This window comes from Streptomyces omiyaensis, from assembly GCF_014650895.1.
Lineage (GTDB): Bacteria > Actinomycetota > Actinomycetes > Streptomycetales > Streptomycetaceae > Streptomyces > Streptomyces omiyaensis.
Map to the genome: position 1 here is coordinate 1 of NZ_BMVV01000010.1, position 56,881 is coordinate 56,881.

The following is a 56,881-nucleotide window of genomic DNA, read 5'->3' on the forward strand; positions in this document are numbered from 1 at the left end:
GGGGGGGGGGAGGAGGGGGAGGCACGCCCACCCCGGCCCCCCGGGTCGCCCCGGCCCGACCCCGCCCGGTCGCGCCCGACCCCGACCCGGCCCGGCCCCGAACCCGGCCCGCCCCACGTCCCTCCCAGGCCCGCCCCCGGACCGGCCCCGCCCCGGGCTCCCCTACGCCCCGTACACCGGCTGCGGCGGCTCCGCGAGGGCGAGGAGTTTGCGGGCCGCCTCGCCCGCCTCCGCCGGGGTCCTGCGGTCGCCGCTGGACTCGCTGGGGCCGGGGCGCCAGCCCTCCATCACCGTCAGCCGGCCGCCCTCCGCCTCGAAGACCCGGCCGGTGACGCCCGAGGAGCCGGCCGAGCCGAGCCAGACGACCAGCGGGGAGACGTCCTCGGGGAGGGCCTGGAGGCCGTCGAAGACCTGCTCGGTCATCCGGGTGCGGGCGGCCGGGGCGATGGCGTTGACCTGGACGCCGTAGCGGGCGAGTTCGGCGGCGGCGACCAGGGTGAGGCCCACGATGGCGGCCTTGGCCGCCGCGTAGTTGCCCTGGCCGACGCTGCCGAGGAGCCCCGCGCCCGAGGTCGTCTGCACCACCCGCGCCTCGGGCACGCGCCCCGCCTTCGCCTCTTCGCGCCAGTGCGCGGCGGCGTGCCGCAGCGGCAGGAAGTGGCCCTTGGCGTGGACGCGCATCACCGCGTCCCAGTCCTTCTCGTCGAGGTTGACCAGCATCCGGTCGCGGAGGAAGCCGGCGTTGCAGACCAGGGTGTCGAGTCGGCCGAAGGCGTCGAGCGCGGTCGTGACCAGCGAGGCGGCGCCCTCGGTGGAGGCGATGTCGCCGCCGTGGGCGACGGCCTCGCCGCCGGCCGCCCTGATCTCCTCGACGACGGCGGTGGCCGGGTTGTCCGGCCCCGGCGTGCCGTCGAGGCCGACGCCCAGGTCGTTGACGACGACCCGGGCGCCCTCGGCGGCGAAGGCGAGGGCATGCGCCCGCCCGAGGCCGCGGCCCGCTCCGGTGACGACGACCACACGGTCCTCGCAGATCCCCATCTCGGTTCCCCTTCAAGGCTGTTCGGATGTCCCGCTGCTGCGCGGCGCAGGGCCGCCGCGGTGTGACGGCCGCTCCACGGAGGACGGGCGCACCCCTCCCCTACGGATCCCCCGGCTGCTACCTTCCTCCCCGGGAGGCCGCCTAACAAGCGTTTGGTTGACGGTAGCCGATGCGCTTCCGCGTGTCTCCACCCGCACCCCTTTCCCCCTCAGTAAGGGAGTCCGCCATGTCTCTGTCGAGACGCGCACTGCTGAGCTCCGCCGGCGCCGCCGTCGCCGTCGGGGCGCTCGCCCCCTCCCCCGCCTCGGCCCGCCCCCGGACCGCGGACCCGATCCGGCAGATCGCGCTCCAGGGCGCGGTGAACGTCCGCGACCTGGGCGGTCGCCGCACCGTCGACGGCGGGCGGGTGCGCCACGGCCTCGTCTTCCGGGGCGATCACCTCGGCAAGCTGACCGACGCCGACCTGGTCGTGCTCGGCGGGCTCGGACTGGCCCGCGCGGTCGACTTCCGGATCCCGCTGGAGGTCGCGTCGGACGGGGCCGACCGGCTGCCCGCCGGGGTGACCGCCGTCTCCCGGCCGATCACCGACGACGGCCTCTACGGGCGGTTGCAGGCCGCGATCGGCTCGCGCGACCCGGTGCGGCAGGAGCAGATGCTGGGCGGCGGCCGGGCGGCGGCCTTCATGTCGGGCGTGTACCGCACCTTCGTCACCGACGCGGCCAACCGCGAGGCCTTCGGACGGACCCTGCGCGAGCTCGCCGCGCCCGGCTCGGGGCCGGTGCTCCACCACTGCACCTCGGGCAAGGACCGCACCGGCTGGACGAGCTGGCTGGTCCTGCGGCTCGTCGGCGTGCCGGAACGCCTCGCCACCGAGGACTACCTGGCCTCCAACGCCTTCCGCGCCGCCCATGACGCCCGGGTCCGCGAGGGCCTCCGGCAGGCCGGCCTCATGCAGGACCCCGGCCTGATCGTGCCGCTCCAGGAGGTCCGCACGGAGTACCTGGACGCCGCCCTCGCCGAGGTCCGCGCCGGTTACGGCAGCCTGTACCGCTATGTGACGGCCGGCCTGGGCCTGGACCTGCGCACCCTGGCGGGTCTGCGGGAGCGGCTCGTCGGCTGACGCGGGCGGGCGCGGCCCGTGCGGGGGCCGCGCCCGCCCGCGTACGACCGCGCCCGCCCGGTCAGGCGCGCACGGCGATGCCGTCGAGGACCATCGACAGGTACTGGCGGGCGATCTCCTCGGGACGGTGGTGCCCGCCCGGCCGGTACCAGGAGGCCGCGACCCAGACGGTGTCGCGGACGAAGCGGTAGGTGAGCCGGATGTCGAGGTCGGCGCGGAACACGCCGTCCGCCACCCCGCGCTCCAGGGTGCCGAGCCAGGCCTTCTCGAACCTGCGCTGCGAGTCCGCGAGGTACGCGAAGCGGGGCAGGTCGGTGAGGTGCCGGGACTCCTTCTGGTAGATGGCGACGGCGGCGCGGTGCCGGTCGATCTCGCGGAAGGACTCCGTGACGAGCGCCTCGATGGTCTCCCGGGGGCCGAGACCGGCGGCCAGGACGGCGTCGTACCCCTCCCAGAGCTCGGCGAGGAAGGTGGAGAGGATCTCGTCGAGCATCGACTCCTTGGAGTCGAAGTGGTAGTAGAGGCTGCCGGCGAGCATGCCGGCGGCGTCCGCGATCTTGCGGACGGTGGTGGCGTTGTACCCCTGGGCGGCGAACACCTCGGCGGCGGTGTCGAGGAGTTCGCGGCGCCGCTCGGGCGCGGCGGCGTTCACCTGGTTCTTCTTCTTGGTCGCTGACACCCGCCCATTGTCGTCGCTCCGGGGGCGCCCGCCGCCGTACGGCCTCCGGGACGGGCCGTACGAGGACGAGGAGGGGCACGGGTACGGGGGGCGTACGGGTACGACGGGGAGGCGTACGGGTACGTGCGGCTCAGGCGTCCTCGCGCGGCGGGGCGTCGTCGTTGCCGCGCCGCAGCGTCCGGAGCGGGCGGCCCGGGCGCCAGGTGGTGAAGAGGAGCTCCTCGCCCTCGACCCGGATCCGCACGATCTCGCCGGGCTCCACCCGGAAGACGTGGAAGGGCAGCGGCATCCCGACCTCGGCGGCGTACCACGCGGCCTCCGCGGGATCGGTGACCTCGACGGCCCGGCCGGAGATCCGGACGTCCCCGCCGCCCATGGACGTGCCGGCGCCGGGGTTGGCGAGGAGCGAGAGGCGCGGGTCGCGCCGCAGGTCGAGCGCCTTGCGCGAGTTCGGCATCATGCCGAGCCGCAGGTCGCCGCCCCGGAAGTCCGCCTCGATGCCGCTGAGCCGGGGCGAACCGTCCGCGCGGAGGGTGGCGAGGGCGTGGTGGGTGTACTGCCCGAAGCGCTCCCGCACGGTGGCGGCCAGCGCGGGCTCGGCGGCCGCGAAGGCGGGCCAGGTGGTGGTTCCGGTGTCTCGCATGCGTCCAGGAGACACCGGATACCCGACACCTACTGTCCGGATTGCTCCGGGCGGCCGGAAGGCCTACGCGGCGGCCCGCTCCGCCGCGCTCCGCTCCACGCAGAACTCGTTCCCCTCCGGGTCGGCCAGCGTCGCCCAGCCGGTGCCGTCCGGGTTGCGGTGGTCGCCGACGAGGGTCGCGCCGAGGGCGAGCAGCCGCTCGACCTCCTCGTCCCGGGTGCGGTCCTGCGGCTGGACGTCGAGGTGGACGCGGTTCTTGACCGTCTTCGGCTCCGGGACCCGGATGAAGAGGAGACCGGCGCCCCCGGACTCGACGAGGGCCTCGGGGTCGCCGGGCCGGTCGTCGTCGGAGACCTTGGCGTCGAGCACCTCCGCCCAGAAGCGGGCGAGGGCGTAGGCGTCGGCGCAGTCGATGGTCACGTGGCGTACGAGAGAGCTCATGCGCCCATGATCCCCCCGGAGCCCGCGCCCGTCACCGGCGTTTCCACGGCCCGTCAGGAGCGGACGATGCCCTGGGCTCGGGCGGCGTCCAGCCAGCGGGGGAACTCGGCGACCAGCCGGTCGTACAGCTCGCCGTCCGCGACCCGGCCGGGCTCCCTCCCGGCATGGAAGAAGCCGGAGTTGTCGACGCAACGGCGCTCGGGGACGGCGAGTTCGTCGAGCCGGCGCAGGAAGTCGAACTGCTTGCTGCCGGGGTCGCCGAAGCCGACGAACTGCCAGAAGATCGGCAGCCGGGCCGCCTTGCAGACGTACCGCTCGGCGGCGAGCCGGTTGATGGGGCCGCCGTCGGTCTGGAAGACGACGAGGGCGGGCGCGGTGGCCCCGCTGTCGAGGTAGTGGTCGATGACCGCGTCCATGGCGAGGTGGTAGCTGGTCTTGCCCATGTGGCCGAGTCCGGCGACGATCCGCTCCACCCGCCCCTGGTGGTCGTCGAGGCGGATCTCGGTCTCGGCGTCGACGTCGGTGGAGAAGAAGACGACCGGCACCCGCCCGTCGTCGTCGAGCTGGGCGGAGAGCCCGAGGACCCGGTCGGCGAGCGCCTGGACGCTGCCGTCGTTGTAGTAGGGCTTCATCGAGCCGGAGTAGTCGACCACCAGGTAGACGGCGACGCGCTGCCCGTCGACGCCGTGCCGGCGCAGCGACTCCCCCGCCGACTTGTACAGACCGACCAGCGCGGGCGCGGTCTCCTCCACCTTGCGCAGGCTCAGTGCCATCTCAGCGCTCCCCCTCGGCTCTCTCGATGTCCGCGAGCACGGCGTCGGCCGGGTCGCGTTCGGCGGCGTGGTACCGCTCGGCCCGGGTGAGGGTGAGCAGCGGGTGCGCCCACGTCTCGTCGGCCCCGGCCGCGTCGGCGGCGGCGCGGCGGCGCGGGGTCTCGGCGTGGATCCGGCTGAGGGACGGGCTCCCGTGGAAGAGCCCGGGCGAGCGGTCCGCCCGCTTCTCGCAGTCGTAGCCGGACGGCTCCCGCCCGAAGGAGGGCGGTCCGAGCACGGCCCGGCTCGTCGCGGGAATCCCCGGCACGGCTCCGTCGTCCACCCCGTCCACCACGGACCGCAGTCTACGGCCCTTCCCCTCCCCGGCCTTCCCGATCCGGGTGACGGCCCGCACCACCAGGATCCGGGCCGGCCACGGCGTCGGCGAGGTGACGTGCCCGGTCCAGAGGGACACGGTCCCCCGGGAGGCCTGTCCGGAGGCGATCCGCCGGTGGTGCGAGCGGGTCACCCGCGCTTCCGCGGGAAAGGCGCGGGCGCGCGGGGATGCGCGGGGAACGCGCAGCGACGCCCGCCCCCTGAGTCCTCGGTCGGGGACGGGGCGGGCGTCGCTCAGTTCCGCACGTCGTTGTACGGGACATCCAGGGGCGCGTCAGACCAGCAGGGAGCGGTCCGTCGGGCGGATCGGGGCCGGCAGGGAGCTGGCGCCGGTGAGGTAGCGGTCGACGCCGCGGGCGGCCGAGCGGCCCTCGGCGATGGCCCAGACGATCAGCGACTGGCCGCGGCCGGCGTCGCCGGCGACGTAGACGCCGTCGACGTTGGTGGCGAAGTCCGCGTCGCGGGCGATGTTGCCCCGCTCGTCGAGGTCGACGCCGAACTGGGAGACCAGGCCGTTGGCGACGTCCGTGCCGGTGAAGCCCATGGCGAGGGTGACCAGCTGCGCGGGGATCTTCCGCTCGGTGCCCGGCTTCTGGGTCAGCTTGCCGTCGACGAACTCGACCTCGACGAGGTGGAGGAACTGGACGTTGCCGTCCTCGTCGCCCTCGAAGTGGGTGGTGGAGACGGAGTAGACCCGCTCGCCGCCCTCCTCGTGCGCCGAGGTGACCTTGTAGAGCATGGGGAAGGTCGGCCAGGGCTGGTTGGCGTTCCGGTCCTCGCCCGGTCGGGGCATGATCTCCAGCTGGGTGACGGAGGCCGCGCCCTGGCGGTGGGCGGTGCCGACGCAGTCGGCGCCGGTGTCGCCGCCGCCGATGACGACGACGTGCTTGCCCTCGGCGGTGATCGGCGCGGCCACGAAGTCGCCCTCGACGACCTTGTTGGCGAGCGGCAGGTACTCCATCGCCTGGTGGATGCCGGCCAGCTCGCGGCCGGGCACCGGCAGGTCGCGGGCGGTGGTGGCGCCTGCGGCGACCACGACCGCGTCGAACCGCTTGCGCAGGTCGGTGGCGGTGATGTCGCGGCCGACCTCGACGCCGGTGCGGAACTTGGTGCCCTCCGCGCGCATCTGCTCGATGCGGCGGTTGATGTGGCGCTTCTCCATCTTGAACTCGGGGATGCCGTAGCGCAGCAGGCCGCCGATGCGGTCGGCGCGCTCGTACACGACCACGGTGTGGCCGGCCCGGGTCAGCTGCTGGGCGGCGGCGAGACCGGCCGGACCGGAGCCGATGACGGCGACGGTCTTGCCGGAGAGGCGGTCCGGGGCCTGCGGCTTGACGTCGTTGGCGTCCCACGCCTTGTCGATGATGGAGACTTCGACGTTCTTGATGGTGACGGCCGGCTGGTTGATGCCGAGCACGCACGCCGACTCGCACGGCGCCGGGCACAGGCGGCCGGTGAACTCCGGGAAGTTGTTGGTGGCGTGCAGGCGCTCCTGCGCCGCCGACCAGTCCTCGCGGTAGGCGTAGTCGTTCCACTCGGGGATGAGGTTCCCGAGCGGGCAGCCGTTGTGACAGAACGGGATGCCGCAGTCCATGCAGCGGCCGGCCTGCTTGCTGATGATCGGCAGCAGGGAGCCGGGGACGTAGACCTCGTTCCAGTCGCGGACGCGCTCCGCGACGGGGCGGGTCTCGGCGACCTCGCGGCCGGTGGTGAGGAAGCCCTTCGGGTCAGCCATGGGTCGCCGCCTCCATCATCTTCTCGGTGGTCTCCTGCTCGGAGAGACCGGCGAGCTCAGCGGCGTCCTTGGCGGCGAGCACTGCCTTGTACGTGGTCGGGATGATCTTGCTGAAGCGGCTCACCGCCGCGTCCCAGTCGGCCAGGAGCTTCTCGGCCACGGTCGATCCGGTCTCCTCCTGGTGGCGGCGCACGACGTCGTGCAGCCAGGCCTCGTCGTCCTCCGACAGGGCCTCGACCGCGCCCTGGTTGCCGGAGTTGACGTGGTTCGGGTCGAGGTCGATGACGTAGGCCACGCCACCGGACATGCCCGCCGCGAAGTTGCGGCCGGTCTCGCCGAGGACGACCGCGGTGCCGCCGGTCATGTACTCGCAGCCGTGGTCGCCCACGCCCTCCGAGACGACCAGGGCGCCGGAGTTGCGGACGCAGAAGCGCTCGCCGGTGCGGCCGCGCAGGAAGAGCTCGCCGCCGGTGGCCCCGTACGCGATGGTGTTGCCCGCGATGGTGGAGTACTCGGCCAGGTGGTCGGCGCCCCGGTCCGGGCGGACGATCACGCGGCCGCCGGAGAGGCCCTTGCCGACGAAGTCGTTGGCGTCGCCCTCCAGGCGGAGGGTGACACCGGCCGGCAGGAAGGCGCCGAAGGACTGGCCCGCGGAGCCGGTGAAGGTGAGGTCGATGGTGTCGGCCGGGAGGCCGGCGCCGCCGAACTTCTTCGTCACCTCGTGGCCGAGCATGGTGCCGACCGTGCGGTTGATGTTGCGGATCGCGACCTGGGCGCGGACCGGCTGGGCCTGCTCGGCGGAGGGGGCGTTCAGCGCCTCGGCGGCGAGCTGGATCAGCTGGTTGTCGAGCGCCTTCTCCAGGCCGTGGTCCTGCTCGACCAGGGCGTGGCGGACCGCGCCCTCGGCCAGCTCCGGCACGTAGAAGAGCGGCTCCAGGTCCAGGCCCTGCGCCTTCCAGTGGGAGACGGCGCGGCTGGTGTCGAGCAGCTCGGCGTGGCCGACGGCCTCCTCGATGGTGCGGAAGCCCAGCTCGGCGAGGAGCTCGCGGACCTCCTGCGCGATGAACTCGAAGAAGTTGACGACGTACTCGGCCTTGCCGGAGAAGCGGTCGCGCAGGACCGGGTTCTGGGTGGCGATGCCGACCGGGCAGGTGTCCAGGTGACAGACGCGCATCATGACGCAGCCGGAGACGACGAGCGGAGCGGTCGCGAAACCGAACTCCTCGGCGCCGAGCAGCGCGGCGATGACGACGTCGCGGCCGGTCTTCAACTGGCCGTCGGTCTGGACGACGATCCGGTCCCGCAGGCCGTTGAGCAGCAGCGTCTGCTGGGTCTCGGCGAGGCCGAGCTCCCAGGGGCCGCCCGCGTGCTTCAGCGAGGTCAGCGGGGAGGCGCCGGTGCCGCCGTCGTGGCCGGAGATGAGGACGACGTCCGCGTGGGCCTTGGAGACGCCGGCCGCGACCGTGCCGACGCCGACCTCGGAGACCAGCTTCACGTGGATGCGGGCCGCCGGGTTGGCGTTCTTGAGGTCGTGGATCAGCTGGGCCAGGTCCTCGATGGAGTAGATGTCGTGGTGCGGCGGCGGCGAGATGAGGCCGACGCCGGGCGTCGAGTGGCGCGTCCTGGCGACCCACGGGTAGACCTTGTGGCCGGGCAGCTGGCCGCCCTCGCCGGGCTTGGCGCCCTGGGCCATCTTGATCTGGATGTCGTCGGCGTTGACCAGGTACTCGGAGGTGACGCCGAAGCGGCCGGAGGCGACCTGCTTGATCGAGGAGCGGCGCGCCGGGTCGTACAGGCGCTCCGGGTCCTCGCCGCCCTCACCGGTGTTCGACTTGCCGCCGAGCTGGTTCATGGCGATGGCGAGGGTCTCGTGCGCCTCCTGGGAGATGGAGCCGTACGACATGGCGCCGGTGGAGAAGCGCTTGACGATCTCGGAGACCGACTCGACCTCGTCGACGGGGATCGACGGGCGGTCGGAGGAGAAGCCGAACAGGCCGCGGAGCGTCATCAGGCGCTCGGACTGCTCGTTCACCCGGTCCGTGTACTGCTTGAAGATGTCGTACCGCTTGTTCCGCGTGGCGTGCTGGAGGCGGAAGACGGTCTCCGGGTCGAAGAGGTGCGGCTCGCCCTCGCGGCGCCACTGGTACTCGCCGCCGATCTCCAGCGCGCGGTGCGCGGAGGCGATGCCGGTGGCCGGGTAGGCCTTGGCGTGGCGGGCGGCGACCTCCTGGGCGACGACGTCCAGGCCGGCGCCGCCGATCTTGGTGGCGGTGCCGTTGAAGTACCGGGCGACGAACTCGGCGTCGAGGCCGACGGCCTCGAAGACCTGGGCGCCGCGGTAGGAGGCGACCGTCGAGATGCCCATCTTCGACATGACCTTCAGGACGCCCTTGCCGAGGGCGTAGATCAGGTTGCGGATGGCCTGCTCGGGCTCGATGTCGCTGAGGAAGGTGCCCGCGCGGAGCAGGTCCTCGACGGACTCCATGGCGAGGTACGGGTTGACCGCCGCGGCGCCGTAGCCGATGAGCAGGGCGACGTGGTGGACCTCGCGGACGTCGCCGGCCTCGACCAGCAGGCCCACCATGGTGCGCTGCTTGGTGCGGATGAGGTGGTGGTGGACGGCGGCGGTGAGCAGCAGCGACGGGATCGGCGCGTGCTCGGCGTCGGAGTGCCGGTCGGAGAGGACGATCAGGCGGGCGCCGCCCTCGATGGCCGCGTCGGCCTCGGCGCAGATGGCCTCGATGCGGGCGGCGAGGGCCTCGCCGCCGCCGGAGACCCGGTAGAGGCCGGAGAGCGTGGCGGCCTTCATGCCCGGCATGTCGCCGTCGTGGTTGATGTGGATGAGCTTGGCGAGCTCGTCGTTGTCGATCACCGGGAAGGGCAGGGTGACGCTGCGGCAGGAGGCCGCGGTCGGGTCGAGCAGGTTGCCCTGGGGACCGAGGGAGGAGCGCAGCGAGGTGACGAGCTCTTCGCGGATGGCGTCCAGCGGCGGGTTGGTGACCTGCGCGAACAGCTGGGTGAAGTAGTCGAAGAGCAGCCGGGGGCGCTCGGAGAGGGCCGCGATGGGCGAGTCGGTGCCCATGGAGCCGATCGGCTCGGCGCCGGCGCGGGCCATCGGGGCGAGGATGACGCGGAGCTCTTCCTCGGTGTAGCCGAAGGTCTGCTGGCGGCGGGTGACCGAGGCGTGGGTGTGCACGATGTGCTCGCGCTCGGGGAGGTCGGAGAGCTCGATCTCGCCGGTCTCCAGCCACTCCGCGTAGGGCTGCTCGGCGGCGAGGCCGGCCTTGATCTCGTCGTCCTCGATGATGCGGTGCTCGACGGTGTCGACGAGGAACATCTTGCCGGGCTGGAGGCGGCCCTTGCGGACGACCCTGGCGGGGTCGATGTCGAGGACGCCGACCTCGGAGGAGAGGACGACGAGGCCCTCGTCGGTGACCCAGTAGCGGCCGGGGCGCAGACCGTTGCGGTCGAGGACCGCGCCGACCTGGAGGCCGTCGGTGAAGGTGACGCAGGCCGGGCCGTCCCAGGGCTCCATCATCGTGGAGTGGTACTGGTAGAAGGCGTGCCGCGCGGGGTCCATGGAGTCGTGGTTCTCCCACGCCTCGGGGACCATCATCAGCACGGCGTGCGGCAGCGAGCGGCCGCCGAGGTGGAGCAGCTCCAGGACCTCGTCGAAGGAGGCGGTGTCGGAGGCGTCCGGCGTGCAGATCGGGAAGATCCGGTCCAGGCCCTTGCCGCCGCGGCTCTCGCCGAAGACGTCGCCGGCGAGCTGGGCCTCGCGGGCGGTCATCCAGTTGCGGTTGCCCTTGACCGTGTTGATCTCGCCGTTGTGGGCGACGAAGCGGTACGGGTGGGCGAGCGGCCAGCTCGGGAAGGTGTTGGTGGAGAACCGGGAGTGGACGAGGGCGATGGCGGAGGCCAGGCGCCGGTCCGACAGGTCCGGGAAGAACGGCTCCAGCTGGCCGGTGGTGAGCATGCCCTTGTAGACGAGCGTGCGGGCGGAGAGCGACGGGAAGTACGTCGCGGCCTCGCGCTCGGCGCGCTTGCGGAGGACGAAGGCCTTGCGGTCCAGCGCGATGCCGGTGCTCTCCCCGTCGGTCACGAAGACCTGGCGGAAGACCGGCATGGTGGAGCGGGCGCTGGCGCCGAGGAGGCCGGGGGCGACGGGGACCTCGCGCCAGCCGAGGACGGTGAGGCCCTCGTCGGCGGCGATCGTCTCGATCGCGGCGGCGGTCTCATCGGCGGTGTCGACGGGGAGGAAGGCGGTGCCCACCGCGTACGCGCCGGCCTCGGGCAGCTCGAAGCCGGTGACCTCGCGGAAGAAGGCGTCCGGGACCTGGAGCAGGATGCCCGCACCGTCGCCGGAGTCCGGCTCGGAGCCGGTGGCGCCGCGGTGCTCGAGGTTGCGCAGTACGGTCAGCGCCTGCTCGACCAGCGCGTGGCTGGCCACACCGGTGAGGGTGGCCACGAACCCGACACCGCAGGCGTCGTGTTCGTTACGGGGGTCGTACATGCCCTGGGGGGCGGGGCGACCGTCCATGGGCGACCAGGCGTCGGAACGCATCGGCTCTCCCGTCGTCGTCGTGGCATATGCAGATGCCGAGGGACGACGTTGGCCCTCCGCGAAATTTCGTGCAGGTTACATGATGGCGGGCTTCTCGCCTAGCGGATAGCTCGTTCCAGCATGCGGACACCTCCGACACGGAGCGGTGGTGTGCGTTCACCTGTTCTTCCTGGGTGCGGCGGCAGTGACTGCTCCGTGACTGCTCCGCGGGGGACGGGACCGGACCGGTCCGCCTCTGGAGGGCTTCATTGCCCAGCGACGCTTCTGCCTCTTTCCCGTTGGTCACGGGTTCGAAACCGCCGGGTAACCGGCTACATATGTGGCGTCCTGCATAGTGTCTCATCGCCGCGAGGATTCCGAGCAGGGATATTCGTCACAGCGAGAATGCGGCCTTCAGACCGAAAAGTCACCCCGAAAAGCCCGGAAGATCCCCCCTGGGATCCTCGCGGGCTTCTGCGGTGGTGCGGATTCCGTCCCCCGGCCACGCGGGGGGACGGGCGGCCGGCACCCCGGCCGGACGGCTAGAGCGCGGCCCCGAAGAGCATGCCGAGGCCGTACGTGACGGCCGCGGCGGCACCGCCGAGGACCAGCTGGCGCAGGCCGCTGAAGAGCCAGCCGCGCGCGGTGACCCGGGCGACCAGCGCGCCGCAGGCGAAGAGGCCGAGGAGGGCGAGCAGCACGGCCGGCCAGAGCGCGGTCGCGCCGAGCAGGTACGGCAGGACGGGCAGCAGCGCACCCAGGGCGAAGGAGCCGAAGGACGAGACGGCGGCGACCATCGGCGACGGCAGGTCGTCGGGGTCGATGCCCAGCTCCTCGCGGGCGTGGATCTCCAGCGCCCGCTCGGGGTCCTTCGACAGCTGCATGGCGACCTCGCGGGCGAGCGCGGGCTCGACGCCCCGGGAGACGTAGAGGGCCGCGAGCTCCTCCATCTCGTCGATCGGGTGCTTGCGCAACTGACGGCGCTCCACGTCCAGTTCCGCCTGGACGAGCTCGCGCTGCGAGGCGACCGAGGTGTACTCGCCGGCCGCCATGGAGAAGGCGCCGGCCGCGAGGCCGGCGAGGCCGGTGACGACGACCGTCTGCGAGGAGACCGCGCCGCCGGCCACGCCGGTCATGAGGGCCAGGTTGGAGACGAGTCCGTCCATCGCGCCGAAGACCGCCGGGCGCAGCCAACCACCGTTCACGTCACGGTGGGTGTGGTTGTCGCGGTGGGCCTCGTGCAGTGGTGCCTGGGCTTCGATGATGGACATGGCTCTCCCCTCGTTCCGGCGGGCCGGGTCGCACCCGCCGCTCCCGACACCCTCGAAAATACGCGCGATGTAAGGGTCTCGCCAGCAAGGCAGGCCGTACTTAGTAAGGCCCGCCTCAGTGTGGCGAGCCTTCCTTGACGCCCCGTCAGTCCCGTTCGTCCCACGGACAGACGGGTGACAGTCCGCCTCCACCGGCGAGTCGTCCGTTCCTCGTGGCACAGATCCAGGCGAAGGGGTACCGCCGAAGAGGTGCCCGCACCGAGGAAGGGGCGCGGAGATGGTGACCACGACATGCGACACCCGTGAACGGGCGAGGGGAGCGCTCCTCGGCCTCGCCGTCGGCGACGCGCTCGGCGCCCCCGCCGAGAACATGAAGCCCTCGGAGATCCGCCGCAGGTGGGGGCGGATCGAGGGCTTCCTGACGGACCGTCCGGCCGGCACGGACGACACCGAGTACGCGATCTTCTCCGCGCTGCTGCTCGCCCGGCACGGCTCGGCCCTCGCCGTCTCCCACGTCGAGGAGGCCTGGCACCGCTGGATCGCCGACCTCGACGAGGGCCCCTTCCGGGGCGCCGGCTTCTCCGAGCGCGGCACCCTGGAGAACCTCCGGCGGGGCCTGGCGGCCCCCATCTCCGCCCAGCACCGCCACGCCTGGTCGGACGGACTGGCCATGCGGGCCGCCCCCTTCGGCGTCTTCGCGGCCGGCCGGCCCGCCGAGGCGGCCCGGCTCGTCGCCATCGACGGCAGCGTCAGCCACGAGGGCGAGGGCATCTACGGCGGCCAGGCGGTGGCGGCGGGCGTCGCCGCCGCGATGTCGGGCGCCACCGTCACGTCGGTCATCGCGGCGGCCCTCTCCGTCATCCCCATGGACTCCTGGACGGCCCGCTCGCTGCGGCGCGCCGTGGTCGCGGCCCAGCGCGTCCAGCCGGACCCCCTCACCCGCGAGCGCCAGGTCCGCTCGGCGGTCGTCATCGGCGGCTACCCCTGGACCGACCTGGCCCCGGAGGCCGTCGGCCTCGCCTTCGGCGCCTTCGCGGCGGCCCGCGGCGACTTCCGCACGGCGGTCCTGACCGCCGTCAACATGGGCCGCGACGCCGACACCACGGCGGCGGTCGCCGGCGCCCTGGCCGGCGCGGCCGGCGGCGTCGCCGCGATCCCGGAGGAGTGGGCCGGCGCCATCGCCCCCGTCACCGGCAGCTGTCTCCCCACCATGCGCGGCTACCACGTCCTGGACGTGGCCGACCTCCTGACCGCAGAGGAGCCCCTCCGATGAGCGCCGACCTCACCATCACCGCCGACCCCCCCGCCCCGACCGGCCCCCTCACCCCTTCCGGGACCGCCCCGACCGGCCCCGCCGCCGGCCGCGCCACCGCACCCGCCGTGCCCGCCGCCCGCGACCGCGTCGAGGGCCTCCTGCTCGGGCTCGCCGCGGGCGACGCCGCCGGCTGGCCCGCCGCCCGGCACCGCGCCGCCCGGATGCCCGAGTGGACCCGCCGCCTGACCCGCGAGCTCGACACCTTCGCGGAGCAGAACGCGACGACCACCCTCCCCGTCCCCATCGCCCTCAACCAGCCCCCCGAGCCCCTCCGCCTCGGCCCCTCCGACGACGCCGAGTGGGCGGCCTTCACGGCGGAGGCGGTGCTCGCCGCCGCCGGCCCCCTCTTCGCCGGCCTCCCCCCGGAGCGCCGGCTCCGCGCCGCCGTGGACCTCGCCTGGAACCACCTCGCGGGCCAGGTCGCCGCCGCCGCCGACCGCGCTCCCGAGATCGAGTCCGCCGTCCTCCCGCTCCGGGCCCGGATCTCGGTCCGCGCCGGTCTCGGCAATCTGGCGACGGGGCTGCGGCCGCCCGCCACCGGCCACGACAACCCGCACTACTTCGACGACGCCGCCTGCGTCCGGGCCTGCGTCCTCGCCGTCGTGCACCCCGGCGACCCGCGCGCCGCCGCCGGACTCGCCGAGTTCGACGCCCGGTACACCCAGGACGGCGACGGCGTGCACGGCGCCCGCGCCGTCGCCGCGGCCGTCGCCGCGGCCCTCGGCGGCGCGGACGCCGACACCGCCGTGGCCGCCGCGCTCGCCGAACTCCCGCCGGCCACCGAGATCGGCCGCAACGCCCGGCACGCCGTGAAGCTGGCCCGGACCGCCGATTCCGCCTTCGAGCTGGTCCCGCTCCTGGAGCACCAGATCGTCGACCACGTCTACAGCTACGGCATCGCCGCCGCCGAGACCGTCCCCGTCGCACTCGCCCTGGCCGTCGCCGCGCGCGGCGCGATGACGGCGGCGGTCCCGGCCGCGGCCTGCCTCTCCCGGGTCGCGGACTCCGCACCCGCCCTGGCCGGCGCGCTCACCGGCGCGCTGGGCGGCGGCCGTTCGGTCCCGTCCAGCTGGCGGGAGGCGTGCCGGACGCTCTCGGGCTGCGCGCTCCCCCGCCTCGCCGGCACCGACCTGGTGGAACTCGCCGGGCTGCTGGGAGCCACGGAACCGGCGTCCCCAGGTGGACAATTCAGACATGACACCCACACTGGATGACCGGATCACCGGAAGTCTCCTCGGTGCCGCCGTGGGCGACGCCCTCGGCGGCCCCGTGGAGGGGTACACCCCCGAGCAGATCGCCGAACGCCACGGCGGCAGGGTCACCGGGATCGTCGGCCCCTGGAACGGCGACTCCTGGCGCACCGCCCGCCCCATCGCGCCGTACCACAAGGGTGACGGCCACGTCACCGACGACACCCTGATGACCCACGCGCTGATCCGGGTGTACGAGAGGGTCCGCGACCACCTCGACGCGTACGCCGTCGCGGACCACCTCGTCCCCGAACTCATGGGCGCCCCCGTGTGGATCCCCGAGCTGGAGGCGGAGGCGCTGCCCCTCCAGCGGGTCTTCCTCGCCGAGAAGTGGATCGTCGCCCGCCTCCACTACGGCCACGCCGACCCGCGCGAGGCCGGCACCGGGAACATCGTCAACTGCGGCGCCGCGATGTACATGGCCCCGGTCGGCCTGGTCAACGCCGCCGACCCGCACGGCGCCTACGCCGAGGCCCTCGACGTCGCGGGCGCCCACCAGTCCTCCTACGGGCGCGAGGCGGCCGGCGTCCTCGCGGCGGCGGTCGCGGCGGCCTGCGCCCCCGGCGCCACCCCGCGCTCGGTGGTCGACGCCGCCCTCGCCCTCGCCAAGGACGGCACCCGCGCCGCGATCGAGGCGGTCGCCGAAGCCGCCGACCGGCACCGCGACTTCGAGTCCGCGCTCGTACCGCTGCGCAGGGCGGTGGCCCCGTACGACTCCGTCGGGCCGGACTACCGGGCCCCCGGCCTCGACGCCCGCCGCCCCTCCCGCCTCCACTCCATCGAGGAGCTGCCGATCGCGCTCGGGATGCTCCTGGTCGGCGAGGGCGACTACCGCCGTACGGTCCTGGGCGCGGTCAACTACGGCCGGGACTGCGACTCCATCGCCACCATGGCGGGCGCGATCGCCGGGGCCCTGCACGGCGAGGCGGCCGTCCCCGCCGACTGGGCGAAGCGCGTGGCGGAGGCGAGCCGGCTCGACCTGCACGCCCCGGCGGCCGCCCTCACCGCCGTGGCCCACGAGGTCTTCGCCCGCGACACCGCCCGCCGCCGCGCCCACGAGGCCGCCCGCGCCGCCCTGACGGACCCGGCCCGATGACGGACACCGCGCCCCTCGCCCGCGCCCCGCTCGCGCCCCCCGGCCCGGATCCGGCCGTCCGGGTCACCTGGGTGCAGCCGGAGGACCTGGTCGGGCACGAGCTGCGGCAGGCCGGCGAGGACGGGCGGGACGCGCGGAGGATCGCCGCGCGCTGGGCCGCCGCCGGGGGCCGCCCGGCGCCGCCCGCCGCCGGCGCCTCCCCCGAGCCCCGGCCCGAGCTGCGGCCCCTCGCCGAGGAACTCCTCGACGCCCTCGCCGCCCTCCCCCGCCCCCGGGCCGCCGACGAACCCACCGCCCTCGACGCGATCGTCGCCGCCTGCCCCGACTGGCCGGGCCCCCGGCCGGCCGCACCGGGCGAGGGCCCCCCGGCCTCCCGCGCCTCCGACCCCGGTCTCCGCGACCGCCTGCACGCCGCCTGGCTCGGGCGGGCCGTGGGCTGCCTGCTCGGGAAGCCCGTCGAGAAGCTGCCGCTCGCCGCGATCCGGGCGCTCGCCCGGGCCGCGGGGAACTGGCCGCTCGACGACTGGTTCACCGCGCGCGGGGTCCCGCCGGAGCTGCTGGCGGCGCACCCCTGGAACCGTCGCTCCGCCGCCACCTCGCTCGCCGAGACCATCGACGGGATGCCCGAGGACGACGACCTCAACTACCCCCTCCTCGCCCTGCTCCTGCTCCGCCGCCACGGCCGCGGCTTCACCACCGCCGACGTGGCCCGCCTCTGGCTCGACGAGCTCCCCGCCGGCCGCACCTTCACCGCCGAGCGGATCGCCTACCGCAACCTCCTCGACGGGGTCGAGCCCCCGCTGACCGCCCTGCGCCGCAATCCCTTCCGGGAGTGGATCGGCGCCCAGATCCGGGCCGACGCGCACGGCTGGACCCACCCCGGCGACCCGGCCGCGGCCGCCGCGCAGGCCCACCGGGACGCCGTCCTCAGCCACACCGGCAACGGCGTGTACGGGGCGATGTTCGTCGCCGCGACCGTCGCCGCCGCCGCGGGCGGGACCGCCGACGTCCACCGGGCGCTCGCCGCCGGGCTCTCCGTCGTCCCGCCCCGCTCCCGGCTCGCCGAGGCCGTCCGGTACGCCCTCGACGCCGCCCGCGCCACACCGGCGCTCGACACCGTCGTGGACCTGCTGCACGCCCGGTACGGCGGGTACCACTGGGTGCATGCCGTGCCGAACACCGCGCTGCTCGCCGCCGCCCTCGCCCACGCCGACGGCGACTTCACCCGCTCCGTCTGCGCGGCGGTCTCCGGAGGCTGGGACACCGACTCGAACGGCGCCACCGCCGGCTCGGTCGCCGGGCTCCTCGCCGGGCACCCGGACCGGCTCCCCGACCGCTGGACCTCCCCCCTGAAGAACCGGCTCGCCACCTCGGTGCCGTCCTTCGACGGCATCGGCTTCGACACCCTCGCCGACCTGACCCATCTGGAGGCGGTACGCCCATGACCAGCATCGTGGTGCTCGGAAGCACCAACATGGACCTCGTGGCCTACGTGAAACGGGCCCCCGCCCGCGGGGAGACCGTCACCGGCCGCTCGTTCCGCACCGTCCCCGGCGGCAAGGGCGCCAACCAGGCGGTCGCCGCCGCCCGCGCCGGCGGCGAGGTCGCCATGATCGGCGCGGTCGGCTCCGACGACTTCGGCCACCGGCTCCGGGACGTGCTGGAGCACTGCTCCGTCGACACCGACCTGCTCCGCACCGTCGAGGGCCCGTCCGGCACCGCGCACATCGTCGTCGACGAGGAGGGCGGCAACGCGATCGTCGTCGTCCCCGGCGCCAACGGCTCCGTCACCTCCCTCAGCCGGGGCGACGAGGCCCTGATCAGCGGCGCCGACCTGCTCCTCCTCCAGCTCGAACTCCCCCTCTCCGTGGTCGTCGACGGTGCCGCGCACGCCCGCGGGCAGGGGGTCCGCACCGTCCTCACCCCGGCCCCCGCCCAGCCCCTTCCGCCCGAACTCTTCGACCTCACCGACCTGCTGGTGCCCAACGAGCACGAGGCCACCGCGCTCACCGGCCGCACCGACCCGCACGCCGCCGCCCTCGCCCTCCTGGAGGCCGTGCCCGAGGTGGTCGTCACGCTCGGCGCGGCCGGCTGCCTCTACGCGGCGCGCGGCGCGGAGCTCCTCACCGTGCCCGCCCCGCGGGTGCGGGCCGTCGACACCACCGCGGCCGGCGACACCTTCGTCGGCGCCCTCGCGGTCGCCCTCGGCGAGGGCCGCCCCGCGCCCGAGGCCCTCGCCTGGGCCGGCACCGCCGCCGCGCTCTCCGTCCGGCGCGAGGGCGCCTCGACCTCGATGCCGTACCGCACCGAGATCGAGGCCGCCCTCGGCACCCCCCCGTCCCTGGAGGCCGATCCCGCATGACCACCGCACCCTCCCCGGCGACCGCCGCGCCCTCCCCCGCCCCGCCCCTCCGGGGGCTGCGCGTCCTCGACCTGGCGACGCTCTTCGCCGGCCCGATGGCCGCCATGATGCTCGGCGACTTCGGCGCCGACGTCGTGAAGGTCGAACACCCCCGCAAGCCGGACCCGTCCCGGGGCCACGGCCCCTCCAAGGACGGGATCGGCCTCTGGTGGAAGGTGCTGGGCCGCAACAAGCGGACCATCACCCTCGACCTGTCCACCCCGGGCGGCCGGGACACCCTGCTCCGGCTGGCCGCCGACGCCGACGTGATCGTGGAGAACTTCCGCCCCGGCACCCTGGAGCGCTGGGGCCTGGGGTGGGAGGAGCTGTCCACCGTCAACCCCCGGCTCGTCCTGGCCCGCGTCACCGGCTTCGGCCAGTTCGGCCCGTACGCCCACCGCCCCGGCTTCGGCACCCTCGCCGAGGCGATGAGCGGCTTCGCCGCGATCACCGGCGAGCCCGACGGCCCTCCGACCCTGCCCCCCTTCGGCCTCGCCGACTCGATCGCCGCGCTCGCCACCGCGTACGCGGTGATGACCGCGCTCACCGCGCGGACGGCCGACGGCCGGGGCCAGGTCGTCGACATGGCCATCATCGAACCGATGCTCTCCGTCCTCGGCCCCCACGCCCTCTGGTACGACCAGCTCGGCTACGTCCAGCCGCGCACCGGCAACCGCTCCCGCAACAACGCCCCCCGCAACACCTACCGGACCCTCGACGACTCCTGGGTGGCCGTCTCCACCTCGGCGCAGTCCGTCGCCGAGCGCGTCCTGCGGCTGGTCGGCCGCCCCGAGCTGATCGACGAGCCGTGGTTCGCCGACGGCTCCGGCCGGGCCGCCCACGCCGACGTCCTCGACGAGGCCGTCGGCTCGTGGATCGCCCGCCACACCCGCGACCAGGCGATGGAGGCCTTCGAGAAGGCGGAGGCGGCCATCGCGCCCGTCTACGACGTGCGGGACGTCCTCGCGGACCCCCAGTACCAGGCGCTCGGCACGCTCACCGAGGTCCCGGACCCCGAGCTGGGCCCGATCCGCATGCAGAACGTGCTCTTCCGGCTCTCCGGCACCCCGGGCGGGATCCGCTGGGCCGGCCGGCCGCACGGCGCCGACACCGACGAGGTCCTGACCGCGGCCGGCCTCGCCCCGGCCGAGATCGGCGCCCTGCGCGCGCAGGGGGCGGTGTGAGCGCCCCGGGGGCGGGCGTCCCCGGCCCGGGCCCCCGCCGGGCCGGCCGGCCCGGCGGGGCGAACGGCAGGCACCGCGGCCGCCCCCTCCTCACCTGGCTGTACGCCCCCGGCGACCGCCCGGAGGTGGTCGCCAAGGCGCTCGGCTCCGGGGCCGACGTGGTCATCGTGGACCTGGAGGACGCGGTCGCCCCGGAGCGCAAGGCGTACGCCCTCGACGCCACCGCCGAGCTGCTCTCCGACGTCCACCCGGTCCCGGTGCACGTCCGCATCCACGCCCCGCGCGACATCCCCGCCCTGGCCTCCCTCCCCGGCCTCGGCGGTCTGCGGGTGCCCAAGGTGACGCACCCCTCGGACGTCCACCGGATCAGCGAGCTCGCCCCCGGCCTGCCCCTCTACCCGCTCCTGGAGAGCGCCCTGGCCGTGGAGCAGGCGTACGCCATCGCCACCGCCCACCCCGCCGTCCGCGGCCTCTCCCTCGGCGAGGCGGACCTCCGCGCCGACCTGGGGGTGCGGGAGGACCGCGGGCTCGACTGGCCCCGCAGCCGGATCGTGGTCGCCGCCCGCGCGGCCGCCCTGCCCCCGCCCGTGCAGTCGGTCCACCCGGACATCGGCGACCTGGAGGCGCTGGCCGCCGGATGCGCCCGGGGCCGGGCGCTGGGCTTCCTGGGCCGGGCGGCCATCCACCCCCGGCAGCTCCCGGTCATCGAGCGGGCCTACCTGCCGACGCCGCAGGAGATCGACGCGGCCCGCGCGGTGGTGGCCGCGGCGGAGACCGACCGGGGCGCGCTGGCCCTGGCGGACGGCCGGTTCGTGGACGCGGCGGTGGTGGCGGGCGCCCACCGCGTCCTCGCCCTCGCGGAGCGCGTCGGCTGACCCGTCCCCGGACACGCGCCCCGGACACGCGCGAGGGCCGCCGGGACCTCTCGGTCCCGGCGGCCCTCGCGTGCCGTGGGAAGGGGTCAGCCCTTGGCGGCCGACCCGGCGCCGTTCTCGGCGTCCTCGCCCGCGTCGGCGTCACCGTCGCGGACGGCGCGGTCGTCGGCGCCGGCGTCCGCGGAGTCCGCGGCCTTCGCCGTGTCGCCGGCGCCGTCGGAGTCGGAGTCGGAGTCGGCGGAGTCCTCGGCGTCGGCGGCATCCGCCTTCTTCCGGGAGCGCGGCTCGACGACCTCCTCGCGGCCCGGCCGGAGCCGTGCCGAGACCACCATGTAGACCACCGCGAGGACGAAGACGACGATCGCGGTCCACACGTTGAGGCGCAGGCCCAGGATGTGGTGCGCCTCGTCGACGCGCATGTACTCGATCCAGCCGCGGCCGGCGCAGTAGGCGGCCACGTACAGGGCGAAGGCGCGGCCGTGGCCCAGCCGGAAGCGGCGGTCGGCCCAGATGACCAGGAGGGCCACGCCGATGCACCACAGCGACTCGTAGAGGAAGGTCGGGTGGTAGAGGCCGGCCTCGCGGTTGGCGCTCTCGGTGATCTCCAGCGCCCACGGCAGGTCGGTGGGCTTGCCGTACAGCTCCTGGTTGAACCAGTTGCCCCAGCGGCCGATGGCCTGGGCGAGGGCGATGCCGGGGGCGATGGCGTCGGCGTAGGCCGGGAGCGGGACGCCCCGGCGGCGGCAGCCGATCCAGGCGCCGACGGCGCCGAAGGCGATGGCGCCCCAGATGCCGAGGCCGCCCTCCCAGATCTTGAAGGCGTCGACCCAGTTCTCACCCTCGCTGAAGTACAGCTGGTAGTCGGTGATCACGTGGTACAGGCGCCCGCCGACGAGGCCGAAGGGCACCGCCCAGACGGCGATGTCGGCCACGGTGCCGGCGGTGCCGCCCCGGGCGATCCAGCGCTTGTTGCCGAGCCAGACGGCGACGAAGACACCGAGGATGATGCAGAAGGCATAGCCGCGCAGCGGGATCGGTCCGAGGTGGAGGACACCGGTCGACGGGCTGGGAATGTAGGCAAGGTCCATGGCAGGTCCGACGCTACCCTGCCGGGCGGGCGGACCGGCAGCCCGCCCGGCAACGTCTGAATAACTAACCCGCCGGGGTCACCCCGCCGAGGGCGAGGCCGTGCCGGGCTTCTTGCCCTTGTTGGCCTCGGCGACCCACTTCTTCAGGTTCTCCGGCGAGATCTGCTCGCCGTCCTTGGTCGGGAAGATCGATTCTCCGTTGAGCAGCACGGACGGGGTGCCGCGGAAGCCGCCGGCCTGGAAGGCCTCGTTCGACTTCTCGACCCAGCCGTCGTGCGTGCCCTCCTCGACGCAGGAGCGGAAGGACGGCGTGTCGAGGCCGGGGACCTTCGCCGCGAGCTCGATCAGCTTGGCGTTGTTCCCGAAGGCGTCGTCGGTCTCCTGCGGCTGGTTGGTGTAGAGCGTGTCGTGGTACGGGGTGAACTTGCCGGCGTCCTGGGCACAGGCCGCCGCGTTCGCCGCGCGCAGCGAGCCGCTGCCGCCCATGTTGCCGTCGATGAGGGTGGCGAGGTGGTACTCGGCCTTGAGCGCGCCGGTGGCCTCCAGCTCGTGGATGCTGTCCCGCATGACGTTCTCGAACTGGGCGCAGGCGGGGCAGCGGAAGTCCTCCCAGATCTGGAGGGTGGACGGGGCGTCCGCCCTGCCGGTGGGGATGGCCGGCTTGTCGCCCTCGATCGAGCCGGTGGGGGCGACGACGGGCCCGGCCTTGGCCGAGTCGCCGTCCTTGCCGCTGTTGGCGGCGATCACGCCGACGACGGCGGCGAGGCCGAGGACGCCCACCACTCCCGCCGTCACGATGAGGACGCGCCGCTGCTTCTCGCGGGCCTTCTCGCGCTCGCGCTGCTGCTGAAGGCGCTCCCGCGCGCTCTTGTTGCTACCGTCACGGTTCTTCTCGCTCACGTCCACAGCAACGAACCGGGGAGGCGCGTCCGCGCCTCCCCGGTCCGATATCCACCCGAACGGACTACGACCGCTCCGAGGTGCGGCGCACGCCCTCGGCGAGTTCGGCCGCCAGTTCCTTTACGGCGGCGAGCCCGGCGGCCTCGTCGCCGTCGGCGTCCAGGATCCGCTGGACGAAGGCCGAGCCGACGATGACGCCGTCGGCGAAGGAGGCGACCTCGCGGGCCTGGTCGGCGTTGGAGACACCGAGGCCGACGCAGACCGGGATCTTCGAGGTGACGCGGGTCCGGCGGACCAGTTCGGCCGCCTGCTCGCCGACCGAGGCGCGGGTGCCGGTGACGCCCATGAGGGAGGCGGCGTAGACGAAGCCGGAGCCGGCCGCGGTGATGGTGGCGAGCCGCTCGTCCTGGCTGCTGGGGGCGACGACGAAGACGGTGGCGAGGCCGTGCCGCTCCGCGTGCTCCCGCCACAGCGCGGACTCCTGGACCGGCAGGTCGGGCAGGATGCAGCCCGCGCCGCCGGCCTCGGCCAGCTCGCGGACGAAGCGCTCGACGCCGTACCGGTCGATCGGGTTCCAGTAGGTCATCACGAGGACCGGCTTGCCGGTGGCCTCGTGGGCCTCCTTCACCGTGCGCATGACGTCGGCGATCCGGACCCCGCCCCGGAGCGCGATGTCGTCGGCGGTCTGGATGACGGGGCCGTCCAGGACCGGGTCGCTGTGCGGGAGCCCGACCTCGACGATGTCGGCGCCGCCGTCGAAGGCGGCCCTGATCGCCTTGATGCCCCCGTCCACGGTCGGGAAGCCGGCCGGGAGGTAGGCGATGAGCGCGGCACGGTCCTCGGCCTTGGCCCGGTCCAGGGTGTCGCCGAGCAGCTGGATGTTCCCGGTCGTCACTTCGACCCCTCCTCGTCGTACAGGCCGAAGTAGCGGGCGGCCGTGTCCATGTCCTTGTCTCCGCGGCCGGAGAGGTTGACGACGAGGAGCGCGTCCTTGCCGAGCTCCTTGCCGACCTCGATCGCCCCGGCGAGGGCGTGCGCCGACTCGATGGCCGGGATGATGCCCTCGGTGCGCGAGAGCAGCCGCAGGGCCTGCATGGCGGCGTCGTCGGTGACGGCCCGGTACTCGCCGCGGCCGCTGTCCTTGAGGTAGGAGTGCTCCGGCCCGATGCCCGGGTAGTCCAGGCCCGCCGAGATGGAGTACGGCTCGGTGATCTGGCCCTCGTCGTCCTGGAGGACGTAGCTGCGGGAGCCGTGCAGGATGCCGGGCTCGCCGGCGGTGAGGGTGGCCGCGTGCTCGCCGGTCTCGACGCCGTGGCCGGCCGGCTCGCAGCCGATGAGCCGGACGCCGGTGTCGGGCAGGAAGGCGTGGAAGAGGCCGATGGCGTTGGAACCGCCGCCGACGCAGGCGACGGCCGCGTCGGGGAGGCGTCCGGCGCGCTCCAGGAGCTGGCGGCGGGCCTCGACGCCGATGACCCGGTGGAAGTCGCGGACCATCGCGGGGAAGGGGTGCGGGCCGGCGACGGTGCCGAAGAGGTAATGGGTGCGGTCCACGTTGGCGACCCAGTCGCGGAACGCCTCGTTGATGGCGTCCTTGAGGGTGCGGCTGCCGGACTTCACGGCCACGACCTCGGCGCCGAGCATCCGCATCCGGGCCACGTTGAGCGCCTGGCGCTGGGTGTCGACCTCGCCCATGTAGATGGTGCAGTCGAGGCCGAAGAGGGCGCAGGCGGTGGCGGTGGCGACACCGTGCTGGCCGGCGCCGGTCTCGGCGATGACGCGGGACTTGCCCATGCGCTGGGTGAGCAGGGCCTGCCCGAGCACGTTGTTGATCTTGTGCGAGCCGGTGTGGTTCAGGTCCTCGCGCTTGAGGAAGATCCGTGCGCCGCCGGCGTGCTCGGCGAAGCGCGGCACCTCGGTGAGGGCGCTGGGCCGGCCGGTGTAGTGGGCCATGAGGTCGCCGAGCTCGCGGGCGAACTCGGGGTCGTTCTTGGCCTTCTCGTACTCGACGGCGACCTCGTCGACGGCGGCGACGAGGGCCTCGGGGATGAACTTGCCGCCGAAGGCGCCGAAGTAGCCCTCGGGCGACGGGACCTGACCCTCCGGGTCGGGGATGAAGAACGCGCTGGTCATACGGATGCAGCTCCTCGCGGGGCGATGCGGTCGAAAGGACATGACTCGCTTCGTGCGCGCGTCGCCCCCGGCGGCCCCGTGGGCAGGCGCCCCGCGGGGCGGGACGGGTGGGCACGGGGACGGCACCCCTTGCCGGGCCGAGGCCTTCCGGGCCTGGACCCGCACCCGGCGTACGGCTTCGTACGGGTGCGGGTTCAGGCGCGGGTGCGGAGGCACCCGCGGAGGGTGCCGTTCCGTCGTGCCCACCCGTTCCGCCCCAGCGGAACGACCGCCCACGACGGAACGAGGTCCGTGAGGCCCGTCAGGAGGACGCGCGCGAAAGGCGGGGGCGCCATCGCATGCCGTTGACCTGGCCCGGCTCGGAGCCGATGCAGTGCCGGACCCGCCGCCCGTGGACCCGCCGCGCGGGCGCCCGGCACCCGCGGGGCCGGCAGCCCCGGGCGAGCCGGGCGTGGGCCGGGACGGCGACCGCGCGCAGGCCGACGGGCCCCGGGGCCACGGAGCCCGGGGCGCTCGGCACGGCGCGGCAGGGGGTCACGGCCGGGTCAGCTCCGGCCGTGGCGCAGGGCCGGGTGGGCGCCGGCGGCGACGAGGTCGGCGACCGCGGTCTTCGGGTCGCGGCCGGTGACGAGGGACTCGCCGACCAGGACCGCGTCGGCGCCGGCGTTGGCGTACGCGATCAGGTCGTGCGGGCCGCGGACGCCGGACTCGGCGACCTTGACGATGTGGGCCGGGATCTCCGGGGCGACCCGCTCGAAGGTGGAGCGGTCGACCTGGAGGGTCTTGAGGTTGCGGGCGTTGACGCCGATGATCCGGGCGCCGGCCTCGACCGCGCGCTCGACCTCCTCCTCGTCGTGGACCTCGACGAGCGGGGTGAGCCCGATGGACTCGGCGCGCTCGATCAGGGAGACGAGGGCCTCCTGCTCCAGGGCCGCGACGATGAGGAGCGCGAGATCCGCTCCGTACGCCCGGGCCTCCCAGAGCTGGTAGGCGGTGACGATGAAGTCCTTGCGCAGGACGGGGATGTCGACCTTGGCGCGCACGGCCTCCAGGTCGGCGAGCGAGCCGCCGAAGCGGCGCTGCTCGGTGAGGACGGAGATGACCGCGGCGCCGCCCGCCTCGTAGTCGGCGGCGAGTCCGGCCGGATCGGCGATCGCGGCGAGCGCTCCCTTGGACGGGCTGGAGCGCTTGACCTCGCAGATCACCGTGACGCCGTCGCCGCGCAGCGCGGCGACACCGTCCTTGGCCTGCGGGGCCTTGGCGGCCCGCTCCTTGAGCTCGTCGAGGGAGACCCGCGCCTGCCGCTCTGCGAGGTCGGCGCGCACGCCTTCGATGATCTCGTCGAGCACACTCACGCGAGAGGCCCCCTTCCGGGACGGTGACGGTTCCACGGAACCTGATGAACACGGTTCAGCCACCTCCGATGGTATCCGCAGGTGGCCCTCTGATCCGCATCGAGCGGCGCGGTGTCCCAATTACTGGGACTTCACGGCGCCAGCGCGGAGCCGAACGGAAGGTTCCGGATCACCGCGAAAAGGGCGGTCAGCGCGCCGATCGCCCATCCCCAGGACGGTTTCGGGGCGATGCGGGTGGGCCTGCCGCGGACGGCGTGAACCAGCCACACCGCCATGAGGACGGCGCAGACCGCGTACCCCGCGACGGCCAGGGCGTTGGCACCGAGAGCGGTGACGAGGTCACCGTGGGCGACGGCGTGGGCGCTGCGCAGCCCTCCGCAGCCGGGGCAGTACAGGCCGGTGAAGCGGAGCAGCGGGCAGACCGGGTAGTGGCCGGGTTCGTTGGGGTCGACGGCGCCGACGTACGCGAAGGCGGCACCGGCCCCGGCGAGGGTGGCGAGCGGGGCGAGCAGCCGCCGGCCGAGCGGGCGGCGCCGGAACTCCTCGGCCTCCCGGAGGCCGGGGGGAGGCGGCGCGGCGGGCGGGGCGTGCGGCGGGGTCGGCTCGGCGGTCACGCGGTGATTGTCGCCCGGCACGCGCGACGGCGCAGCCCGGCGGTGCCGGACTGCGCCGTTCGGGTGGTTCCCGGCCCGCGCGCGTCGCGCGGCGGGCCTCAGGACCGGGTCCCGGGGATCAGGCGCGGGCGCGGATCGTGGCGGTCGCGCTCTCGCGGGCCGCCGAGACGGCCTCGGACTGCTTCGGCATGCCGAGACCGGCGATCTTCATGGCGCCGCCGACGACACCGCCGAGGACGATGACGCCGATACCGGCCCAGAAGCCGGGGAGGTTCGCCGCCACCATGAAGACTCCGGCGATGCAGAAGCCGATGAAGGAGATGATGACACCGGTCCAGGCGGCCGGGGTGTGTCCGTGGGCGCTGCCCGCCATGAGTTGCTCCTCGTAGATGTTGCTCGGTGGTGACGTCGAAGACGACGGCCGTCAGGTGATGACGGCGTCATTCTTCCGCACATGACCCCGCGGAGGTGACTCGGGGGGTCCCGGACGATCACGCGTCGTGCGTCGGGTCCTCGCCGCGGTCGAGCGCCTTCCACAGGTCCTCGGGCCGCTCGGGGTCGCCGGCGGCGGCCCGGCGGGGGGCGCGGGGGGCTCCGGAGCGCTCGTAGCGGCCGCCCATCGCGGGCCAGGTCTTGCCGTAGCGGAGGGCGAAGAGGCCGGCGACGAGGATGAGCAGGGCGCCCGCGGCGGCGACGTACGGCCAGGCCGTGTGGGTGAGGCCGGCGACGGCGGCGGCGGTGTCGCCGCTGATCCGGGCGGCCTCGGCGTCGAGGGCGGCGCTGTCGGAGGCTCCGAGGTAGGCCGCGAGGGCGGCGCCGGCGCCGCTGAGCGCGAGGAGCGCGGCGACGAGGGTGCGGCCGGTGCGGCGGACGGCGAAGACGGCGACGAGGGCGGCGAGGCCGACGATCGCGAGGGCCGTCGGGACGCCGGTGACGGCGCCGCCGTCGGCCTCGACGGGGACGGTGCCCCCGGCGACCGACGCGGTGCCCTCGGCCCAGATCTGGCCGGCGGAGAGCAGTACGACGGTGGCCCCGAGGGCACCGAGGAGCAGGGCGAGGGCGAGGCTCCGCCGGCCGCCGGAGGTGACGGCCGCGCGGGCGGCTCGGGGCTGGGGTACGGGTACGGCGCTCACGTACCCCACTATCCCCTACGGCCTGGGCGAACCCGTCATCCGGTTGGCGGTGTGCACGGCGCGGAGCACGGCGGCGGCCTTGTTGCGGCACTCGGCGTCCTCGGCGGCCGGATCGGAGTCGGCGACGACACCCGCTCCGGCCTGCACGTACGCGGTGCCGTCGCGGAGCAGGGCGGTGCGGATGGCGATGGCGGTGTCGGAGTCGCCGGCGAAGTCGAGATACCCGACACACCCGCCGTACAGGCCGCGGCGGGACGGCTCCAGCTCCTCGATGATCTGCATCGCGCGGGGCTTGGGCGCGCCGGAGAGGGTGCCGGCGGGGAAGCAGGCGGTGAGGACGTCGAAGGCGGTCCTCCCCTCGGCGACCCGGCCGGTGACGGTGGAGACGATGTGCATGACGTGGGAGTACCGCTCGATCGACATGAAATCGACGACCTCGACGGAGCCGGGGGCGCAGACCCGGCCGAGGTCGTTGCGGCCGAGGTCGACGAGCATGAGGTGCTCGGCGCGCTCCTTGGGGTCGGCGAGCAGCTCCTCGGCGAGGTCGTGGTCCTCCTGCGGGGTGGCGCCGCGGTGCCGGGTGCCGGCGATGGGGTGGAGCATCGCCTGCCCGTCCTCGACCTTGACGAGGGCCTCGGGGCTGGAGCCGACGACGTCGAAGCCGTTCTCGAAGCGGAAGAGGTACATGTACGGCGACGGGTTGGTCGCCCGCAGGACGCGGTAGACGTCGAGGGCGGAGGCGGTGCAGGGGGTCTCGAAGCGCTGCGAGGGGACGACCTGGAAGGCCTCGCCGGCCCGGATGCGCTCCTTGATGTCGTCGACGGCGTCCTGGTAGGCGGGGCCGCCCCAGAGCGCGGAGTACTCGGGCAGCTCGGAGGCGGGCAGGGCGACGGGGGTGGTGGCGACCGGGCGGGCCAGGTCGGCCTCCATCGCGTCGAGGCGGGCCACGGCGTGCGCGTGGGCCTCGTCGACGCCGGTCTCCAGGTCGTTGTGGTTGATCGCGTTGGCGATCAGGAGGACCGAGCCGTCCCAGTGGTCGAGGACGGCGAGGTCGCTGGTGAGGAGCATGGTGAGCTCGGGGAGCTCCAGGTCGTCGCGGCCGTGCTCGCCGATGCGCTCCAGGCGGCGGACGATGTCGTAGCCCAGGTAGCCGACCATGCCGCCGGTGAAGGGGGGCAGTCCGCCGGCCAGGTCGCGCGGGGTGTGGAGGGTCTCGACGGTGGCGCGCAGGGCGTCGAGCGGGTCGCCGTCGACGGGGACGCCGACCGGCGGGGTGCCGAGCCAGTGGGCCTCGCCGTCCTCCACGGTGAGGGTGGCGTCGCTGCGGACGCCGATGAAGGAGTAGCGGGACCAGCTGCGGCCGTTCTCCGCGGATTCGAGGAGGAAGGTGCCGGGGCGTTCGGCGGCGAGCTTCCGGTAGAGCCCGACCGGGGTGTCGCCGTCCGCGAGGAGCCTGCGGCTGACGGGGATGACGCGGCGGTCGGCCGCCAGCTTGCGGAAGGTCTCGAGATCCATGGCGCCAGACCCTACTCGGATGCCGGGAGCCCGGTGGCGGGCAGCAGCACGTCGGCGTCGAAGCAGGTGCGGGCGCCGGTGTGGCAGGCGGCGCCGACCTGGTCGACCTGGACGAGGAGCGTGTCGGCGTCGCAGTCGAGGGCGACCGCCTTGACGTGCTGCACGTGTCCCGAGGTGTCGCCCTTGACCCAGTACTCGTTCCGGCTGCGGGACCAGTAGGTGCACCGGCCGGTGGTGAGGGTGCGGTGCAGGGCCTCGTCGTCCATCCAGCCGAGCATGAGCACCTCGCCGGTGTCGTACTGCTGGGCGATGGCGGGGACCAGGCCGTCGGTGCTGCGCTTGAGGCGGGCGGCGATGGCCGGGTCGAGGTCGCTGGGGGTCCGGGGCGTGCTGCTCATGGCGCCATTGTGCCGTGGACCGGGGGCGTGTCCGGCCGGACGTCCACTGGGCGGACGGCGCGGCGCGGCCGTAGGCTGGCGGACATGTCGACGCATGCCACACGTGAACGGCTTCTGCTCGCTGATCTGTTGGAGGCCGCGGGAGCGGACGCCCCCACGCTCTGCGAGGGCTGGCGCACCCGGGACCTCGCGGCGCACGTGGTGGTGCGGGAGCGGCGGCCGGACGCGGCGGCCGGGACGCTGGTGCCCGCGCTGCGGGAACGGCTCCGGCGGGTGCAGGACGAGTTCGCCGCGAAGCCGTACGAGGAGCTGGTCCGGCTCGTGCGCACGGGTCCGCCGCGCTTCTCCCCGTTCACGATCAAGCAGGTGGACGAGGGGGCGAACGTCGTCGAGTTCTACGTGCACGCGGAGGACGTGCGGCGGGCCCAGCAGGGCTGGTCGGCACGGGAGCTGGACCCGGTCTTCTCGGACGTCCTGTGGTCCCGCCTGGAGAGGGGCGCCCGGCTGCTCGGGCGGAAGGCGCCGGTCGGGCTGGTGCTGCGGCGCCCGAACGGGCAGACGGTGGTGGCGCACAAGGGGACCCCGGTGGTGACGGTCTCCGGGGAGCCGGGCGAGCTGACGATGTACCTGTACGGGCGTACGGAGGTGGCGAAGGTCGGCCTGGAGGGCGATCCGGACGCCATCGAGCTGCTGAGCGCGACGAAACAGCTGGGGATCTAGGCCTTCCCCTCGTATCCGGTCGTGGAGAAGGGCCCCCGAGGGGGCCCTTCCCACCAGCGGAACGCGCCTCAGCGGACCTCGTGGCCCGCTTCCCGCAGCGTCTCCTTGACCTGGCCGATCCGCAGGTCGCCGAAGTGGAAGACGGAGGCCGCGAGCACCGCGTCCGCGCCGGCCTCGACGGCCGGCGCGAAGTCGGCGAGCCTGCCGGCTCCGCCGGAGGCGATCACCGGCACGGTGACGTGCTTGCGCACGGCCGTGATCATCTCGGTGTCGTAGCCGTCCTTGGTCCCGTCCGCGTCCATCGAGTTGAGCAGGATCTCCCCCGCCCCCAGCTCGGCGGCCCGGTGCGCCCACTCGACGGCGTCGATGCCGGTGCCCTTGCGGCCGCCGTGCGTCGTCACCTCGAAGGAGCCGGAGGGCGTCCGGCGCGCGTCCACCGAGAGCACCAGGACCTGGCGGCCGAAGCGCTCGGCGATCTCCTGGATCAGCTCCGGGCGGGCGATGGCGGCCGTGTTGACGCCCACCTTGTCCGCACCGGCCCGCAGCAGCTTGTCCACGTCCTCCGCCGAGCGGACGCCGCCGCCGACGGTGAGCGGGATGAAGACCTGCTCGGCGGTGCGGCGCACCACGTCGTAGGTGGTCTCGCGGTTGCCCGAGGAGGCGGTGATGTCGAGGAAGGTCAGCTCGTCGGCGCCCTCGGCGTCGTACAGCTTGGCCATCTCGACGGGATCGCCCGCGTCCCGCAGGTTCTGGAAGTTGACGCCCTTGACGACCCGGCCGTTGTCCACGTCCAGGCAGGGGATCACTCGTACGGCGAGTCCCATCAGGCCTCCTCTCCCCGGTACGCCTCGACCTCGACCTCGACGACCAGGCGGGGGTCGACGAAGCCGGAGACGATGATCATCGAAGCGGCCGGGCGGACCTCGTCGAACAGCTCCTTGTGGGCGCGGCCCACCTCGTCGACGTCCCGCGCGTGGGTGAGGTACATGCGGGTGCGGACGACGTGCTCGGCGCCGAGGCCCAGCTGCTTCAGCGCGTCGAAGGCGACGGCGAAGGAGTTGACGGTCTGCTCGTACGGACCGCCGTCGGCGATCTGGCCGTCGACCACGGAGGTGCAGCCGGAGACCAGCACGGTGCCGTTGGACAGCTCGACCGCGCGGGAGTAGCCGAACTGGTCCTCCCAGGGGGCGCCGGTGACGACCTTGCGCACGGATCCGGTCATACGGCGGCCACCGCCTGCAGGGCCTCCTCCAGGGTGAACGCCTTGGCGTAGAGCGCCTTGCCGACGATCGCGCCCTCGACGCCCAGGCCGGTCAGGCCGGCGAGGGCCCGCAGGTCGTCCAGGGAGGAGACGCCGCCGGAGGCGACGACGGGCTTGTCGGTGGCCGCGCAGACGCTCTTCAGCAGCTCGACGTTGGGGCCGGTGAGGGTGCCGTCGCGGCCGATGTCGGTGACCACGTAGCGGGCGCAGCCCTCGGAGTCGAGGCGGGCCAGCGTCTCGTAGAGGTCGCCGCCCTCGCTGGTCCAGCCGCGGCCCTTCAGGGTGGTGCCGCGCACGTCGAGGCCGACGGCGATCTTCCCGCCGTGCTCGGCGATGACCTTGGCCACCCACTCGGGGGTCTCCAGGGCGGCGGTGCCCAGGTTGACCCGGGTGCAGCCGGTGGCGAGGGCCGCGGCGAGCGAGGCGTCGTCGCGGATGCCGCCGGAGAGCTCGACCTTGATGTCCATCGCCTCGGTGATCTGGCGCACCAGGTCGCGGTTGTCGCCGGTGCCGAAGGCGGCGTCCAGGTCGACGAGGTGGAGCCACTCGGCGCCGGAGCGCTGCCAGGCCAGCGCCGCCTCCAGGGGGGAGCCGTAGGAGGTCTCGGTGCCGGACTCGCCGTGCACGAGCCGGACGGCCTGGCCGTCACGCACGTCGACGGCGGGGAGGAGTTCGAGAGTGCTCACAGGGTTCCGATCCAGTTGGTGAGGAGCTGGGCTCCGGCGTCGCCGGACTTCTCGGGGTGGAACTGGGTGGCCGTCAGGGCGCCGTTCTCGACGGCGGCGACGAAGCGCTCGCCGTGGGTGGCCCAGGTGACCTTGGGGGCCCGGATGTTCTTGTTGCCGATCTCCAGGGTCCACTCGCGCACCGCGTAGGAGTGCACGAAGTAGAAGCGGGCGTCGGCGTCGAGCCCGGCGAAGAGCTCGGTGTCGGCGGGCGCCTCGACGGTGTTCCAGCCCATGTGGGGCACGACGGGGGCGTCCAGCGGGCCGACGGTGCCGGGCCACTCGTCGAGGCCCTCGGTCTCCACGCCGTGCTCGATGCCGCGCTCGAAGAGGATCTGCATGCCGACGCAGATGCCCATGACGGGGCGGCCGCCGGAGAGCCGGCGGCCGACGATCCAGTCGCCGCGGGCCTCCTTGAGCCCCTGCATGCAGGCGGAGAAGGCGCCGACGCCGGGGACGAGGAGCCCGTCGGCGTTCATCGCCTTCTCGTAGTCGCGGGTGATCTCCACGTCGGCGCCGACCCGCGCGAGCGCGCGCTCGGCGGAGCGCACGTTGCCGAAGCCGTAGTCGAAGACGACGACCTTCTTGGGGGAGCTCGTCGTCATGACCACACGTCCAGCCGCAGCACGCCGGCGGCGAGGCACATGGCGGCGCCGACGGAGAGCAGCACGATGAGGCCCTTGGGCATCTGCTGCTTGACGAAGGAGTAGATGCCGCCGAGCAGGAAGAGCCCGACGACGATCAGGATGGTGGAGAGGCCGGTCACGGTTAGAGCGCGCCCTTCGTGGAGGGGAGGATTCCGGCGGCGCGCGGGTCGCGCTCGGAGGCGTACCGCAGGGCGCGGGCGAGCGCCTTGAACTGGCACTCCACGATGTGGTGGGCGTTGCGCCCGTACGGCACGTGCACGTGCAGCGCGATCTGCGCCTGGGCCACGAAGGACTCCATGATGTGGCGCGTCATGGTGGTGTCGTACGAGCCGATCATCGGCGCCATGTTCTCCGGCTCGGTGTGCACCAGGTAGGGGCGGCCGGAGAGGTCGACGGTGACCTGGGCGAGGGACTCGTCCAGGGGGACCGTGCAGTTGCCGAAGCGGTAGATGCCGACCTTGTCACCGAGGGCCTGCTTGAAGGCGGCGCCCAGCGCGAGGGCGGTGTCCTCGATGGTGTGGTGGGAGTCGATGTGGAGGTCGCCGTCGGTCTTCACGGTCAGGTCGAACAGACCGTGCCGGCCGAGCTGGTCGAGCATGTGGTCGTAGAAGCCGACCCCGGTCGACACGTCGACCTTTCCGGTGCCGTCGAGGTCGATCTCGACGACGACGGAGGTCTCCTTGGTGGTGCGCTCCACGCGGCCTACGCGGCTCATGCGTCCTGCTCCTTCTTCAACTCACGAACCGCGTCGAGGAACGCGTCGTTCTCATCGGGGGTGCCGGCGGTGACGCGCAGCCAGCCCGGTACGCCGTTGTCCCTGACCAGGACGCCCCGGTCGAGGATGCTCTGCCACGCTTCGTGCGCGTCGGGGAAGTGGCCGAACTGGACGAAGTTGGCGTCGGAATCGGTGACCTCGTAGCCGGCCGCGCGCAGCTCGGCGACGAGGCGGTCGCGCTCGGCCTTGAGCTGCTCGACGTACCCGAGGAGGGTGTCGGTGTGCTCCAGGGCGGCGAGCGCGGTGGCCTGTGTGACGGCGGAGAGGTGGTACGGCAGCCGGACCAGCTGCACGGCGTCCACCACGGCCGGGTGGGCGGCGAGGTAGCCGAGGCGGAGTCCGGCGGCGCCGAAGGCCTTGGACATGGTCCGGGAGACCACCAGGTGCGGCCGGCCCTCCAGGAGGGGCAGCAGCGAGTCCCGGTGGCTGAACTCCACGTACGCCTCGTCGACCACGACCAGCGAGGGCCTGGCGGCCTGCGCGGCCGTGTACAGCCGCTCGACGACCTCCGCCTCGACGGCGGTGCCCGTGGGGTTGTTGGGCGAGGTGATGAAGACGACGTCGGGGGCGTGCTCCGCCACGGCCGCCTCGGCGGCCTCGACGTCGATGGTGAAGTCCTCGTTGCGCGGACCGGAGATCCAGCCGGTGCCGGTGCCGCGGGCGATCAGGGCGTGCATCGAGTACGAGGGCTCGAAGCCGATCGCCGTGCGGCCCGGGCCGCCGAAGGTCTGGAGCAGCTGCTGGAGGACCTCGTTGGAGCCGTTGGCGGCCCACACGTTCTCCAGGGCCACCGGGTGCCCGCCGGTGCGGGTGAGGTAGCGGGCCAGCTCGGTGCGGAGCTCCACCGCGTCCCGGTCGGGGTAGCGGTTGAGGCCGCGGGCGGCCTCGGCGACCCGCTCCGCGATCCGGGCGACCAGGGGCTCGGGCAGCGGGTAGGGGTTCTCGTTGGTGTTCAGCTGGACGGGCACGTCCAGCTGCGGGGCGCCGTAGGGCGACTGGCCCTTCAGTTCCTCGCGGATCGGCAGGTCGTCGATCCCGATGGTCTCGTTCGTGTCGCTCACTTGCTCTCGGGCACCTTCCAGCCGAACCTGGCCTTGATCGCGGCGCCGTGGGCCGGGAGGTCCTCGGCCTCGGCGAGGGTGACCACGTGGTGGGCCACGTCGGCCAGCGCGTCGCGCGTGTAGTCCACGATGTGCACGCCGCGCAGGAAGGACTGCACGGAGAGGCCCGAGGAGTGGCAGGCGCAGCCGCCGGTGGGCAGGACGTGGTTGGAGCCGGCGCAGTAGTCGCCGAGGGAGACCGGAGCCCAGGGACCGACGAAGATCGCGCCCGCGTTGCGGACCCGGTCGGCGAGGGCGGCGGCGTCGGCGGTCTGGATCTCCAGGTGCTCGGCGCCGTAGGCGTCGACGACCTTGAGGCCGTCCTCCAGGTCGGTGACGAGGACGAGCGCGGACTGCCGGCCGGCCAGGGCCGGGGCGATCCGGTCGTCGACGTGCTTGGAGACGGCGACCTGGGCCTTCAGCTCGGCCTCGACGGCCTCGGCCAGCTCCGGGGAGTCGGTGACGAGGACGGAGGCGGCCATCGGGTCGTGCTCGGCCTGGCTGATGAGGTCGGCGGCGACGTGCGCCGGGTCGGCGGTGGAGTCCGCCAGGACCGCGATCTCGGTCGGTCCGGCCTCGGCGTCGATGCCGATGCGGCCCTTGAGGAGGCGCTTGGCGGCGGCGACGTAGATGTTGCCGGGGCCGGTGACCAGGTTGACCGGCTCGCAGCCGGGCTCGTCGGCGGTGCCCTCGGTGCCGTAGGCGAACATCGCGATCGCCTGGGCGCCGCCGGCCGCGTAGACCTCGCCGACGCCGAGGAGGGCGCAGGCGGCGAGGATCGTCGGGTGCGGCAGGCCGCCGAACTCCTTCTGCGGCGGGGAGGCGACGGCGACGCCCTCGACGCCCGCCTCCTGGGCCGGGACCACGTTCATCACGACGGAGGACGGGTAGACGGCGCGGCCGCCCGGCACGTACAGGCCGACGCGGTCGACCGGGATCCACTTCTCGGTGACCGTGCCGCCGGGCACGACCTGGGTGGTGTGGGTGGTGCGGCGCTGGTCGCGGTGGACCAGGCGGGCGCGCCGGATCGACTCCTCCAGGGCCGCGCGGACGGCCGGGTCGAGCTCGTCGAGGGCGCGGGCGATCGCCTCGGCGGGGACCCGGAGGCGGTCCAGGCGGACGCCGTCGAATTTCTCCCCGTAGTCGATCACCGCGGCCGCGCCATGATGCCGGACGTCCTCGCAGATCGGCCGCACCTTCTCCAGGGCGGCTTCCACGTCGAACTCGGCACGGGGCAGCAGGTCGCGCAGGGCGGAACCCTCGGGGAGGGCCTCACCGCGCAGATCGATTCGAGAGATCACGGGTCAATTCTCTCAGACGGCCATCGGGCCCGGACTCCCGTATCACTGGCTGATACACGGCTTGCCGCACGTCGATACGCGCCACTGTGGCGTCTGCTCGCCACTCCTGACCGTTAGCGTTCAGTCCGTCACAGCACGGGAAGAACGACTGTACGAATCCACGACTCCCGGTGAGCGGAGTGGTGGGAGCGCATCGGGGAGAGCGAGGGGGCGGCAGTGACCGAGCCGCACGAGGACGGGATGCCGGACGGTCTCACGGGCCCGGAGCGGGCCGTGTGGCAGGCGTTCCGGATCGGCAGGACCTGCGATCTGACGGAGGGGGTGCCGGAGCGGGACGACCCGTTCGGGGAGCTGCCGTGGGGGCCGGAGCGGAGCGTGCGCGCGGACGTGGTGGCGGCGCTGCTGCTCGACGGGCCGCCGGCCCGGTCGGGCCGGGTCGCGGCGCTGAAGCTGCGCGGGGTGCGGATCACCGGCGTGCTGGACCTGGCGGGCGGGTCCGTAGCGCCCTACGTGGAGCTGCACGGCTGCCGCTTCGACGGCGAGGTGGTGGTGCCCGAGGCGCGGTTCGGCACGCTGCGGATGGTCGGCTGCGCGCTCCCCCGCCTGGAGGCGGCCCGGCTGCACACGGAGGGCGATCTGCACCTGCCGCGCTGCCGGGTCCGGCAGGGCATCCGGCTGACGGACGCGCAGATCGGCACCGACCTGCTGATCAACCAGATCCAGGTGTGGCCGGACGGGCGGGGCCGGGCGATCACGGCCGACGGCATGGTGGTGGCGCAGGACCTCCAGGCCGAGCTGATCGAGACGTACGGCGAGTTCAGCCTGCGCGGGGCGAAGGTCGGGGTCTCGCTCAGCCTGCGGGGCAGCGTGCTGCGCGCGGCCCAGGGCCGCCGCGCGCTGAACGCCCCCCAGCTGACCGTCGAGCGCACCCTCTACCTCAACGCGGCCTGGGTGTACGAGGGCGGCAGCGGCTCCACGGCCACTCCGCCGTACGGCGTGGCGCCGGTCCGGGACTCCCGCCGCAAGCCGGTCGAGTTCCACGGCGGAGTGCGGCTGGACGACGGGCGGTTCGGGGACGCGGTGGACCTGAACCGCGCCCGCTTCCTGCTCAGCGGGGCCCGCCGGGAGGAGCTGTCGCTGCGCCGGATAGCCACCCCGGAGCTGCGGTTCAACGGCGAGCGCCCGGAGGAGGGCCGGGTGGTGCTGAACGGCGCGCGGGTGGTGACGCTGATCGACCTGTCGACGAGCTGGCCGGGCCCCGGCGGCCTGTCCATGAGCGGCTTCGTCTACGAGAACCTGGTGCCGTACGGCCACTTCCCGCTGACCCGGCGGCTGGAGTGGGTGGCGGCGGCGACCCCCGAGTACGCCCCGGAGCCGTACGAGCGGCTGGCGACGGTGCTGCGCAACAGCGGGGAGGACGCGGACGCCCGCGAGGTGCTCCTCGCCAAGCAGCGGCGCAGACGCGAGACCCTGCCGGTCGCGGGGAAGCTGTGGGGGTACGTCCAGGACTGGACGGTGGCGTACGGCTACCGGCCCGGCCGGGCGGCGCTGTGGATGGCGGTGCTGTGGGCGGCGGGCACGCTGGCCTTCTCGCGGTACCGGCCGGTGCCGATCAAGGAGGGCGAGGGGCCCGCGTGGAACGGCACGCTCTACGCCCTGGACCTCCTCCTGCCGGTGATCACGCTCGGGCAGGACGGCTACTGGCGGCTGGAGGGCGGCTGGCAGTGGGCGGCCGCGGTGCTGATCCTCCTCGGCTGGATCCTGGCCACGACGGTCGCGGCGGGCGCGACCAGGCTCCTGCGGCGCGGCTGACGGGCCGAGCCGCCCGCGTCCCCGGCCGGGGGCGCTCGCACGCGCGGGCGAGCGGGCGTGACGGCCGGGGGGAGACCGGGTGAGATCCGGGTGAAGGCGGGCCGGCGGGGCGGGCCCCGAGGGGTCCGCGGTGGGAAGATGCGTCCTGCCATGTCCTTCCTCCGTGCCCTGGTCGGCACCCTCCGTTCGACCCGGCACGCCCCGCGTCTCGCCGAGGGGCTGACGCCGGACGACGACGTGTTGCTGGACGCCCCCGACGAGCGGCTCGCCCCGGCCCTGGTGGCCGCCGCCCTCGGTGATCCGGAGCCCGCCGCGAAACTGCTGGCGACCACCCGGGACGCCGCGGAGTGGGAGGACCGGGACCGCTACGTGACCCGGCTGGCCACCTTCGCGTACGGCAGGGGCGAGTGGCTGGAGCGGTGGCGGGAGGTCGCGCCCCGGGACCCCGACGCGCTGCTGGTGTCGGCGCAGCTGGCGGTGCGCCGGGCCTGGGAGTCGCCGGCCCGGGCGGAGCGGCTGCGCGAGCTGGACCCGCTGCTGCGCCGGCTGGCCGGGGAGGCGGGCCGCGACCCGGTGCCGTGGCGGCTCGCGCTGGACCACGCGCGCGGGGCGCACGCGGGGCACGCGGTCTTCGAGGGGCTCTGGGAGCAGGCCCTGCTCCGCTCCCCGCACCACTACGGCTGCCACGTGGCCGCGCTGAAGTACCTGTCGGCCCAGTGGTACGGCTCGCACCGGGCCGCCTTCGACTTCGCCGAGCAGGCGGCCGACGACGCGGTGGACGGCTCGCTGGTGCGGGCGCTGCCGGTGCGCGCCGGGTACGAGGCCCTGCGCCCGCTGCCGGGCGCCGGGCGGGACCGGGCGGCGGAGCCGGTGGCGGACGGTCCGCGGATCGACCGGGCGGCGGACCGGGGCCGGGCGCTGTCGGCGGCGTTCGCCGCGGGCGACCCGTGGCCGGCGGAGGCGCGGAACCTGCTGGCGTACGTGCTGGTGGCGCGGGGACGGTGGGCCGAGGCGCGGGACGAGTTCGGCCGTACGGGGCCGTACGCGACCTCCTTCCCCTGGGCGGTCGGCGGCCATGATCCGCTCCGCCGGTTCCTGGCCACCCGGGACCGGACGCGGACGGAGCTGGCGCGGCGGACACCGCTGTGGGAGCGGGCCGGTGGAATCCCCGGACGGAGCGGTCCGCGCGGCCATTAGGCTTGGCCGCTGTGACCACCGCTCGCCTGCCCCTCTTCCCGCTCAACGCGGTGCTTTTCCCGGGCCTCGTGCTGCCGCTCAACGTCTTCGAGGAGCGGTATCGCGCCATGATGCGCTCGCTGCTCGACATCGACTCCTCCGAGCCGCGGCGATTCGCCGTGGTCGCGATCCGGGACGGGCAGGAGGTCGCGCCGACCGCGCCCGGCATGCCCGACCCGACGGCGCTGCCGGAGAGGGGCCCGGGGGCCGGCTTCGGCCCCGACCCGCTCCGGAGCTTCCACCCGGTGGGGTGCGTCGCGGACGCGGCGAGCATCCGGCAGCGGGGGGACGGCTCGTACGAGGTGATGGTCACCGGCACCACCCGGGTGCGGCTGCGCGCGGTGGACGCGAGCGGCCCGTTCCTGACGGCGGAGACCGAGGAGATCCCGGAGGACCAGGGCGAGGAGGCGGAGGCGCTGGCCGAGGGGGTGCTGCGGGCCTTCCGGGCGTACCAGAAGCGCCTCGCGGGGGCCCGGGAGCGGTCGCTGACCACCTCCGAGCTGCCCGACGACCCCTCGGTGGTGTCCTACCTGGTCGCCGCGGCGGCGATGGTGGACGTGCCGACGAAACAGCGGCTCCTGGAGGCACCGGACACCACGGTCCGGCTGCGCGAGGAGCTGGCCCTGCTGCGCGCCGAGACGGCGGTGCTGCGGCACCTGCCCTCGCTGCCGGCGGTGGAGCTGACCCAGGCGCCGACCTACCCGAACTGACGGACCGAGGGAACCGCGGAGGTCCCGGTGGCGAAGAAGAAGCAGAAGAACGGCGGCGGCACCCCGGCGACGGTGGCGCTGGCCTCGGCCGGCACCGCGTACACCCTGCACGCCTACGAGCACGACCCGGCCGCCCCGTCGTACGGCGAGGAGGCGGCGGAGGCGCTCGGCGTCACGCCCGACCGGGTCTTCAAGACGCTGGTGGCGGACGTCGACGGGGAGCTGACGGTGGCGGTGGTGCCGGTCGCCGGCCAGCTGGACCTGAAGGCACTGGCGACGGCGGTCGGCGGCAAGCGGGCCGCGATGGCGGACCCGGCGGCGGCCGAGCGGACCACCGGCTACGTCCGGGGCGGGATCTCCCCGCTGGGGCAGCGGAAGCGGCTGCGCACCGTGCTCGACTCCTCGGCGTCGGAGCACACCACGATCTGCGTCTCGGCGGGCCGGCGGGGCCTGGAGGTCGAGCTCTCCCCCGCCGACCTGGCCGCGCTGACCTCCGCGGTGCTGGCCCCGATCGGCCGCGGCTGACCGGGGGCGCTCAGCGCTTGCCGGCGTCCCAGGGGCCCGGTTCCGGGTCGCGGGGGCCGAGGAGCCCGGTCAGCAGCAGGTGAACGACGGTCGCGGCGAGCGGCCAGGCCAGCATCGCGGCGGCGCCCATCTGGAGCTTCAGGGGGGCGTCGAAGACGACTTCGGGGCCGACGGCCTTGGCGTGCGCGATCACGTCGGCGGTCGGCCCGAGCTTCGTCCCCAGCCACCAGGCGAGCAGCGAGCCGAGGACGCCGCCGACGGCGAGCCCCAGGACGAGCGGGACGCCGCCCTTGCGGCGGACGAGGAAGACGACGAGTCCGGCGACCGCGCCGAAGGCGAGGGCGAGGAGGACGAAGGTGCCGTCGGCGCCGATCGCCGCCTCGCCCTCGGAGTCGCGCAGGTAGACGCCCTTGCCGTCGGAGATCAGCTGGACGGTGGGGGCGAGCCACACCCAGAGCACGCCGAGCACGGCGCCGGCGACCGCCGAGGCGGCCGTGACCACGAGACCCTGGACGACCTCGGCCGCCGTGATCGGGTCGCCGTCCGGACCCTGGTACGGCGGGGGCGGCGGGGGCCACTCGGGATCGTGCGGCGGCGGCTGCGAGGGCGTCAGGGGTGCGGTCACCCCGCCATCGTGCCAGGTGTGCCCGTGGCCCGCCTCAGCGGACCGCGGCCCTGCGGTAGGCCCAGGTGGCGAGGGCCAGCGACAGGACGCCGACCACGCCGCAGACGGCCAGGTCGAGGGCGACGGCCGTCCAGTCCGGGTGCCGGTCGAAGGCGCGGGCCAGGGCCTCGACGCCGTACGTGGAGGGCAGCAGGTCGCGGGCCCAGAGGATCGGCTCCGGCATCCGCTCGGCCGGCAGCACGCCGAGGAGCAGCGCGGCGGACATGCCCAGCTGGCCGAGGAGGGTGGCCAGTTCCTGGCGGGGAGCGAGCAGCCCGAGGGCGGCGCCGACCCCGGCGAGGGCGGCGCCGGAGAGCGGGACGACGGCCGCGAGCAGCCACAGGTGCCCGAGCGGCAGGCCGAAGAGGACGGCCCCGGTGACGGCGGTGACCAGGGTGCCGGGGACGGTGAAGGAGGCGTACGCGCCGGCGGCGCCGAGCACCACGGCGGCGGGCGGCACGGGCAGGGTGGCGTAGTGGTCGAGGCCGCCGTCGGCGCGCAGCCGGCCGAAGTACTGGGCGAGCAGGTTGAGGGCGACGAAGGCGACCACGAGGACGGTGGAGCCGGCCACGACGGCCCGGGCCTCGGAACCGCCGTCGACGACCCCGCGCATCATGATCATGATGCCGATGGACTGGAAGGTGGCGACGAAGAGCAGCGGGATGCGGGCGACCCGGGCCCGGCTGAGCTGCGCCTTGTAGACGGCGGCGAGGGAGGGCAGCAGCCGGGCGGGCGGGGCGAGGGGCGCGGCCTCCTCGGCGTCCCGGGCCGCGGGGGCCGGCACGCCGGCCGACAGGGCCTCGGCGGGCAGGGTGCTCAACGCGGACAGCTCCTGGGGGTGACGTGCGGCAGGTGGGAGGTCACGCCGGGGGTGCGGAAGGGGTGCGGGAGGTGGTTCACGCCTTCACCAGTCCTTCGCGGGCGGCGCCGCCGAGGGCGAGGTAGACGTCCTCCAGGCTGGGCGTGGCGAGGGTGAAGTCGTCGAGGGCCGCGAAGGCGGCGCCGCCGGTGACGACCGCGACGGCGGCGCGGGCCGCGTCGGGGGCGAGGCGGAGGACCCAGCGGCGGCCGGTCTCCCGGGCCGACGCGCGCAGGGCGGCGATCTCGGGGAGGTCGAGCGGGGCGGCGTCGCGCCAGACCAGCTCGACGCGGACCTCGTCGGCGACACGTTCCTTCAGCCCGGCGGGGGTGTCGCAGGCGATCACCCGGCCGCGGTCGAGGACGGCGACCCGGTCGAGGACGGTCTCGGCCTCGATGACGTTGTGGGTGACGAGGAGGACGGTGGTGCCGTGCTCGGCGCGGCGCCGGTCGACGGCGGCCCAGACGGCCCGGCGGGCGACCGGGTCCATGCCGGTGGTGGGCTCGTCGAGGACGAGGACGGGCCGATGGCCGACGAGGGCGGCGGCGAGGCAGGCGAGCCTGCGCTGCCCGCCGGAGAGCTTCTTGAGGGGGCGGCCGGCCAGCTCGCCGAGGCCCAGCTCGTCGAGGACGGCGTCCCGCTCGGCGCGGGCGTCGGCGGCGGTGAGGCCGCGCAGCCGGCCGGTGGTCTCGGCGGCGAGGGCGACGGTCAGCTCGTCGAGCGCGGTGGACTCCTGGCCGAGGTGGGCGAGGAGGCGGGCGGCGCGCTCGGGGTGGCGGACCAGGTCGTGGCCGAGGAGCGTGACGGTGCCGGAGTCGGGGCGCATCAGCCCGGTCAGCTGGCGGACCAGGGTGGACTTGCCGGCCCCGTTGGGTCCGAGCAGGCCGAAGATCTCGCCGCCGCGCACGTCGAGGCTGACCCCGTCGGTGGCCCGCACCTCCGGGGTCGCGGGCGTGCCCCGCCCGCCGCGCGTGGCGGGGTACGTCTTGACCAGATCCCGCACCACGCACACCGTACTCACGGGGGGAGAGCCTACGGGGTCGCCGATCCGGCTCCGGGCGCGGGGGCGTGTTCGGCGGCGGCGCGGACGTCGATCTCGCGCCAGAATCCGGCGCGGATGGCGTAGCGGTCGTGCTCGTCGATCTGGTCGTCCTTGTGGGCGAGGAGGCCGAACCGGGCGGCGTAGCGGAGGAGTTCGCCGTCGATGCGGTGCGGGATCCGGGGGTACAGGACGGAGAGGCGCTGGACGTGGCTCTGCTCGGGGAGCCGCTCCAGCCACCGCCGGGCGAACACCTGGCCGACCTCGAAGGGGTCGCCGCCGACGGTGGTGATGTCGTCCTCGCGGTCGGCCCAGCGCTGCTCGGCGCTGGTGAGCTGGGCGAGGGTGGGCAGCGAGGCGGTCTCGGGGGGCTCGCCGAGCGCGGTCGCCGGCCGCTCGACCCAGCCCCGGTCGGAGGACCAGCGCAGGGCGCTGGCCTGCGGGGGCGCCGTGGGCTGCGGGGCGGCGGGGCGCAGTCCGGCGAGGTCCTTGGGGGTGGGGACGGCCCGGCCCGCGGCGGGCGGCGGCACCGGGTGGCCGTGCCCGCCGGGGGCGGGCACGGGGGGCCCGTCGGGGGCCGGGGTGCCGTTGCGCAGGCCGGCGGCCGCGGCGGCGGCCTCCGCGGCCCGCTCGGCGGAGGCGAGGGCGGCCTCGGGCAGCGGTGCGGAGAGGATGGCGGCGATCTCGGGGCGGGGCACCGGCGGCGGGACGCAGACACCGGTGAGGTCCTTGGCGCGGACGGCCCGGGTGATCCAGGTCCGGTCGAGGACCCGGCGCTCGTCGGCCTCGGCGACCAGGTCCTCGGACTGGTTGTAGTCGCCGTCGGCGGCCTGGACGGCCCAGAGGTGGACGGCGACGCCGTGCTCCTTGGCCGACATCAGGCCGGGCAGCAGGTCGCCGTCGCCGGTGACGAGGACGATGTCGGTGCAGGCGCGGTTGCGGGCCAGCTCGGTGAGCTCGGTGTGCATGGCCGCGTCGACGCCCTTCTGGGCCCAGCGTCCGTCGCTGCGGGTCAGGGCGCCCAGCCGGACGGTGACCCGGGGCATCACGCGCAGCCTGCGGTGCTCGGGCTGGGGCACCCGGTCGGGGGCGCCGTCGAACCAGTAGATCCGCAGGAGCGGGAGGCCGGTCTCGTCCTCGGCCCGCTCCCTCAGCTGCCGGATGAGGCCGGCGTGGTCCACGCTGATGCGGGAGCGGGCCGGTTCTCCGGCGAGCAGGGTGGCGGCGGCCCCCAGCAGATAGCCGGCGTCCACCAGGACGACGCATCGGTCCACGCGCTCCACCCTCTTTCGGATCTCGGCCGGACTCGGGATCTCGGGTCTTCCGGGTCGTGTCGAGTCTGCCCGACGGCCGGGGGGTTGACGGCCGGAACTGGATCATCGGCGTGGCGGAGTGACGGCCCGCCTCCGCCGGGGGCTCCCTCACCCACCGTAATGATCCAACATGCGGCGGTTTCTCCCGTATGTGAGTCTGACAGCGGCTTTGGCCCCCAGATCCCTTCGAGGAGGCATCATCCCCATGGCCAAGAACCGCAACCAGAACCGTCAGAAGCAGCAGTCGCCGGCCGAGCGCGGTGCCCAGCAGGCGCAGCAGTCGTCGATGGAGTCACAGGCCGAGAGCCGCGCCTCCCAGGTCACCCCCGGTGACATGGCGCGGAAGGGCCGTCAGAAGCGCTTCGGCCACAACTGACGCCCGCAGGACGGCAAAGGGGCGCGCCCGTGACGACGGGCGCGCCCCTTGCGCGTGTGCGCGTGCGCGCGGTCAGCCCGCGAGGCAGGAGGGGCCGAGCAGCACCTTCAGGTCGCCGAAGAGGGCGGGGTCGGCCGTGACGCGGTGCCGGTCGAGGCGGAGCACGGTGGTGGAGCGGGGGCCCTGGAGCTTGATCCGCACCTCCGTGTTGCCCTTGTGGTGGCGGAGGATCTCGTCCAGTCGGCTCACCATCGGCGGAGTGACCTTGAGCGCCGGGATGGTGAGGATCACCGGGGCGTTGGCCCCGGCGTTGGAGAGGTCGGGGACCATCAGCTCCATGGCGACCAGACGGGGGACGTCCTCGCGCTTGTCGAGCCGGCCCTTGACGAAGACGACGGCGTCCTCGACGAGCTGGGTGGAGACCAGCTGGTAGGTGGCCGGGAAGAACATGCACTCGATGGAGCCGGCGAGGTCCTCGACGGTGGCGATGGCCCAGGCGTTGCCCTGCTTGGTCATCTTGCGCTGGAGGCCGGAGATGATGCCGCCGATGGTGACGACGGCGCCGTCGGCGTGCTCGCCGCCGGTGAGCTGGGAGATGCCGGCGTCGGTCTTGTCGGAGAGGACGTGCTCCAGGCCGAAGAGCGGGTGGTCGGAGACGTACAGGCCCAGCATCTCGCGCTCCTGCGCGAGCAGGTAGGTCTTGTCCCACTCGTCCTCGGTGAAGGTGACGTCGAGGCCGAAGCCGGGCTCGCTGCTGTCCTCCTCGCCCATGCCGCCGAAGAGGTCGAACTGGCCCTCGGCCTCCTTGCGCTTGACCGCCACCACGTTGTCGATCATGGGTTCGTGCTGGGCGACCAGGCCCTTGCGGGTGTGGCCCATGGTGTCGAAGGCGCCGGCCTTGATCAGCGACTCGACGGTCCGCTTGTTGCAGACCACGGCCTCGACCTTGTCGAGGAAGTCGGGGAAGGTGGCGTACTTCCCCTTGGCCTTGCGGCTCTTGATGATCGACTCGACGACGTTGGAGCCGACGTTCCGGACGGCGGTGAGGCCGAAGAGGATGACGTCGTCGCCCTGGGCGGCGAAGTTCGACTCCGACTCGTTCACGTTCGGCGGGAGGACCTTGATGCCCATGCGGCGGCACTCGTTGAGGTAGACCGCGGACTTGTCCTTGTCGTCCTTGACCGAGGTCAGCAGGCCCGCCATGTACTCGGCGGGGTAGTTCGCCTTGAGGTAGGCGGTCCAGTAGGAGACCAGGCCGTACGCGGCGGAGTGGGCCTTGTTGAAGGCGTAGCCGGCGAAGGGGACCAGGACGTCCCAGAGGGCCTTGATGGCCGCGTCGCTGAAGCCCTTCTTCTTGGCTCCGGCCTCGAAGATCACGAAGTTCTTCGCCAGCTCGTCGGGCTTCTTCTTGCCCATCACGCGGCGGAGGATGTCGGCCTCGCCGAGCGAGTAGCCGGCGATGATCTGGGCGGCCTTCTGCACCTGCTCCTGGTAGACGATCAGGCCGTAGGTGACCGCCAGGACCTCCTGGAGGGGCTCCTCCAGCTCCGGGTGGATCGGGGTGATCTCCTGCTGCCCGTTCTTGCGCAGGGCGTAGTTCGTGTGCGAGTTCATGCCCATCGGGCCCGGGCGGTAGAGCGCGGACACGGCGGAGATGTCTTCGAAGTTGTCGGGCTTCATCAGGCGGAGCAGGGACCGCATGGGGCCGCCGTCGAACTGGAAGACGCCGAGGGTGTCGCCGCGCTGGAGCAGTTCGAAGGTCTTGGGGTCGTCCAGCGGCAGGGCCAGGAGGTCGAGCTCGATCCCCTTGTTGGCCTTCACCATCTTGACGGCGTCGTCCATGATCGTGAGGTTGCGCAGGCCGAGGAAGTCCATCTTCAGCAGGCCGAGCGACTCGCACTGCGGGTAGTCCCACTGCGTGATGGTGACGCCGTCGGTGTGCCGCACCCAGATCGGGGCGTGGTCGACGATCGGCTCGCTGGACATGATCACGCCGGCGGCGTGCACGCCCATCTGGCGGACCAGGCCCTCGACGCCCTTGGCGGTGTCGATGACCTTCTTCACGTCCGGCTCGTTCTCGTACATCGCCCGGATCTCGCCCGCCTCGCCGTAGCGCGGGTGGGTGGGGTTGGTGATGCCGTCGAGGTCGATGCCCTTGCCGAGGACGTCGGCGGGCATGGCCTTGGTGAGCCGGTCGCCCATGGCGTACGGGTAGCCGAGGACGCGCGCGGAGTCCTTGATGGCGTTCTTGGCCTTGATCTTGCCGTAGGTGCCGATCATGGCGACCTTGTCGGCGCCGTACTTCTCGGTGACGTACCGGATCACCTCGACGCGCCGGCGCTCGTCGAAGTCGATGTCGACGTCGGGCATGGAGATGCGCTCGGGGTTGAGGAAGCGCTCGAAGATCAGGCCGTGCGGGATGGGGTCGAGGTCGGTGATGCCCATGGCGTACGCGACGATCGAGCCGGCCGCGGAGCCTCGGCCGGGGCCCACGGCGATGCCCTGGCTCTTCGCCCACATGATGAAGTCGGCGACGACGAGGAAGTAGCCGGGGAAGCCCATCGAGATGATGGTGTCCATCTCGTACTCGACCTGCTTCATGCGGTCGTCCGGGATGCCGCCGGGGAAGCGCCGGTGCATGCCCTTCATGGTCTCCTCGCGGAACCAGGTGACCTCGGTGTAGCCCTCCGGGATGTCGAACCTGGGCATGAGGTTCTTCGCCTCGAACATGCCGGCGGTGTCGATCTGCTGGGCGACCAGGAGGGTGTTGGCGCACCCCTCCTGCCAGGCGTCCGAGGAGTCGATGGCGTACATCTCGTCCGTGGACTTCAGGTAGTAGCCGGTGCCGTCGAACTTGAAGCGGTCCGGGTCGGAGAGGTTCTTGCCGGTCTGGATGCAGAGCAGGGCGTCGTGGGCGGTGGCCTCGTGCGCGTAGGTGTAGTGCGAGTCGTTGGTGACCAGCGGCGGGATGCCGAGCTTCTTGCCGATCTCCAGGAGGCCGTCGCGGACCCGGCGCTCGATCTCGATGCCGTGGTCCATCAGCTCCAGGAAGTAGCGGTCCTTGCCGAAGATGTCCTGGTACTCGGAGGCCGACTTCAGGGCCTCGTCGAACTGGCCGAGGCGGAGCCTGGTCTGGAGCTCGCCGGAGGGGCAGCCGGTGGAGGCGATCAGCCCCTCCGACCACTGGGAGATGGTCTCCTTGTCCATCCGGGGCCACTTCTGGAGCCAGCCCTCGGCGTAGGCGTCGGAGGAGAGCCTGAAGAGGTTGTGCAGTCCGGTGGCGTTCGCCGCCCAGATCGTCTTGTGGGTGTAGCCGCCGGAGCCGGAGACGTCGTCCCGCTTCTGGTGGGGCTGGCCCCACTGGATCTTGCGCTTGTTCCGCCGGGACTCGGGGGCGACGTACGCCTCGATACCGATGATCGGCGTCACGCCCGCCTTCTTCGCCGTGTGGAAGAAGTCGTACGCGCCGTGCAGGTTGCCGTGGTCGGACATGGCGATGTGGGTCATGCCCATCTCGTTGCACGCGTTGAACATGTCCTTCAGCCGCGCGGCACCGTCCAGCAGGGAGTACTGGGTGTGGACGTGGAGGTGCGTGAAGGGCGGCTTGGTCACGGGGGGTGCCTCCGGCGATGCTGCGATCCTCTGGGGAGCGACCCCAGACCCCCGCGATCCGGGGGGACAGCGTCGAAGTCTACGTCGCACGAGTGACAGGAGTCGGGCACCGGGCGGTACGGTCACGCGTTGTGAGTCAGGGAACACCTGTCCCATTTGTCCGCGCCCCGCCCCGTACCAGGAGGCACCTTCGATGTCGGTCCCCCAGCCCACCGCCGCCGAGCGCGGTGAGCAGATCCTCGGCGTCTTCGACACCGCCTTCGGCGAGCTGCTCGCCGCCGACCCGGCCGCCTTCAGGGTCAAGTTCCGGAAGATGGCCGGCTCCGCCTTCGCCTTCTACCGGGGCACCGCCTGCCTCTTCTACGAGGACCTGGAGGAGGAGGCCCTGGGCGGCCCGTTCCTCGACGGGCGGACCGGCCGGGTGTGGATCCACGGCGATCTGCACGCGGAGAACTTCGGCACCTACATGGACGCCAACGGGCGCCTGATCTTCAACGTGAACGACTTCGACGAGGCGTACGTCGGCCCCTTCACCTGGGACCTCAAGAGGCTCGCCGCCTCCCTCGCCCTGATCGGCTACGCCAAGGCCCTGAGCGACGCGCAGATCACCCACCTGGTCCGGGTCTACGCCGCGGCCTACCGGGAGCGGATCCACGCCCTGGCCGGCGGCGCCCAGGGGGACGAGGTGCCCGGCTTCACCCTGGAGACCGCCGACGGGGCGCTCCTCGGGGCGCTGCGCCAGGCCCGCGCGATGACCCGTTTCGGGCTGCTCGACTCGATGACCGCGGTCCGGGAGTACGAGCGCCGCTTCGCGCCGGGCGGCGGGGCGATCGAGCTGGACGCGGCGACCCGGTACAAGGTGCTGACCGCCTTCGACGCCTACCTGGAGACCCTGCCGGAGGCGAGCCGGGTCCGCCCCGACTCGTACCGCGTGAAGGACGTGGTCGGCCGGCGCGGCATCGGCATCGGCTCGGCCGGACTCCCCTCGTACAACCTCCTGCTGGAGGGGCACAGCGACGCCCTGGAGAACGACGTCGTGATCTACATGAAGCAGGCGCAGACCCCGGCGGTCTCGCGGCACGTCACCGATCCCGAGGTGCGGGGCTACTTCCGGCACGAGGGGCACCGCACGGTGATCTCGCAGCGGGCGCTCCAGGCGCACGCCGACCCGTGGCTGGGGTGGACGGAGCTGGACGGCTCCGGGCAGCTGGTCGCCGAGGTGTCCCCGTACGCGGTCGACCTGGACTGGTCGGACATCGACGACCCGCAGGACATCGCGGCGACCGTGGCGGACCTGGGCCGGGCGACCGCGACCATGCACGCGGCGGCGGACGAGTCCAGCGGCCACTCGCTGGTGGCGTTCTCCACGGAGCGGGCCATCGACGCGGCGATCGCCGCCGACGAGGAGGGCTTCACGGAGCTCCTGGTGGACTTCGCCCACGCCTACGGGGCACGCGCGCGCGAGGACCACCAGATCTTCGTGGACCTCTTCCGCAACGGCCGGATCCCGGGGCTGTAACCGGATCCACAGCTCCTCCTTAGGGACCCCTTACGACCCGTCGTGGCAGACTCGTCCGACGATGGACATGGCAGGGACGCGGCTGAGGGCGCTGCGGGCAGCGGTCTTCACGGCACTGGTCGTGGCGCTGTCCGTGGCCTCGCACGTCCTGCTCTCGGGGGTCCCGCTGCCGCTGGGCACGGTCGTGCCGGTCGCCGCCGGCGTCTTCGCCGTGGCGTACGCGCTGGCCGGCCGGGAGCGCGGCTTCGGCCCGATCGCGGGGCTGCTCGTCCCGCTGGAGCTGGCCGCCGACACGCTCTTCACCTCCGGCCAGGCGGTCTGCTACGGCCCCGCGGGCGGGCCGGTCGCCGGGGCGCTGCGGTCGTTCGGGGTGGAGGTGCTCTGCGGCGGCGCCGTGGGGACCCCGCTGCCCGGGGTCGCGGCGCCCGAGAGCGGGGCCGCGGCGGTGCTCGCCTCCCCCGATCCGGCGCTGCCCTGGCTGCTGCTCGGCGCCCACGTGCTGGTCGGCCTCACGGCGGCCGCCTGGCTGCGCGGCGGGGAGCGGGCGCTGGTGCGGCTGCTCGGCGCGGTGGCCGCCTGCGCCTTCCGGCCGCTGGAGCTCCTCGTGGCCCTGGCGGGCACGGCCCGCCCCCGGACGGCGGGTCCGGCGCGTCCGGAGCCCCGGCCGCGCCCGTCGCGGACGCGGCTGCTCGTGCACTCCGTGGGACGGCGGGGGCCGCCGCGGGGAGCGCTCGCTCTCGTCTGAGCGCACGCCTTCCCCTGCCCCGCCCCGCTTCATCCCGGAGACACACGATCATGAGTGCACGCAACAACCACGCCAACAAGGCCGCCGCCCGCGAACGTCTGCGCGCGGAGCGCGAGGCCCGGGCGAAGAAGGACCGGGTCCGCCGGCAGCTGGTCGTCGGCGTCTCGGCGGTGGCCGTGCTCGCCGCCGCCGGCGGCATCGGCTACGCGGTCGTCCAGGCCAACCAGCCCACCGCCTGGGAGACCGCGGCCGACGCCAGGACGGTCACGGCCCCGAAGAACACCGAGGGCGAGAACGGCACCACCGTCGTCGTCGGCAAGGCGTCGGCGAAGAAGACCCTGGAGCTGTACGAGGACTCGCGCTGCCCGGTCTGCGCGACCTTCGAGCAGTCGGTCGGCTCCACCGTCGAGAAGGACGTCGAGGCCGGCAAGTACAAGGTCAAGTACGTCGGCGCGACCTTCATCGACGACATGGACCGGGGTGAGGGCTCGAAGAACGCCCTGTCGGCGCTGGGCGCGGCGCTCGACGTGAGCCCGGAGGCCTTCCTGAAGTACAAGGCCGCCCTCTACTCCGCGCAGTGGCACCCGGAGGAGAGCGAGGACAAGTTCGCGAAGGACTCCTACCTCCTGGAGGTCGCGGACACGGTCCCGGCGCTGAAGGGCAACGCCGCCTTCAGGAAGCACGTGGAGGACGGCACCTTCGACGCCTGGGCGATGAAGATGTCGAAGGCCTTCGACGACAGCGGCGTGACGGGCACGCCGACGCTGAGGATGGACGGCAAGACCCTGACCGCCCAGGGCTCGCAGAACCCGCCGCTGACGGTCGAGGAGTTCAACGCCGCGCTCACCCCGGTGCTCGGCGGCTGACGCCTCCGCCCCCCGCTCCCCCGGTCCGCGCGGACCGGGGGACGAAGGGGACATCCGGACGTCGTCGTGAGCGGCGGGCGAAACTCCGGAGAACTTTCCGGTTTCCGCCTGTCAACCTTTTCTACCCGTCAGTAATCTGACTGGCCGTGACCAGTCACTCCCTCTCTCCCGCCCCCACGCGGCGCACGGTCGTCAAGGCCGCCGCCGCCTCCGCCGTCGCCACCCCCGCGCTGCTCGGCGCGGGCGCCGCACCGGCCCTCGCGGACGCCCCTGCGCCCGCCTTCCCGCACGGCGTCGCCTCGGGCGACCCGCTGCCCGACGGCGTCCTGCTGTGGACGCGCGTCACCCCCTCCCCCGAGGCCGTCCCCGGCTCCGGGCTCGGCGCGGACGTCCGCGTCGACTGGGAGGTGGCCGAGGACCGCTCCTTCGCCCGGGTCGTGGCCGCCGGTTCGGCCACGGCCGGCGCCGCCTCCGACCACACGGTCAAGGCCGACGTCCGGGGCCTGCGCCCGTCCACCGCCTACTTCTTCCGCTTCACCGCCGGCACCGCCGTCTCGGCCACCGGCCGGACCCGCACCGCGCCGGCGGCCGACTCCGCCGTGCCGGGCGTCCGCTTCGGCGTGGTGTCCTGCGCCAACTACGAGGCCGGCCACTTCTCCGCGTACCGCCACCTCGCGGCCCGCGCCGACCTGGACGCGATCCTGCACCTGGGCGACTACCTCTACGAGTACGCGAGCGGGGTCTACCCGGAGGCGAAGGACACCGTCCGCACCCACGAACCGCGCCACGAGATCGTGTCACTGGCCGATTACCGCACCCGGCACGGCCGGTACAAGACGGACCCGGACCTCCAGGCGCTGCACGCGGCCCACCCGGTGGTGGCGATCTGGGACGACCACGAGTTCGCCAACGACGCCTGGACCGGCGGGGCCGAGAACCACACCCCCGGCGCCGAGGGCGACTGGGCCGCCCGGGTCGCCGCCGCCAAGCGGGCCTACTTCGAGTGGATGCCGGTCCGCGCCTCCACCGAGGGCACGGTCTTCCGGCGGATCCGTTTCGGCCGACTGGCCGATCTGCACCTGCTCGACCTGCGCTCCTTCCGCTCCGCCCCGGCGAAGACCGGGTCCGGCACGGTCGACGACCCCGAGCGTTCGATCACCGGCCGCGCGCAGCTGGACTGGCTGAAGTCCGGCCTGGCCGGTTCGGACGCCGCCTGGCAGCTGGTCGGCACCTCGGTGATGATCTCGCCGGTCGCCTTCGGCTCGCTGCCGGCGCACCTGCTCGAACCCCTCGCCGAGCTGCTCGGGCTGCCGGCCGAGGGGATCGCGGTCAACGTCGACCAGTGGGACGGCTTCACCGACGACCGCAAGGAGCTGCTGGCCCATCTGAGCTCCCGGGCGATCCGGAACACCGTCTTCCTGACCGGTGACATCCACATGGCCTGGGCCAACGACGTGCCGGCCAGGGCGGCCACGTACCCGCTCTCCGCCTCGGTGGCCACCGAGTTCGTGGTCACGTCGGTGACCTCGGACAACCTGGACGACATGCTGAACGTGGCTCCGGGCACCCTCTCGGTGGTGGCCGCGGGCGCGGTGAGGGCGGCCAACCGGCACGTGAAGTGGGTGGACATGGACCACCACGGCTACGGCGTCCTCGACGTGACGGCCGCGCGCTCGCAGATGGACTACTACACGGTCTCCGACAAGCGCGATCCGGCCGCGACGGCCTCGTGGGCGCGCTCCTACCGGACGCTCAGCGGCTCGCAGCGCGTCGAGCGGGTCCACCAGCCCGTCGTCTGATCGACGCCTGGTCGACTCCTGACGGCCGGGCGGCCGATACCTGCCCGCCCCCGACCGTCGATTTTCAGCCATGATTCCTTCTGTTAACGGAAGATCACATGGCTACGGCGGGTGGTGAATCCGGCCTCTCGAATCCGGACACACCACCCGCCACCGACACCACTTCGGTTACGTCGCCGTCTCAAACTCCGGAAGCCACACAAGATTTTCTTCCCGATGCACCGAATTGCCCCACGAATGATTGGGCCTGATCACCGCTCAACGGTGTCTGACATGGACGCGTAATCTCCCCGCCGTGGCGAGGAAGTACCTCCCACCACCCCCCGCGAGGAGTCACCTGTGCGTGCTCTTGTCCGTATATCGCCGCGTACCTCACGTCGTGTGCTCGGCACCGCCGTCCTGGCCGGAACCCTGGCCCTGGCGCCCTTCTCCGCCCCCGTCGTCGCCCAGGCCTCCCCCACCCTGGCCGGCGCCTCCGCCGAGGAGTGCGCCGACGACGCGGCGTCCCTGTCCGGAGCGCGCAAGTCGCGCGGCGCCGACACCCACGCCGCCGAGCCCAACGAGGTCTCCGCCTCCCAGGCCAAGGCCATGGACGAGGACCTGCGCAAGAAGCTGAGCGCCGCCAAGGCGAGCGGCCGGGTGAGCGCCCGGGCCGACGCCGCCGCCGCGGTCACCATCCCGGTGTACTTCCACGTCATCCACAGCGGCACGACGGGCAAGCTGTCCGCCACCCAGATCAACAACCAGATGGCGGTCCTCAACGCCGCCTACGGCGGCCAGGGCACCGGCAACGCCACCACCGGCTTCCAGTTCTCCCTGGCCGGGACCGACTACACGGACAACGCCACCTGGTACAACCTGACCTCCGGCTCCACCGCCGAGAAGCAGATGAAGCAGACCCTCCGCAAGGGCGGCGCCGGCGCGCTGAACTTCTACACCGCCAAGCTCGGCGGCGGTCTGCTCGGCTGGGCGACCTTCCCGACCTCGTACAACTCCAACCCGTCCATGGACGGCGTGGTCGTGCTCGACTCCTCCCTGCCGGGCGGCTCGGCGGCCAACTACGACGAGGGCGACACCGCCACCCACGAGGTCGGCCACTGGATGGGCCTCTACCACACCTTCCAGGGCGGCTGCAACGGCAACGGCGACTACGTCTCCGACACCCCGGCCGAGAAGTCCCCGGCCTACGAGTGCCCGACCGGTCGCGACTCCTGCGCCTCCAAGGCGGGCGTGGACCCGATCCACAACTTCATGGACTACACGTACGACTCCTGCATGTACCAGTTCACCGCCGGCCAGGTGACCCGGATGAACGACCACTGGACCGCGTACCGCGCCTGACGGCCCGTCCGCGCGCAGTGAGCGGCCCCCGGGGGGAACTCCCCCGGGGGCCGTCCCCGTCGGTCCTCCTCGCCGCCCGCCCGCGTCAGTCCTCCGCGTCGAGCCCGTCGAGGAAGTCGAGGGCGATCGCCCAGGTCCGCTCCGCCGCCTCGGCGTCCCAGTCCGGCAGCTCCGGGTCCGTGTACACGTGGCCGGCGCCCCGGTAGCGGTAGACCTCGACGTCCGCCCCGGCCTTCCGCATCTGGAGGTACCAGGCGGACAGCCAGTCGTCGGTCTCGAAGGGGTCGGGCTCGGCCACGTGCAGCTGGACCGGGAGCTCGTCCACCGACGCGTTCGGCGCGAGGTCCGAGGTGCCGTGGAGCAGCAGCAGGCCGCGCGCCTTCTCGTCGCCGAGCGCCAGGGTCTGGGCGACCGAGGCGCCGAAGGAGAAGCCCGCGTAGACGAGCCCGCGCTCCGAGTGGGGGGCGGCGGCCAGCACCGCGCGCTTCAGCAGCTCGTCGGAGCCGATGCCGTCCTTCTTCGCCATGCCCTCCTCGACCGAGTCGGTGGTCCAGCCGTCGAAGAGGTCGGGCACCCACACCCGGTGGCCGGCGGCCCGCAGCCGTTCGGCGGCGGCCTCGACCGCCGGGCGCACCCCGTGCACCGAGTGGAAAAGCATGATGTCCATGCCCGCCATCCTGCCACCCGCGGCCGACAGGCTCCCGGAAGCGGCAGGTCAGCGCAGCGAGCGAACGTCGAGCTGCCGCAGCACCCGGTCCACCACCTCGGGGTCGGCGCCCGGCTCGCTGCGCGCGGAGAGGACCGCGTGCCGCGCGGCGGACATCATCTCCCGCTGGATCGACTGGAGCTTCTTCACCCGCGCGACCCGCTCCGTGAAGGCGGCCCGCCGCTCCTCGTCCATCATGTCCGGGCTGATCCGCGCCCCGATGTCGAAGGCGCCCCGCTGGAGCCGCTCGGCGACCTCCTCGGGCAGCTCCTCGAACTCCTCGATCTCCTTCAGGCGCCGCTTGGCGGCCTTGGCGGCCCGGACCGCCAGCTCCCGCTCGAAGGCCCGCTCGGCGTCCGCGTCCGCCTTCACCCCGAGCCGGCGCACCAGCCAGGGCAGGGTGAGCCCCTGGACGACGAGGGTGGCCATGATCACGCAGAAGGCGATGAAGACCAGCTCGTCCCGGCCGGGGAAGGGGGAGCCGTCCTCGGTGGTCCGCGGGATGGCGAGGGCCAGCGCCACCGACGCCACCCCGCGCATCCCGGACCACCACATGACGACGGTCTCCCGCCAGCTCATCGGGATCTCCTCGGCCACGTCCCTGCGGTCGTGCAGCCGCTTCGCCAGCCAGGTGGCGGGCAGCAGCCACAGCAGCCGGACCCCGACGACCACGGCGACGACCGCGGCGCCCCAGCCGAGCATCTCGCCGACGCGGCCCTCCGCGACGCCGAAGACGTGGATCAGCTCCAGGCCGATGAGCCCGAAGGCGATGCCGGTGACCAGCGTGTCGACGACTTCCCAGAAGGTCTGCCCGGCGAGCCGGCCCATCACGTCGTCGGCGTCGACCGCGTACTCGGCGAGGAAGAGCGCGGTGACGAGGACCGCGAGCACGCCCGAGCCGTGCAGCTCCTCGGCGAGGACGTAGGAGACGAAGGGGACGAGGAGGGTGAGGCCGGTCTGGAGGGTGGCGTCGCCGAGGAAGCCGATGATCTTGTTGGTGACCCAGCCGAGCGCGAGGCCGACGGCGACCGCGACGACCGCGGAGAGGACCAGCTCGCCCAGCGCGCGGGGCCAGGAGAACTCGCCGCTCACCACGGCCGCGATGGCCACGTGGTAGAGCACGATCGCGGTGACGTCGTTGAAGAGTCCCTCCCCCTCCAGGATGGACACCAGGCGGCGGGGCAGCCCCAGCGAGCCCGCCACGGCGGTCGCGGCGACGGGGTCGGGCGGGGCGACCAGCGCGCCCAGCGCGAGCGCGGCGGCCAGCGGGATGCCGGGCACCAGCGCGTCCGCGACCGCGCCGACGGCGGCCGTGGTGACGAAGACCAGGGCCACCGCGAGCAGGAAGATCGGCCGC

Annotated in this window: 54 protein-coding genes (1 of these 54 cut by a window edge); 19 read left to right on the forward strand and 35 right to left on the reverse strand. The window is 73.7% G+C overall.

The genetic code is table 11. From position 1 onward, the window contains the following. Window positions 1-162: 162 nt before the first annotated feature. A complete protein-coding gene (locus IE287_RS18155) occupies window positions 163-1,038 on the reverse strand; it encodes an SDR family oxidoreductase (RefSeq protein ID WP_189850122.1) in 876 nt (291 codons plus the stop codon). Window positions 1,039-1,265: 227 nt separating this feature from the next. Here IE287_RS18155 and IE287_RS18160 point away from each other — a divergent pair, with 227 nt between their 5' ends. Continuing rightward, window positions 1,266-2,159, forward strand: coding sequence for a tyrosine-protein phosphatase (locus tag IE287_RS18160; protein WP_189850123.1), 894 nt, complete (start codon window positions 1,266-1,268; stop codon window positions 2,157-2,159). A 61-nt stretch (window positions 2,160-2,220) separates the two neighbouring features. On the opposite strand, the gene IE287_RS18165 is transcribed toward IE287_RS18160, so the two are convergent. The 8 genes from IE287_RS18165 to IE287_RS18200 all read right to left on the reverse strand — a co-directional run bounded on the left by IE287_RS18165 (window position 2,221) and on the right by IE287_RS18200 (window position 12,619). Continuing rightward, window positions 2,221-2,838: a TetR/AcrR family transcriptional regulator gene (locus tag IE287_RS18165; protein WP_189850124.1), complete on the reverse strand. Its 618-nt coding sequence runs from the start codon at window positions 2,836-2,838 to the stop codon at window positions 2,221-2,223. A 130-nt stretch (window positions 2,839-2,968) separates the two neighbouring features. After that, entirely contained in the window at window positions 2,969-3,481 is a 513-nt protein-coding gene (locus IE287_RS18170; protein WP_189850125.1) for a pyridoxamine 5'-phosphate oxidase family protein, read from the reverse strand. Window positions 3,482-3,544: 63 nt separating this feature from the next. Then, a complete protein-coding gene (locus tag IE287_RS18175; RefSeq protein ID WP_189850126.1) occupies window positions 3,545-3,922 on the reverse strand; it encodes a VOC family protein in 378 nt (125 codons plus the stop codon). A gap of 53 nt (window positions 3,923-3,975) precedes the next feature. Continuing rightward, a complete protein-coding gene (locus tag IE287_RS18180; RefSeq protein ID WP_189850127.1) occupies window positions 3,976-4,695 on the reverse strand; it encodes a VWA domain-containing protein in 720 nt (239 codons plus the stop codon). Between the two features lies 1 nt (window position 4,696). Next, complete coding sequence (locus tag IE287_RS38580; protein WP_229883562.1) at window positions 4,697-5,203, reverse strand: hypothetical protein; 507 nt, start codon at window positions 5,201-5,203, stop codon at window positions 4,697-4,699. Window positions 5,204-5,344: 141 nt separating this feature from the next. Continuing rightward, window positions 5,345-6,805, reverse strand: coding sequence for a glutamate synthase subunit beta (locus IE287_RS18190; protein WP_189850128.1), 1,461 nt, complete (start codon window positions 6,803-6,805; stop codon window positions 5,345-5,347). Further along, window positions 6,798-11,369 (reverse strand): glutamate synthase large subunit, encoded by a 4,572-nt coding sequence (gene gltB / locus IE287_RS18195; RefSeq protein ID WP_189850129.1) that lies wholly within the window; start codon window positions 11,367-11,369, stop codon window positions 6,798-6,800. Before gltB ends, IE287_RS18190 begins: the two co-directional genes overlap by 8 nt. 521 nt (window positions 11,370-11,890) lie before the next feature. Continuing rightward, window positions 11,891-12,619 carry a VIT1/CCC1 transporter family protein gene (locus IE287_RS18200; RefSeq protein WP_189850130.1) on the reverse strand — a complete coding sequence of 243 codons (729 nt, stop codon included), beginning with the start codon at window positions 12,617-12,619 and terminating at the stop codon, window positions 11,891-11,893. A 277-nt stretch (window positions 12,620-12,896) separates the two neighbouring features. On the opposite strand from IE287_RS18200, the gene IE287_RS18205 reads away from it, so the two are divergent. From IE287_RS18205 to IE287_RS18235, 7 genes are all read left to right on the forward strand, one after another. Then, complete coding sequence (locus IE287_RS18205; RefSeq protein WP_189850131.1) at window positions 12,897-13,892, forward strand: ADP-ribosylglycohydrolase family protein; 996 nt, start codon at window positions 12,897-12,899, stop codon at window positions 13,890-13,892. Next, window positions 13,889-15,148 (forward strand): ADP-ribosylglycohydrolase family protein, encoded by a 1,260-nt coding sequence (locus IE287_RS18210; RefSeq protein ID WP_229883563.1) that lies wholly within the window; start codon window positions 13,889-13,891, stop codon window positions 15,146-15,148. The genes IE287_RS18205 and IE287_RS18210 overlap by 4 nt, the downstream gene beginning before the upstream one ends. Beyond that, the gene (locus tag IE287_RS18215; RefSeq protein ID WP_189850132.1) at window positions 15,129-16,280 is read left to right on the forward strand and encodes an ADP-ribosylglycohydrolase family protein; all 1,152 of its coding nucleotides are present in this window, start codon (window positions 15,129-15,131) and stop codon (window positions 16,278-16,280) included. Before IE287_RS18210 ends, IE287_RS18215 begins: the two co-directional genes overlap by 20 nt. After that, window positions 16,277-17,725 carry an ADP-ribosylglycohydrolase family protein gene (locus IE287_RS18220; RefSeq protein WP_189850133.1) on the forward strand — a complete coding sequence of 483 codons (1,449 nt, stop codon included), beginning with the start codon at window positions 16,277-16,279 and terminating at the stop codon, window positions 17,723-17,725. Before IE287_RS18215 ends, IE287_RS18220 begins: the two co-directional genes overlap by 4 nt. Continuing rightward, window positions 17,722-18,642, forward strand: coding sequence for a ribokinase (gene rbsK, locus IE287_RS18225; protein WP_189850134.1), 921 nt, complete (start codon window positions 17,722-17,724; stop codon window positions 18,640-18,642). Before IE287_RS18220 ends, rbsK begins: the two co-directional genes overlap by 4 nt. Further along, window positions 18,639-19,865 carry a CaiB/BaiF CoA transferase family protein gene (locus IE287_RS18230; protein WP_189850135.1) on the forward strand — a complete coding sequence of 409 codons (1,227 nt, stop codon included), beginning with the start codon at window positions 18,639-18,641 and terminating at the stop codon, window positions 19,863-19,865. Before rbsK ends, IE287_RS18230 begins: the two co-directional genes overlap by 4 nt. Window positions 19,866-19,963: 98 nt before the next feature. Beyond that, window positions 19,964-20,740 (forward strand): HpcH/HpaI aldolase/citrate lyase family protein, encoded by a 777-nt coding sequence (locus IE287_RS18235; RefSeq protein WP_229883582.1) that lies wholly within the window; start codon window positions 19,964-19,966, stop codon window positions 20,738-20,740. An 86-nt stretch (window positions 20,741-20,826) separates the two neighbouring features. Here the strand turns inward: IE287_RS18235 and lgt are convergent, their stop codons facing one another. From lgt to hisI, 11 genes are all read right to left on the reverse strand, one after another. Beyond that, window positions 20,827-21,828 carry a prolipoprotein diacylglyceryl transferase gene (gene lgt / locus IE287_RS18240; RefSeq protein ID WP_229883564.1) on the reverse strand — a complete coding sequence of 334 codons (1,002 nt, stop codon included), beginning with the start codon at window positions 21,826-21,828 and terminating at the stop codon, window positions 20,827-20,829. Between the two features lie 78 nt (window positions 21,829-21,906). After that, on the reverse strand, window positions 21,907-22,728 hold the full coding sequence (locus IE287_RS18245) for a DsbA family protein (protein ID WP_189850137.1): 822 nt from the start codon (window positions 22,726-22,728) through the stop codon (window positions 21,907-21,909). A 64-nt stretch (window positions 22,729-22,792) separates the two neighbouring features. After that, window positions 22,793-23,623: a tryptophan synthase subunit alpha gene (trpA, locus tag IE287_RS18250; RefSeq protein ID WP_189850138.1), complete on the reverse strand. Its 831-nt coding sequence runs from the start codon at window positions 23,621-23,623 to the stop codon at window positions 22,793-22,795. Then, window positions 23,620-24,858, reverse strand: a complete 1,239-nt coding sequence (gene trpB / locus IE287_RS18255) for a tryptophan synthase subunit beta (RefSeq protein WP_189850139.1) — start codon at window positions 24,856-24,858, stop codon at window positions 23,620-23,622. The genes trpA and trpB overlap by 4 nt, the downstream gene beginning before the upstream one ends. Before the next feature lie 301 nt (window positions 24,859-25,159). Next, window positions 25,160-25,378 (reverse strand): tryptophan biosynthesis modulator TrpM, encoded by a 219-nt coding sequence (gene trpM / locus IE287_RS38585; protein WP_373307866.1) that lies wholly within the window; start codon window positions 25,376-25,378, stop codon window positions 25,160-25,162. A gap of 25 nt (window positions 25,379-25,403) precedes the next feature. Further along, entirely contained in the window at window positions 25,404-26,213 is an 810-nt protein-coding gene (trpC, locus tag IE287_RS18260) for an indole-3-glycerol phosphate synthase TrpC (RefSeq protein ID WP_189850140.1), read from the reverse strand. 131 nt (window positions 26,214-26,344) lie between these two features. Next, entirely contained in the window at window positions 26,345-26,827 is a 483-nt protein-coding gene (locus IE287_RS18265; protein WP_189850141.1) for a DUF2752 domain-containing protein, read from the reverse strand. Window positions 26,828-26,945: 118 nt separating this feature from the next. Continuing rightward, the gene (locus IE287_RS18270; protein WP_189850142.1) at window positions 26,946-27,200 is read right to left on the reverse strand and encodes an HGxxPAAW family protein; all 255 of its coding nucleotides are present in this window, start codon (window positions 27,198-27,200) and stop codon (window positions 26,946-26,948) included. Between the two features lie 118 nt (window positions 27,201-27,318). Continuing rightward, window positions 27,319-27,969, reverse strand: coding sequence for a TIGR02234 family membrane protein (locus IE287_RS18275; RefSeq protein WP_189850143.1), 651 nt, complete (start codon window positions 27,967-27,969; stop codon window positions 27,319-27,321). A 6-nt stretch (window positions 27,970-27,975) separates the two neighbouring features. Continuing rightward, window positions 27,976-29,475, reverse strand: a complete 1,500-nt coding sequence (locus IE287_RS18280) for an anthranilate synthase component I (protein ID WP_189850144.1) — start codon at window positions 29,473-29,475, stop codon at window positions 27,976-27,978. Window positions 29,476-29,486: 11 nt separating this feature from the next. Beyond that, window positions 29,487-29,873 (reverse strand): phosphoribosyl-AMP cyclohydrolase, encoded by a 387-nt coding sequence (hisI, locus tag IE287_RS18285; protein WP_189850145.1) that lies wholly within the window; start codon window positions 29,871-29,873, stop codon window positions 29,487-29,489. 84 nt (window positions 29,874-29,957) lie between these two features. On the opposite strand from hisI, the gene IE287_RS18290 reads away from it, so the two are divergent. Further along, complete coding sequence (locus tag IE287_RS18290) at window positions 29,958-30,593, forward strand: TIGR03085 family metal-binding protein (RefSeq protein ID WP_189850146.1); 636 nt, start codon at window positions 29,958-29,960, stop codon at window positions 30,591-30,593. Between the two features lie 68 nt (window positions 30,594-30,661). On the opposite strand, the gene hisF is transcribed toward IE287_RS18290, so the two are convergent. From hisF to hisD, 8 genes are read right to left on the reverse strand one after another with little or no spacing between them, the layout of a single operon-like run. Next, the gene (hisF, locus tag IE287_RS18295) at window positions 30,662-31,417 is read right to left on the reverse strand and encodes an imidazole glycerol phosphate synthase subunit HisF (RefSeq protein ID WP_189850147.1); all 756 of its coding nucleotides are present in this window, start codon (window positions 31,415-31,417) and stop codon (window positions 30,662-30,664) included. Beyond that, window positions 31,417-31,815 carry a RidA family protein gene (locus IE287_RS18300; protein ID WP_189850148.1) on the reverse strand — a complete coding sequence of 133 codons (399 nt, stop codon included), beginning with the start codon at window positions 31,813-31,815 and terminating at the stop codon, window positions 31,417-31,419. The genes hisF and IE287_RS18300 overlap by 1 nt, the downstream gene beginning before the upstream one ends. Beyond that, entirely contained in the window at window positions 31,812-32,540 is a 729-nt protein-coding gene (priA, locus tag IE287_RS18305; RefSeq protein WP_189850149.1) for a bifunctional 1-(5-phosphoribosyl)-5-((5-phosphoribosylamino)methylideneamino)imidazole-4-carboxamide isomerase/phosphoribosylanthranilate isomerase PriA, read from the reverse strand. The genes IE287_RS18300 and priA overlap by 4 nt, the downstream gene beginning before the upstream one ends. Next, on the reverse strand, window positions 32,537-33,184 hold the full coding sequence (hisH, locus tag IE287_RS18310) for an imidazole glycerol phosphate synthase subunit HisH (protein WP_189850150.1): 648 nt from the start codon (window positions 33,182-33,184) through the stop codon (window positions 32,537-32,539). Before hisH ends, priA begins: the two co-directional genes overlap by 4 nt. Continuing rightward, a complete protein-coding gene (locus IE287_RS18315) occupies window positions 33,181-33,345 on the reverse strand; it encodes a CG2302 family histidine operon protein (RefSeq protein WP_189850151.1) in 165 nt (54 codons plus the stop codon). Before IE287_RS18315 ends, hisH begins: the two co-directional genes overlap by 4 nt. Window positions 33,346-33,347: 2 nt before the next feature. Further along, a complete protein-coding gene (gene hisB / locus IE287_RS18320; protein WP_046907028.1) occupies window positions 33,348-33,941 on the reverse strand; it encodes an imidazoleglycerol-phosphate dehydratase HisB in 594 nt (197 codons plus the stop codon). Continuing rightward, window positions 33,938-35,062, reverse strand: a complete 1,125-nt coding sequence (locus IE287_RS18325; RefSeq protein ID WP_229883565.1) for a histidinol-phosphate transaminase — start codon at window positions 35,060-35,062, stop codon at window positions 33,938-33,940. Before IE287_RS18325 ends, hisB begins: the two co-directional genes overlap by 4 nt. Continuing rightward, complete coding sequence (gene hisD / locus IE287_RS18330; RefSeq protein ID WP_189850152.1) at window positions 35,059-36,402, reverse strand: histidinol dehydrogenase; 1,344 nt, start codon at window positions 36,400-36,402, stop codon at window positions 35,059-35,061. Before hisD ends, IE287_RS18325 begins: the two co-directional genes overlap by 4 nt. A gap of 216 nt (window positions 36,403-36,618) precedes the next feature. On the opposite strand from hisD, the gene IE287_RS18335 reads away from it, so the two are divergent. The 4 genes from IE287_RS18335 (at window position 36,619) to ybaK (ending at window position 40,685) form a co-directional block, all read left to right on the forward strand. Continuing rightward, complete coding sequence (locus IE287_RS18335) at window positions 36,619-38,214, forward strand: oxidoreductase (protein WP_189850153.1); 1,596 nt, start codon at window positions 36,619-36,621, stop codon at window positions 38,212-38,214. Between the two features lie 150 nt (window positions 38,215-38,364). After that, window positions 38,365-39,411 carry a hypothetical protein gene (locus IE287_RS18340; RefSeq protein WP_229883566.1) on the forward strand — a complete coding sequence of 349 codons (1,047 nt, stop codon included), beginning with the start codon at window positions 38,365-38,367 and terminating at the stop codon, window positions 39,409-39,411. An 11-nt stretch (window positions 39,412-39,422) separates the two neighbouring features. Then, window positions 39,423-40,160: an LON peptidase substrate-binding domain-containing protein gene (locus IE287_RS18345; RefSeq protein WP_189850155.1), complete on the forward strand. Its 738-nt coding sequence runs from the start codon at window positions 39,423-39,425 to the stop codon at window positions 40,158-40,160. A gap of 27 nt (window positions 40,161-40,187) precedes the next feature. After that, window positions 40,188-40,685: a Cys-tRNA(Pro) deacylase gene (gene ybaK / locus IE287_RS18350; protein ID WP_189850156.1), complete on the forward strand. Its 498-nt coding sequence runs from the start codon at window positions 40,188-40,190 to the stop codon at window positions 40,683-40,685. A 10-nt stretch (window positions 40,686-40,695) separates the two neighbouring features. Here ybaK and IE287_RS18355 read toward each other — a convergent pair whose 3' ends face one another. The 4 genes from IE287_RS18355 to IE287_RS18370 form a co-directional block, all read right to left on the reverse strand. Next, entirely contained in the window at window positions 40,696-41,310 is a 615-nt protein-coding gene (locus IE287_RS18355; protein ID WP_189850157.1) for a DUF2567 domain-containing protein, read from the reverse strand. 34 nt (window positions 41,311-41,344) lie between these two features. Beyond that, entirely contained in the window at window positions 41,345-42,169 is an 825-nt protein-coding gene (locus IE287_RS18360) for an ABC transporter permease (RefSeq protein WP_189850158.1), read from the reverse strand. A 76-nt stretch (window positions 42,170-42,245) separates the two neighbouring features. Next, window positions 42,246-43,229 carry an ABC transporter ATP-binding protein gene (locus IE287_RS18365; protein WP_229883567.1) on the reverse strand — a complete coding sequence of 328 codons (984 nt, stop codon included), beginning with the start codon at window positions 43,227-43,229 and terminating at the stop codon, window positions 42,246-42,248. Between the two features lie 11 nt (window positions 43,230-43,240). Continuing rightward, window positions 43,241-44,530, reverse strand: a complete 1,290-nt coding sequence (locus IE287_RS18370; protein WP_189850159.1) for an NYN domain-containing protein — start codon at window positions 44,528-44,530, stop codon at window positions 43,241-43,243. Window positions 44,531-44,765: 235 nt separating this feature from the next. On the opposite strand from IE287_RS18370, the gene IE287_RS18375 reads away from it, so the two are divergent. Then, complete coding sequence (locus tag IE287_RS18375) at window positions 44,766-44,936, forward strand: hypothetical protein (RefSeq protein ID WP_170313797.1); 171 nt, start codon at window positions 44,766-44,768, stop codon at window positions 44,934-44,936. Between the two features lie 72 nt (window positions 44,937-45,008). Here IE287_RS18375 and dnaE read toward each other — a convergent pair whose 3' ends face one another. Next, entirely contained in the window at window positions 45,009-48,548 is a 3,540-nt protein-coding gene (gene dnaE / locus IE287_RS18380) for a DNA polymerase III subunit alpha (RefSeq protein ID WP_189850160.1), read from the reverse strand. Between the two features lie 193 nt (window positions 48,549-48,741). Between dnaE and IE287_RS18385 the strand changes: the two genes are divergently transcribed. From IE287_RS18385 to IE287_RS18405, 5 genes are all read left to right on the forward strand, one after another. Beyond that, window positions 48,742-50,067, forward strand: a complete 1,326-nt coding sequence (locus IE287_RS18385) for a DUF2252 domain-containing protein (RefSeq protein WP_189850161.1) — start codon at window positions 48,742-48,744, stop codon at window positions 50,065-50,067. Window positions 50,068-50,128: 61 nt separating this feature from the next. After that, window positions 50,129-50,812: a hypothetical protein gene (locus IE287_RS18390; RefSeq protein ID WP_189850162.1), complete on the forward strand. Its 684-nt coding sequence runs from the start codon at window positions 50,129-50,131 to the stop codon at window positions 50,810-50,812. Window positions 50,813-50,862: 50 nt separating this feature from the next. Then, window positions 50,863-51,678 (forward strand): DsbA family protein, encoded by an 816-nt coding sequence (locus IE287_RS18395; RefSeq protein WP_189850163.1) that lies wholly within the window; start codon window positions 50,863-50,865, stop codon window positions 51,676-51,678. 146 nt (window positions 51,679-51,824) lie between these two features. Next, window positions 51,825-53,477 (forward strand): alkaline phosphatase D family protein, encoded by a 1,653-nt coding sequence (locus IE287_RS18400; RefSeq protein ID WP_189850164.1) that lies wholly within the window; start codon window positions 51,825-51,827, stop codon window positions 53,475-53,477. 381 nt (window positions 53,478-53,858) lie between these two features. Then, window positions 53,859-54,818 carry a zinc metalloprotease gene (locus IE287_RS18405; protein WP_189850165.1) on the forward strand — a complete coding sequence of 320 codons (960 nt, stop codon included), beginning with the start codon at window positions 53,859-53,861 and terminating at the stop codon, window positions 54,816-54,818. An 85-nt stretch (window positions 54,819-54,903) separates the two neighbouring features. On the opposite strand, the gene IE287_RS18410 is transcribed toward IE287_RS18405, so the two are convergent. Together IE287_RS18410 and IE287_RS18415 are read right to left on the reverse strand one after the other, a co-directional pair. Continuing rightward, the gene (locus tag IE287_RS18410; protein WP_189850166.1) at window positions 54,904-55,485 is read right to left on the reverse strand and encodes a dienelactone hydrolase family protein; all 582 of its coding nucleotides are present in this window, start codon (window positions 55,483-55,485) and stop codon (window positions 54,904-54,906) included. Window positions 55,486-55,533: 48 nt separating this feature from the next. Next, window positions 55,534-56,881 carry the 3' portion of a Na+/H+ antiporter gene (locus IE287_RS18415; RefSeq protein ID WP_189850167.1) on the reverse strand. Its footprint extends 239 nt past the window's final position, so 1,348 of the gene's 1,587 nt are visible here — the last part of the coding sequence; its start codon lies off the right edge, out of view; its stop codon occupies window positions 55,534-55,536.

Coding starts and splice junctions, on each gene's coding strand:
- IE287_RS18155 (WP_189850122.1), bottom strand. CDS start 1,038: ATGGGGATCTGCGAGGACCGTGTGGTCGTCGTCACCGGAGCGGGCCGC.
- IE287_RS18160 (WP_189850123.1), top strand. CDS start 1,266: ATGTCTCTGTCGAGACGCGCACTGCTGAGCTCCGCCGGCGCCGCCGTC.
- IE287_RS18170 (WP_189850125.1), bottom strand. CDS start 3,481: ATGCGAGACACCGGAACCACCACCTGGCCCGCCTTCGCGGCCGCCGAG.
- IE287_RS18175 (WP_189850126.1), bottom strand. CDS start 3,922: ATGAGCTCTCTCGTACGCCACGTGACCATCGACTGCGCCGACGCCTAC.
- IE287_RS18180 (WP_189850127.1), bottom strand. CDS start 4,695: ATGGCACTGAGCCTGCGCAAGGTGGAGGAGACCGCGCCCGCGCTGGTC.
- IE287_RS18190 (WP_189850128.1), bottom strand. CDS start 6,805: ATGGCTGACCCGAAGGGCTTCCTCACCACCGGCCGCGAGGTCGCCGAG.
- gltB (WP_189850129.1), bottom strand. CDS start 11,369: ATGCGTTCCGACGCCTGGTCGCCCATGGACGGTCGCCCCGCCCCCCAG.
- IE287_RS18200 (WP_189850130.1), bottom strand. CDS start 12,619: ATGTCCATCATCGAAGCCCAGGCACCACTGCACGAGGCCCACCGCGAC.
- IE287_RS18205 (WP_189850131.1), top strand. CDS start 12,897: ATGGTGACCACGACATGCGACACCCGTGAACGGGCGAGGGGAGCGCTC.
- IE287_RS18210 (WP_229883563.1), top strand. CDS start 13,889: ATGAGCGCCGACCTCACCATCACCGCCGACCCCCCCGCCCCGACCGGC.
- IE287_RS18215 (WP_189850132.1), top strand. CDS start 15,129: ATGACACCCACACTGGATGACCGGATCACCGGAAGTCTCCTCGGTGCC.
- IE287_RS18220 (WP_189850133.1), top strand. CDS start 16,277: ATGACGGACACCGCGCCCCTCGCCCGCGCCCCGCTCGCGCCCCCCGGC.
- rbsK (WP_189850134.1), top strand. CDS start 17,722: ATGACCAGCATCGTGGTGCTCGGAAGCACCAACATGGACCTCGTGGCC.
- IE287_RS18230 (WP_189850135.1), top strand. CDS start 18,639: ATGACCACCGCACCCTCCCCGGCGACCGCCGCGCCCTCCCCCGCCCCG.
- lgt (WP_229883564.1), bottom strand. CDS start 21,828: ATGGACCTTGCCTACATTCCCAGCCCGTCGACCGGTGTCCTCCACCTC.
- trpB (WP_189850139.1), bottom strand. CDS start 24,858: ATGACCAGCGCGTTCTTCATCCCCGACCCGGAGGGTCAGGTCCCGTCG.
- IE287_RS18270 (WP_189850142.1), bottom strand. CDS start 27,200: ATGGCGGGCAGCGCCCACGGACACACCCCGGCCGCCTGGACCGGTGTC.
- IE287_RS18280 (WP_189850144.1), bottom strand. CDS start 29,475: ATGGATCTCGAGACCTTCCGCAAGCTGGCGGCCGACCGCCGCGTCATC.
- hisI (WP_189850145.1), bottom strand. CDS start 29,873: ATGAGCAGCACGCCCCGGACCCCCAGCGACCTCGACCCGGCCATCGCC.
- IE287_RS18290 (WP_189850146.1), top strand. CDS start 29,958: ATGTCGACGCATGCCACACGTGAACGGCTTCTGCTCGCTGATCTGTTG.
- hisF (WP_189850147.1), bottom strand. CDS start 31,417: ATGGGACTCGCCGTACGAGTGATCCCCTGCCTGGACGTGGACAACGGC.
- IE287_RS18300 (WP_189850148.1), bottom strand. CDS start 31,815: ATGACCGGATCCGTGCGCAAGGTCGTCACCGGCGCCCCCTGGGAGGAC.
- hisH (WP_189850150.1), bottom strand. CDS start 33,184: ATGACGACGAGCTCCCCCAAGAAGGTCGTCGTCTTCGACTACGGCTTC.
- hisB (WP_046907028.1), bottom strand. CDS start 33,941: ATGAGCCGCGTAGGCCGCGTGGAGCGCACCACCAAGGAGACCTCCGTC.
- IE287_RS18340 (WP_229883566.1), top strand. CDS start 38,365: ATGTCCTTCCTCCGTGCCCTGGTCGGCACCCTCCGTTCGACCCGGCAC.
- IE287_RS18375 (WP_170313797.1), top strand. CDS start 44,766: ATGGCCAAGAACCGCAACCAGAACCGTCAGAAGCAGCAGTCGCCGGCC.
- IE287_RS18385 (WP_189850161.1), top strand. CDS start 48,742: ATGTCGGTCCCCCAGCCCACCGCCGCCGAGCGCGGTGAGCAGATCCTC.
- IE287_RS18390 (WP_189850162.1), top strand. CDS start 50,129: ATGGACATGGCAGGGACGCGGCTGAGGGCGCTGCGGGCAGCGGTCTTC.
- IE287_RS18395 (WP_189850163.1), top strand. CDS start 50,863: ATGAGTGCACGCAACAACCACGCCAACAAGGCCGCCGCCCGCGAACGT.
- IE287_RS18410 (WP_189850166.1), bottom strand. CDS start 55,485: ATGGACATCATGCTTTTCCACTCGGTGCACGGGGTGCGCCCGGCGGTC.